General features: G+C 43.1%; 36 protein-coding genes. 14 read left to right on the forward strand and 22 right to left on the reverse strand.

Annotation, left to right across the window (positions count from 1 at the left end):
• Positions 1 to 500: 500 nt before the first annotated feature.
• Entirely contained in the window at positions 501 to 1,526 is a 1,026-nt protein-coding gene (locus DI53_RS15225; RefSeq protein WP_037501590.1) for a LacI family DNA-binding transcriptional regulator, read from the reverse strand.
• An 88-nt stretch (positions 1,527 to 1,614) separates the two neighbouring features.
• Here DI53_RS15225 and DI53_RS15230 point away from each other — a divergent pair, with 88 nt between their 5' ends.
• From DI53_RS15230 to DI53_RS15240, 3 genes are read left to right on the forward strand one after another with little or no spacing between them, the layout of a single operon-like run.
• A complete protein-coding gene (locus DI53_RS15230; protein ID WP_037501593.1) occupies positions 1,615 to 3,102 on the forward strand; it encodes a xylulokinase in 1,488 nt (495 codons plus the stop codon).
• Positions 3,102 to 4,430, forward strand: a complete 1,329-nt coding sequence (gene xylA / locus DI53_RS15235) for a xylose isomerase (RefSeq protein WP_037501596.1) — start codon at positions 3,102 to 3,104, stop codon at positions 4,428 to 4,430. Before DI53_RS15230 ends, xylA begins: the two co-directional genes overlap by 1 nt.
• A 46-nt stretch (positions 4,431 to 4,476) precedes the next feature.
• Positions 4,477 to 6,159, forward strand: coding sequence for a sodium:solute symporter family transporter (locus DI53_RS15240; protein ID WP_037501599.1), 1,683 nt, complete (start codon positions 4,477 to 4,479; stop codon positions 6,157 to 6,159).
• Between the two features lie 180 nt (positions 6,160 to 6,339).
• Here DI53_RS15240 and DI53_RS15245 read toward each other — a convergent pair whose 3' ends face one another.
• The 5 genes from DI53_RS15245 to DI53_RS15265 all read right to left on the reverse strand — a co-directional run bounded on the left by DI53_RS15245 (position 6,340) and on the right by DI53_RS15265 (position 14,166).
• Complete coding sequence (locus tag DI53_RS15245; RefSeq protein ID WP_052072458.1) at positions 6,340 to 6,828, reverse strand: dioxygenase family protein; 489 nt, start codon at positions 6,826 to 6,828, stop codon at positions 6,340 to 6,342.
• Positions 6,829 to 7,072: 244 nt separating this feature from the next.
• A complete protein-coding gene (locus tag DI53_RS15250) occupies positions 7,073 to 8,542 on the reverse strand; it encodes a RagB/SusD family nutrient uptake outer membrane protein (protein ID WP_037501602.1) in 1,470 nt (489 codons plus the stop codon).
• Positions 8,543 to 8,560: 18 nt separating this feature from the next.
• Positions 8,561 to 11,761, reverse strand: a complete 3,201-nt coding sequence (locus tag DI53_RS15255) for a SusC/RagA family TonB-linked outer membrane protein (RefSeq protein ID WP_037501604.1) — start codon at positions 11,759 to 11,761, stop codon at positions 8,561 to 8,563.
• Positions 11,762 to 11,885: 124 nt separating this feature from the next.
• On the reverse strand, positions 11,886 to 12,941 hold the full coding sequence (locus DI53_RS15260) for a dipeptide epimerase (RefSeq protein WP_081939478.1): 1,056 nt from the start codon (positions 12,939 to 12,941) through the stop codon (positions 11,886 to 11,888).
• A gap of 7 nt (positions 12,942 to 12,948) precedes the next feature.
• A complete protein-coding gene (locus DI53_RS15265; protein ID WP_037501607.1) occupies positions 12,949 to 14,166 on the reverse strand; it encodes a C40 family peptidase in 1,218 nt (405 codons plus the stop codon).
• A gap of 300 nt (positions 14,167 to 14,466) precedes the next feature.
• Between DI53_RS15265 and DI53_RS15270 the strand changes: the two genes are divergently transcribed.
• Both DI53_RS15270 and msrA read left to right on the forward strand, forming a co-directional pair.
• On the forward strand, positions 14,467 to 15,483 hold the full coding sequence (locus DI53_RS15270; RefSeq protein ID WP_037501610.1) for a glycosylasparaginase: 1,017 nt from the start codon (positions 14,467 to 14,469) through the stop codon (positions 15,481 to 15,483).
• Positions 15,484 to 15,886: 403 nt separating this feature from the next.
• The gene (gene msrA, locus DI53_RS15275) at positions 15,887 to 16,402 is read left to right on the forward strand and encodes a peptide-methionine (S)-S-oxide reductase MsrA (RefSeq protein ID WP_037501613.1); all 516 of its coding nucleotides are present in this window, start codon (positions 15,887 to 15,889) and stop codon (positions 16,400 to 16,402) included.
• Between the two features lie 123 nt (positions 16,403 to 16,525).
• On the opposite strand, the gene DI53_RS15280 is transcribed toward msrA, so the two are convergent.
• From DI53_RS15280 to DI53_RS15320, 9 genes are all read right to left on the reverse strand, one after another.
• The gene (locus DI53_RS15280; protein ID WP_052072459.1) at positions 16,526 to 17,440 is read right to left on the reverse strand and encodes a KilA-N domain-containing protein; all 915 of its coding nucleotides are present in this window, start codon (positions 17,438 to 17,440) and stop codon (positions 16,526 to 16,528) included.
• 296 nt (positions 17,441 to 17,736) lie between these two features.
• Positions 17,737 to 20,478 (reverse strand): DNA gyrase/topoisomerase IV subunit A, encoded by a 2,742-nt coding sequence (locus DI53_RS15285; RefSeq protein ID WP_037501616.1) that lies wholly within the window; start codon positions 20,476 to 20,478, stop codon positions 17,737 to 17,739.
• A 760-nt stretch (positions 20,479 to 21,238) separates the two neighbouring features.
• A complete protein-coding gene (gene bglX, locus DI53_RS15290; RefSeq protein ID WP_081939479.1) occupies positions 21,239 to 23,524 on the reverse strand; it encodes a beta-glucosidase BglX in 2,286 nt (761 codons plus the stop codon).
• Positions 23,525 to 23,560: 36 nt separating this feature from the next.
• On the reverse strand, positions 23,561 to 25,306 hold the full coding sequence (locus tag DI53_RS15295; RefSeq protein ID WP_037501619.1) for a family 43 glycosylhydrolase: 1,746 nt from the start codon (positions 25,304 to 25,306) through the stop codon (positions 23,561 to 23,563).
• Positions 25,307 to 25,309: 3 nt separating this feature from the next.
• On the reverse strand, positions 25,310 to 26,686 hold the full coding sequence (locus tag DI53_RS15300; RefSeq protein WP_037501624.1) for a glucoamylase family protein: 1,377 nt from the start codon (positions 26,684 to 26,686) through the stop codon (positions 25,310 to 25,312).
• Positions 26,687 to 26,688: 2 nt separating this feature from the next.
• The gene (locus DI53_RS15305; protein WP_037501626.1) at positions 26,689 to 28,320 is read right to left on the reverse strand and encodes a glucoamylase family protein; all 1,632 of its coding nucleotides are present in this window, start codon (positions 28,318 to 28,320) and stop codon (positions 26,689 to 26,691) included.
• A 173-nt stretch (positions 28,321 to 28,493) separates the two neighbouring features.
• Positions 28,494 to 29,918 carry a RagB/SusD family nutrient uptake outer membrane protein gene (locus DI53_RS15310; RefSeq protein WP_052072460.1) on the reverse strand — a complete coding sequence of 475 codons (1,425 nt, stop codon included), beginning with the start codon at positions 29,916 to 29,918 and terminating at the stop codon, positions 28,494 to 28,496.
• 19 nt (positions 29,919 to 29,937) lie between these two features.
• A complete protein-coding gene (locus tag DI53_RS15315; protein ID WP_037501630.1) occupies positions 29,938 to 33,072 on the reverse strand; it encodes a SusC/RagA family TonB-linked outer membrane protein in 3,135 nt (1,044 codons plus the stop codon).
• 606 nt (positions 33,073 to 33,678) lie between these two features.
• Positions 33,679 to 36,525 (reverse strand): triple tyrosine motif-containing protein, encoded by a 2,847-nt coding sequence (locus tag DI53_RS15320; RefSeq protein WP_037501690.1) that lies wholly within the window; start codon positions 36,523 to 36,525, stop codon positions 33,679 to 33,681.
• Positions 36,526 to 36,624: 99 nt separating this feature from the next.
• Between DI53_RS15320 and ispE the strand changes: the two genes are divergently transcribed.
• A complete protein-coding gene (gene ispE / locus DI53_RS15325; RefSeq protein WP_037501633.1) occupies positions 36,625 to 37,440 on the forward strand; it encodes a 4-(cytidine 5'-diphospho)-2-C-methyl-D-erythritol kinase in 816 nt (271 codons plus the stop codon).
• 71 nt (positions 37,441 to 37,511) lie between these two features.
• Here the strand turns inward: ispE and DI53_RS15330 are convergent, their stop codons facing one another.
• The 6 genes from DI53_RS15330 to DI53_RS15355 are packed head-to-tail and all read right to left on the reverse strand — an operon-like array spanning position 37,512 to position 40,057.
• Positions 37,512 to 38,054 carry a GNAT family N-acetyltransferase gene (locus tag DI53_RS15330; RefSeq protein WP_037501636.1) on the reverse strand — a complete coding sequence of 181 codons (543 nt, stop codon included), beginning with the start codon at positions 38,052 to 38,054 and terminating at the stop codon, positions 37,512 to 37,514.
• A 10-nt stretch (positions 38,055 to 38,064) separates the two neighbouring features.
• The gene (locus DI53_RS15335) at positions 38,065 to 38,535 is read right to left on the reverse strand and encodes an ASCH domain-containing protein (protein WP_037501639.1); all 471 of its coding nucleotides are present in this window, start codon (positions 38,533 to 38,535) and stop codon (positions 38,065 to 38,067) included.
• 58 nt (positions 38,536 to 38,593) lie between these two features.
• Positions 38,594 to 39,022, reverse strand: coding sequence for a DinB family protein (locus DI53_RS15340; RefSeq protein WP_052072462.1), 429 nt, complete (start codon positions 39,020 to 39,022; stop codon positions 38,594 to 38,596).
• Between the two features lie 47 nt (positions 39,023 to 39,069).
• Positions 39,070 to 39,366, reverse strand: coding sequence for an antibiotic biosynthesis monooxygenase family protein (locus DI53_RS15345; protein WP_241462445.1), 297 nt, complete (start codon positions 39,364 to 39,366; stop codon positions 39,070 to 39,072).
• 17 nt (positions 39,367 to 39,383) lie between these two features.
• A complete protein-coding gene (locus tag DI53_RS15350) occupies positions 39,384 to 39,659 on the reverse strand; it encodes a hypothetical protein (protein WP_037501645.1) in 276 nt (91 codons plus the stop codon).
• Positions 39,660 to 39,703: 44 nt separating this feature from the next.
• Positions 39,704 to 40,057, reverse strand: a complete 354-nt coding sequence (locus DI53_RS15355) for a hypothetical protein (RefSeq protein WP_037501648.1) — start codon at positions 40,055 to 40,057, stop codon at positions 39,704 to 39,706.
• 355 nt (positions 40,058 to 40,412) lie between these two features.
• On the opposite strand from DI53_RS15355, the gene DI53_RS15360 reads away from it, so the two are divergent.
• The 5 genes from DI53_RS15360 (at position 40,413) to DI53_RS15380 (ending at position 43,543) form a co-directional block, all read left to right on the forward strand.
• Positions 40,413 to 40,958 (forward strand): hypothetical protein, encoded by a 546-nt coding sequence (locus tag DI53_RS15360; protein ID WP_131555313.1) that lies wholly within the window; start codon positions 40,413 to 40,415, stop codon positions 40,956 to 40,958.
• Positions 40,959 to 41,255: 297 nt separating this feature from the next.
• Positions 41,256 to 41,432, forward strand: coding sequence for a hypothetical protein (locus DI53_RS20370; protein WP_157836787.1), 177 nt, complete (start codon positions 41,256 to 41,258; stop codon positions 41,430 to 41,432).
• 109 nt (positions 41,433 to 41,541) lie between these two features.
• Positions 41,542 to 41,748 carry a hypothetical protein gene (locus DI53_RS15370; protein WP_037501657.1) on the forward strand — a complete coding sequence of 69 codons (207 nt, stop codon included), beginning with the start codon at positions 41,542 to 41,544 and terminating at the stop codon, positions 41,746 to 41,748.
• Between the two features lie 345 nt (positions 41,749 to 42,093).
• Positions 42,094 to 42,675: a hypothetical protein gene (locus DI53_RS15375; RefSeq protein WP_037501659.1), complete on the forward strand. Its 582-nt coding sequence runs from the start codon at positions 42,094 to 42,096 to the stop codon at positions 42,673 to 42,675.
• The gene (locus tag DI53_RS15380; protein ID WP_037501662.1) at positions 42,662 to 43,543 is read left to right on the forward strand and encodes a hypothetical protein; all 882 of its coding nucleotides are present in this window, start codon (positions 42,662 to 42,664) and stop codon (positions 43,541 to 43,543) included. The genes DI53_RS15375 and DI53_RS15380 overlap by 14 nt, the downstream gene beginning before the upstream one ends.
• Here DI53_RS15380 and DI53_RS15385 read toward each other — a convergent pair whose 3' ends face one another.
• Complete coding sequence (locus DI53_RS15385; RefSeq protein ID WP_037501666.1) at positions 43,544 to 44,074, reverse strand: NAD(P)H-dependent oxidoreductase; 531 nt, start codon at positions 44,072 to 44,074, stop codon at positions 43,544 to 43,546.
• 252 nt (positions 44,075 to 44,326) lie between these two features.
• Between DI53_RS15385 and DI53_RS20650 the strand changes: the two genes are divergently transcribed.
• The 3 genes from DI53_RS20650 to DI53_RS15405 all read left to right on the forward strand — a co-directional run bounded on the left by DI53_RS20650 (position 44,327) and on the right by DI53_RS15405 (position 47,608).
• Positions 44,327 to 44,563: a winged helix-turn-helix transcriptional regulator gene (locus DI53_RS20650; protein WP_241462446.1), complete on the forward strand. Its 237-nt coding sequence runs from the start codon at positions 44,327 to 44,329 to the stop codon at positions 44,561 to 44,563.
• 451 nt (positions 44,564 to 45,014) lie between these two features.
• Complete coding sequence (locus DI53_RS15400; protein ID WP_037501671.1) at positions 45,015 to 46,487, forward strand: hypothetical protein; 1,473 nt, start codon at positions 45,015 to 45,017, stop codon at positions 46,485 to 46,487.
• A gap of 518 nt (positions 46,488 to 47,005) precedes the next feature.
• On the forward strand, positions 47,006 to 47,608 hold the full coding sequence (locus DI53_RS15405; protein WP_037501674.1) for an RNA polymerase sigma factor: 603 nt from the start codon (positions 47,006 to 47,008) through the stop codon (positions 47,606 to 47,608).
• Positions 47,609 to 48,003: the final 395 nt, after the last annotated feature.

Below are 48,003 nucleotides of genomic sequence, written 5' to 3' on the forward strand. Positions count from 1 at the left end.
CAAAATCCACTCTTAAAAGGATTTTGGGATGTCATCTAGCCTGATAGGCAGCCTCTCGCTGCGGGTTGGGTTGTGGGGGAGATCGCCCCGATGAAACAAAGATTTTTTGCTTACTTTTTCATCTGAAAAAGTATGGCCCTGTCCCGGCTAGGGACAAACGATCCGCCGCATGCCGCAGCAAGTTTTAAAGAGATAAAGGTTTTTTGCTTTTCAAACAGATTGTCCCTCGCTCAAACCTTTCCGCCGCTTGCCGCGGCAAGGCAAATACTTTTGTAGGGCAAAAGTATTCAAAACCCCGTCGCTTGAAACCTTTGCAGGGGGGGTTTGTGCTGTGGCAGATGATTACATATTGCAAAGCTTTCGATGCGACATTTTGGTTAATAGTGGACAGAAGCAATAGACTCAAAGAATCGCATCTACTTTTCGCGATTCGTACTACACAGTACTCACTACACAGTAATTACTGTAATCTAATCTCAATTCGCGCTACGCACCATCCTTTAACTTTTCCTATTCGTAGATTCCCGGGCTAATAGGAGCGGATCTAGTACGACAGGCTCGATGATGTTTTTATCGCTAGATCTGCTTTCGATAATTTTAAGGAACATCTTTGCACATTCTTTCCCCATCGTAATCGCTTGTTGATCTATCGTTGATAAGCTTGGAATAATGTGTTCCGAAAAGTTCTGATTGGCAAACCCAATCACGCCAACTGTAGGAGGAGTAATTTTGTATTCATGCAAAGCTTTAATAATGCCTAATGCAACATAATCATCGCCACCAATGATAGCATCCGGTTTGTCTTTCAGCTTAAGCAACGTTTTTGTCCCCGCATATCCACCTTCAACCGTCAATTCTCCGAAAATCGAGTAAGAGGGATTCACGGAAATTCCCGCCTCCGCAAGCGCTCGTAGGTAACCTTCATAGCGCTCCTTGAAAATTTTAATGCCATGCTTGGTCGTGATGTAGGCAATATTTGTGTAGCCTTTATCCAATAAATGTTTGGTAACGAGATAACCCGCCTGCTCATCATCTATTTTGACAGTTGGCGTATGCTCAAGATCGTCGTGTGTACGATCAAATATAATTAGTGGCTTTCCTTCTTCTTTTACCTTAAGAAAATGAGACACATCCTGCGTCTCCAATGACATGGATGCAATAATTCCGTCTACTTGCGCCTCAAGAAGGGTGCTGATACCGTTCTTTTCAGATTCTAAAGATTCATTTGTCTGATACAACAAAATACTGTAACCAAAAGATTTTAGATATTTTTCAAGCGAATGAATGACCGAAGCAAAAAATTGAATCTGCGCACTGGGAAGAAGAACGCCGATAATATATGTCTTCCCCGATGTTAGTGATGATGCAACCTTGTTTGGTCTGTAGTTCAGTCGTTTAGCTGTCTCTATTACTGCGTTTCGCGTATTCTCACTAATAGTTGATATGTTATTTAACGCCCTCGACACCGTCGATACGGTGATGTTTAATTCGCGTGCGATATCATAAATTGTGGTTTTCTTTGCCAAAATAAAATGTGTTTAGGAAAAATATTTTGTAAATATAAAATTTTATAAATAATTTTATGCAAGCGGTTGCAATTAGGCCAATTTACATATGTTGTTATTAGGAATAGATTTAGGAACTTCGTCAATAAAGGTTTCCATTATTGACGCACAAACTAACCAGCGGATAGTATCTACGCAATACCCAGAAAATGAGGCAGATATTCTGTCTGAAAAAGCTGGCTGGGCCGAGCAGGATCCACAAACGTGGTGGGCATACACGAAACTAGCCATCAAGAAGGCGAACGATAGCAGATTGTACGATCCTAAAGACGTCCAAGCTATTGGTATTGCTTATCAGATGCATGGTTTGGTCATTGTGGATGCTGCACATAGACCGTTACGAAATGCAATCATTTGGTGCGACAGCCGTGCCGTAACGATTGGTGATCAAGCCATGCAGGCATTGGAAGGACAAAGGTTCTTAGACGCACACCTTAATTCTCCGGGGAATTTTACCGCTTCTAAACTTGCTTGGGTAAAGGAAAACGAACCTGAAGTGTATGAGAAAATCTACAAGTTCATGCTTCCTGGAGATTACCTCAGTATGTGTCTCACGGGCGAGATCAACAGTAATATAAGCTCCATATCCGAAGGAGTGTTGTGGAACTTTAAATCCAACGAACTTTCGACAACGTTGCTGGATCACTACGGCATTGATCGTAGTTTGGTGCCCGATTTACGTCCGGTGTTCTCTAACTATGGCCGTTTAAGGGCTGACGTAGCCGATGAGCTTGGATTAGCTAGGGACGCCCAGGTAAGTTTTAAAGCCGGCGATCAACCTAACAATGCCTTATCCTTAAATGTGTTTGAACCTGGCGAGGTAGCAGCTACGGCTGGTACATCAGGCGTCATTTATGCCGTTACCGATAAATTACTGTACGACAAAGAATCTAGGGTGAATACCTTTGCCCACGTTAACCATAGCACAGAAAGCCCCAATTTAGGGGTGTTATTGTGTATAAATGGCACGGGTATTCAAAATAGCTGGATTAAAAAAATGACGGGCGCCGCTTATGATTACAATAAAATCAATCAATTGGCTGCCGACATTCCCATTGGTTCAGCAGGTTTGCAAATTTTGCCTTTTGGAAACGGTGCGGAACGCATGTTAAAAAACAAAATTTTGCAGGCACATATCGAGAATATAGATTTTGTGCGGCACGAAGCACCGCACCTTTGGCGCGCGGCGCAAGAGGGAATTGCCTTTGCTTTCCGCTATGGTCTAGACATCTTAAGGGAGAATGGTTTGACACCACAGGTTATTAAAGCAGGGCATACCAATCTTTTTTTAAGTCCAGTTTTCCAACAATCTTTTGCCGGGGTAACAAATGTTCCCGTTGAGCTTTATGACAATGACGGAAGCGTAGGAGCAGCATTGGGAGCCGGCTTGGGGGCGAGGTTATATGCGAATAGGGAAGAAGCCTTCTCCGGTTTGCAAAAGCTTTCTGCTGTCGATCCGCAACACGTTGGGCACTACGAAGAGCTCTACCAACAGTGGAAAGAATTATTAGAACGTAAACTATTAAATGTATTATAATGGAAATTTTATTAGGGAATCAAGAGTATTTTAAAAATGTAGGGCAGATTAAATATGAAGGGCCTGAGTCTGACAATCCGCTAGCTTTTCGTTGGTACGACGCGTCGCGTGTTGTTGCCGGGAAAACGATGGCAGAGCATTTTAAATTTGCCTGTGCATACTGGCATTCTTTTAACGCCAATGGGGCAGATCCATTTGGTGGAGCTACGCATTTCTTTTCCTGGGATCGTAAGCCAACGATTATGGAGCGGGCAAAAGACAAAATGGATGCTGCATTTGAGTTCATGACCAAAATGCAGTTGCCTTACTACTGCTTCCATGACGTCGATTTGGTAGATTTTACGGATAATATTGAAGAAAACGAGCGCAACCTAAACGATATCGTGAACTATGCAAAAGAAAAGCAACAGAAAAGCGGTGTGAAATTATTGTGGGGTACCGCAAATCTTTTTAGTCATCATCGCTATATGAACGGTGCTTCTACCAATCCAGATTTCCACGTATTGGCTAATGGTGGCGCACAGGTAAAGGCGGCATTGGACGCAACTATAGCGCTTGGTGGAGAGAATTACGTATTCTGGGGTGGTCGCGAAGGTTATATGTCACTGCTCAATACTAATATGAAACGTGAGCAAGAACACTTAGCACGCTTTCTTCACGTTTCAAAAGACTATGCACGCAAAAACGGCTTCCAAGGTACATTTTTCATTGAACCGAAGCCTTGTGAACCTACAAAACATCAATACGATTACGATGCGGCTACGGTCATTGGCTTTTTACAGAAATACGATCTATTAAACGACTTTAAGCTGAACCTCGAGGTGAACCACGCTACGCTTGCCGGACATACTTTTCAACATGAACTGCAGGTAGCTGCGGATGCCGGATTGCTCGGGTCGATTGATGCTAATCGTGGTGACTATCAAAATGGCTGGGATACCGATCAATTCCCTACAGATCTAAATGAACTTGCAGAGTCATTATTGATTATTTTGGAAGCTGGCGGGCTGCAGGGCGGCGGTGTTAACTTTGATGCTAAAATACGGAGAAACTCCACAGATCCAGCTGATCTATTTTATGCTCATATTGGTGGTATGGATAACTTTGCGCGTGCCTTAGTAATTGCTGATAACATCTTGCAAAAGTCGGATTACAAGAAGATCCGTTCGGAGCGTTATGCTAGTTTCGATGCCGGTGCTGGTGCTGATTTTGAAGCTGGAAAATTGAGCTTGGAGGAATTGCGCAACTACGCTGTTCAACACGGTGAGCCTGCTATTACCAGTGGTAAACAAGAGTACCTGGAAAATTTAATCAACAGATATATCTAATTTTGCAATCTTTTGCTACCTTAGTGACATTGATCAAATAAACCGTATGAACAATATACTATCTACCAAAGATTACTTGGTTTTTCTCGTCTACTTCGTTATCGTTGCCGCCTATGGGATCTGGGTTTACAATAAAAAAAGATCTCGGGTTATTGGCGGGGACTCCAAGGATTACTTTTTAGCTGAAGGGTCATTAACGTGGTGGGCCATTGGTGCCTCCTTGATAGCGTCCAATATATCTGCAGAGCAGTTTATCGGCATGAGCGGCTCAGGCTTCAAAATGGGGCTTGCTATTGCTACCTATGAATGGATGGCTGCCATCACGCTGATTATTGTCGCTGTGTTCTTTATTCCGGTATATCTGAAGAATAAGATCTTCACCATGCCGCAGTTTCTAAACAAGCGCTATAATGGAACGGTGGCTATGATTATGGCGGTATTTTGGCTGATGCTTTATGTTGTAGTCAATTTAACGTCTATTTTATACTTGGGCGCGTTGGCGGTAAGTAGTATATCAGGTTTTAGCATTGATCTTTGTATGTATGCCATTGCCGTGTTCGCTGTCATCATCACTCTCGGTGGGATGAAGGTAATCGGCTACACAGATGTTATACAGGTTTTCTTTTTGATTCTAGGCGGTCTAGCGACTACCTACTTGGCTCTAGATCTAGTCTCGCAGCACTACGGCGGTGAGGGTGTTATTAATGGCTACGGAATCATGGTCAACAAAGCTTCGGAGCATTTTCATATGATTCTGAAAACGGATAACGAGAATTATCTTGACCTTCCAGGTCTATCGGTATTGATCGGTGGTATGTGGATCGTGAATTTAAACTACTGGGGTTGCAACCAATACATTACACAACGTGCCTTAGGTGCCGATTTAAAAACGGCTCGTAATGGTTTATTATTCGCTGCTTTCTTGAAGCTTTTAATGCCAATCATTGTGGTGTTGCCCGGTATTGCGGCTTACGTACTGTGGAAGGATGGTTTATTCCAGACGGAAATGTTGCAAGGTGGTGAAGTGAATCCAGATCGGGCTTATCCGGTCTTGCTAAACCTCCTGCCTGCAGGATTAAAAGGCTTGTCATTTGCGGCTTTAACGGCAGCAGTAGTAGCTTCGCTAGCTGGTAAAGCTAATAGTATTGCGACCATCTTCTCATTGGACGTGTATCAAAAGGTATTCAATAAAACAGCAAGTGAGCGTCAATTAGTAAACACGGGAAAGATAACCATTATTGTAGCGATGATCTTGGCGGTGCTGATCGCACCACATTTAGGCATCGATAAAAAAGGTGGTTTTCAATATATTCAAGAGTATACAGGTTTTGTATCTCCGGGTATTTTTGCCATGTTTATTTTAGGGTTCTTCTGGAAGAAAGCGACACCAAATGCGGCGCTTTTTGCAACCATCGGTGGCTTCTTATTATCCGTGTTCTTTAAATTCTTACCAACGTTTGCTGATTTATCATTCTTAAGTTCAACAGGATTTTCAGTCTTAAGCCCTGTAAGCGGTCTCTACGAAATTCCATTCTTAGATCGTATGGGCTTTGTATTCGTGATCTGTATCTTGGGAATGTATGTTATTAGTGTGGTAGAAAACGCGAGAGGTGTAGTGCCTAAAGGACTGGAAGTGGATCCAAAAATGTTCAAAGCGCATCCGGGCTTCGTTGCTGGCGCGTTGGCTGTAGCTGTCGCCACGGCAGTACTTTACGCGATCTATTGGTAACAAGAATAGAGTAAAGCATATAGACAAAAAGAGTTTGCCAGCGCTGGCAAACTCTTTTTTCATTTAACCAATTTTGACGGAGGTCATCGTTAAAGCACTTGCCACGGGGCTATCGTTAAACAGGAAGATGTCGTCGTTCTCATCTTGTAGCGCTAAACTGTACAAGAGCGGTAGATAATGTTATGGCGTTGGAATCGCTAAGTCAAATGCGCGACCTTGTTTTCTAAAGTCGATGAGCGCCCGATGGTTGCGGCTCTGTATCATAGTTTTCATGGCTTCGTTCGCCTCTATGGCCCAATCGTAGCCATAGCTTTCATTTAGATGCTGCCAGGATACCATGCGTAAGTTGTGTACCATGTTGCCACTCCCTACGATAAGAACACCTTTACGACGTAATATCCTGAGTTCTTTCGCTAAAGTGTAGTGATAGCTTGGCGGCTGGGTATAATCAATACTCATTTGTATGACCGGTACATTCACTTGCGGATAAAGGTGCTTCACCACCGACCAGGAGCCGTGATCTAGACCCCATTTTTCGTCTTGCTGTACAGTTGTGTTTTTAACAATTGCTTTCGTTGTTTCGGCAAGTTCCGGACTTCCAGGAGCTGGATATTGCACATTAAAAAGGGCTTGCGGGAATCCGCCAAAATCATGGATGGTTTGTTGCATCTTCTATATGGGCAACACCCTTCGGCTCAATCTTGTAAATTTTAAATAGATCTGTCATCTTCTTTCTCCCGTCTCTACGAAAATACGTAAAAAAACGAGGGGGATAGCAAGGTTTGTTACGACCAAAATGTTTCGGTTATGGAAACAATGAGAGAAATCTTCGTAGTGTTCGCTACCAACCTTTAGTCGTCGATAGCGATCTCCATCAGATTTCTCCCTTTTTTATTATTGGTTCGACCTTTCTTTAATAATCTGGATTTTGCTGCGCAGCAATTCCGGGATTGGCGTTTATTTCATCCTGCGATATCGGCAGTATTGTTTTAAAGAATGTACGGTTGATCGTTGTCTCGCGCGTAGGTACGCTGATGCCAGCGAAAGCGTCGTCAAAAGTGATGTTTTTGCCGAGGCGTAGCATGTCAAAGTAGCGGATCCCTTCCTGGAAAAATTCCTTGCTTTTCTCGCTCAAGATAAGGTCTTCACTAATGGTAGTGGCATCAATGGCTGGTAAGTTCGGAGACCGTCTATGGATCTGCTGTGCGTAGTTGGCGGCTTTCACGCGATCGGGTGTTGGCAGTTTAAGCGCTGCTTCAGCTGCAATAAGATAAACTTCAGAAAGTCTGATAACTTTGATGTTTACGGCAGTATAATTCGAAGAACCTTTGTCACCACTGAAGGTCGTCGATCCAAGATACTTATAGCAGGATCCCAATCGGGAGGCTGATGATTCATCGCGCGCCATCACACCCCAACGTACGTCGCCCATATCTTGGCGCAATGCGTTTAAAAAAGGCGTGCTGGCGAGAAAATTACCTAAGGCACCAGTTTGATGGCCACGCCGCATAAAGTAGAAACCCAATGAGGCGCGCGCGAGGTCGGCTTGATTTTGTTCGATCACCAGCTCATAAAGCGATTCCGATCCGAACTGCGACTGCCACGAATTTACCCATTGTGTGTTGCTGTAGAGGTTATAAACCCCGCTATTGATCACTTCTTCTGCTGCCGCAAGTGCCTCGGGATACTGAGCCATGCTTAGATGTACCCGTGCTTGGAGTGCTTTATTGGCGAAGTAATTAAGGTAGCCATCGCGTTTGGTTTTAGGCAGGCCGGCCTCACCGGCTTTTAGGTCGGCAACAATTTGATTGTAATTCTCTTCCACTGTAGCACGTAAGGGCGTCTCATTGTATGCTAATGTTTTCAGGATATTTGGTACGCCAAAGGCCGACTTATCATCCGTGAACTGTTTTCCATACAGGCGTACTAAATCGAAGTAGGCTAGAGCCCGTAGTGTATGGGCTTCGGATTTTGCTAAAGCAAAGTTTTCTGTGGTGCCAGCCGTTTCTAACTTCTCAATGTTCTCGAGCAGGTTATTTGCTTGGTATATCACATTATAAATCGTGGTCCAAAAGCCAGCAAAATTGTTAGCCTGCGGATTATGGTTGAAGGTATATAAGGCATCCAACCCGCGGCCTTGGGAAAATAAAGTGACATCGCCCCCTTTTGCTTCGCCGTATACAATAAAATTACGACCATAGTAGGCCGAATTCGTCATCTGACGCTGTATCCCGTTGATCACTATTTGCGCATCGTTGGCGGTCTGGATAGCGCGGTCGGCGTCGTTGGCATTGGTAGGAGGGACATCTAAAAAGTCTTTACACGCCGTGCAGGAAAGTGCCAGCAACAGTGCACAACTTACGATCTTTATATAGGTTTTCATATTCAAAGTCCTTTAAGGTTAAAAATTAAGTTCGATTCCGAACGTGTATGTTTTGCCCAGCGGCGTTTCCCAGCCACGTGTTCCATATTGTCCCACTTCCGGATCAGCCATCTTATATTTTGATGCCGTCAGTAAATTTGTTCCGTTAAAAAACAGTCGTGCACTAGCTATCTTGGCCCGTTGGCTCCATGCCATCGGAATTTGATAGGCCACGTTAATGTTTTTTAAACGAAGGAATGAGGCGTCATAAATATGTCTGCTGCTAAACTGTATCGCGTCTGTAAGATCGTTTCCATCAATCTTTGGTTGTGTACCCGTCGGATTTGTAGGTGACCACATGTTTTCATAGTATTGCTGTGAACGAATCCGTTCCCAGTAGTAACCATCGTCGTTTACGTCTTTTTCCGCACCATCATACAGTTTGCCACCCAGCTTATAAGCAAAGTTTAGCCCTAGCGAGATACCCTTATATTCAAAATCAGAGTTTATACCGCCATACACTTGTGGAACCGCACTGCCGATTATTACCTGGCTTGCCTTCGAATAGCTATAGGATGCAGCACGTCCGTTGAAGTCGAAGTCATTCGTGGTATTGTTCGTATACCACACGTTGCGTCCGTTTTGCGGATCGACGCCAGCCCATTCATAACCGTAGAATGAAAGCACGGACTCGCCCTCCCGATAAATGAACTGCGCCCTTGCGTCACCACCCGTTGGATCATTCCATAGGATATCTTTTCCGGCGTCAAGCGTTTTTACCTTCGAACTTAAGAAGGCTGCGTTGACACGAAGAGACCATGAGAAATTGTCATTGCTAATAATATCTCCGCCTAGATCCAGTTCTATACCACTGTTGTTTATAACGCCCACGTTTTGCAGGGCGCGGGTGAAGCCTGTCGTGCCCGATGTAGGTACATCCTGCAACAGATCTTTAGAGTCTCTACTAAAATATTCCACAGATCCGGTTAGTCTGTTTTGCAAAAAGCCGAATTCCAGTGCTAAGTCATAGGTGTTGCTTTTCTCCCAACGCAGCAATGTATTGCCTAGGCCTTTGTCGATATTTACTAACGAACCATCGCTAACAAGTCCACCCGGGCTGCCTTTGTAGTTATATTTATAATACATCAGTGTTCGCCAAGCAAAATTATCGTTTGGCAAAGTGCCATTCACACCATAGGAACCACGAAGACGAAGTGCACTCACCAAGTCATTATCCTTCAGGAAACCTTCTCGGTGTAGACTCCAAGCTCCCGAAACAGACCAAAACGTTCCCCAACGACTATCGGGATGGAAGCGCGACGAACCATCGCGTCGCAACGAAGCACCGACAAAATAGCGCTCATCGAAATTATAGTCCACACGTCCTAAGGCAGACATCAGGTTGTTGCCCCAAGAGTAGCTGTCTGCACGGAAATTAGCCCCTGTGCCAATAGAGCTGCTGTTGCTCGATCCCAAGTTCACACCATTACTAAACTGGTAGTCTGTCACATTTTTTTCTACTTCATAACCAGCTAACAAGCTAATGTTATGTAAATTAAAAGTTTTGTTATACGTTAACGTATTGGATGATACATATTTTCGGATATTATTGTTCCACCTGCTGGATGAACCCTTGTCTGTTGCCCCGTTGAAATGCAGCGCAGAGAGATAAAGGTCGTCTCGTACATCGGTATTGTCGAACGAAAAAATTGTTTTAGCGGTTAGGCCAGAAACGATTTCCCATGATAAGGATTGAACGGCACCCAGGCGTAGCGTTCGGGTATTGTTATCCCATTGGTCATTGTAATACCCTGGATTGAAGGCCAAGCTGCCATATTGTGCCGTCCAAGGGTTTCCCGTTTTGTAATCAGTGGGCCAGTAAAATGGAAACAGCAGGTTTCTGGATTGAAAAAAAGGATTCGAGCCCGTACTGCGTGTGTCGTTAAATCCTACCTTATCGGTGTTCGCTAAATTGAGGTTGACATTATATTCTACGTTCTGGAATAAGCGTTGATTGAGGTTCAGACGGCCGGAAATACGCTCGTATTCGTTTATTGTCGCGCGCCCTTGATCTTTTGTGTATGAAAGCGACGAATAATATTTCGTGTTTTCCGTCCCACCACTTACCGAGAGATCGTTGGTCTGAAAGGTCCCGGTACGAAATAGGTAGTCTTCCCAATCAAAGTATCGTCCTTCCCGATTTTCAATGCCGTCAGTCATGCCCAGTATGCGTACATTGGACATTCGCGAAACATCATCAACCTCAAAGCGATATCCGTGCCGGTTAAAGCGATTGTTTATTTGGCCAAGGGCGTAGGTGCTGGCCTCCGCATCCGTGTAGTTAACACCTGTGGCGTTATTTCTATTGGATGTGCGGTAGTCGTGAAATATTTGGTATTCCATGTTGATCTGTGCTTGTGGATCAGCAATTTCATAGTTATCCGTCGCCCACGATGGTGTAAGGCCGATAGAAGACCGTAGGCTGATCGTCGGTTTGCCGACTTTCCCGCGTTTTGTCGTGATCACGATAACACCGTTTGCGGCTCGTGAGCCGTAGAGTGATGAGGCGGCTGCATCTTTCAATACGGTGATTGATTCGATATCGGCGGGGTTTAAGGTGCTCATCACATTTGATGTGGAGTAAATTTGTCCGCTCATTTGGCCAACGTTGCCGGAGATAACAGGTACACCGTCAATTACATAAAGTGGTTCGTTAGAAGCATTCATTGACCCTATTCCGCGAATACGCACATTCGATGTGGAGCCAGCTTGTCCAGAACCGGTTGACACTTGTAGCCCTGCCACGCGTCCATTTAGCGCGTTTTCAAAGGAAGTTGTGGGTTGGTCTCGTATTTCTTTTGGTGTAACAGTTGCGGCGGAACCGGTGTACGTGCTTTTGCGCGCCGTTCCGTATGCTACTACCATAACTTCGTCTAGCGCTGTGTCATCGGGTCGTAGGGTTACCTGTATGCTTTTTTGTCCAGCAATCGGAATCTCTTGCCCAGCATAACCTACCGCCGTTATGACCAAGGTGCCCGTAGATGGGGCAGAAAGCGTGAACAGACCACTTTCATTTGTGGACGTGCCCAGCTGTGTTCCTTTGACATTTATGCTTACCCCAGAGATGGGCATGCCGGTGGCGTCGACGATTTTTCCTGCCAGCGCAGTCTGTTGCGCGTGAACCTGTATCATGCTGCTACAGGCCATGATGCACAGAGAGGTGAGTAAGTTCTTGTTCATAGTATAAGATTAGTGCGTTAGTAACACACCCAAACTGCAGCAGGTAGCTTTAGTTCAGGTGGCTTAAAGAATATGTTGTTGGTCAGTTAGATTCGTATTTTCAGGCAGCAGTAAAACAGACTGGCTATTCCCTTAGCGTTACCCCTATACCCGCTCTATCGGGTAAATAACATTGCCCATCCACAATTTGTAGGCCGTCGAAAAGATCGTTTCCTATCAATAAAGCACCATCCAGATCTGCCCAGTCCACAAGTGGCGCGAGCTGTGCGGCCGCTGTTATTGCACAAGATGTCTCCGTCATACAGCCTAACATCACTTTCATCTCAAGTGCTCGAGCCAGTTCTGCCATTTTCTTTGCTTCCCGCATGCCGGTACATTTCATTAGTTTGATGTTTATGCCGCTATACACACCCTTTAGCGCAACGACGTCGCTGAGACGCTGGCATCCTTCATCTGCAATGGTGGGAATAGGCGAGCGTTCTGTAAGCCAAGCCATATCATCAATCTGCTCTTTAGGCATGGGTTGCTCCAAAAAGACGATATTGCGTTCGGCCAACCAATGCGTCATCTCCAAAGCTTCTTCCTTACTTTTCCAACCTTGGTTTACGTCCGCACAAAGCGGAACATCCGTAACCGAACGAATCGTTTCGATAATCATCTTATCAGTCTCTAAACCAAGTTTTACCTTAAGCATTTTAAAGGATGCCGCTTCAGCTACTTTTTGTCTGATCACCGCTTGCGTATCAATGCCAATCGTAAATGATGTGGCTGGAATACTGGACGGATCAAGCCCCCATATTTTGTAGAAAGGCTGTCCCAGCAGTTTCCCAATTAAATCGTGCAATGCAATATCAATTGCGGCCTTTGCGGCGGTATTTTTTGCGTCGATATGATCAATATAGTGAAGTATCTCCTCCGTTTGAAAGGGAGAAGTGTACGCGGATAGATCAACCTTATTTAAAAAGCCCATAACGCTTTCCTGGGATTCCCCGAGGTAGGGGGGCATGCTGGCCTCGCCATAGCCCACTATTCCTTCATATTCAATTTCAATTAGTACCACCGGTGTCGTCGTACGGCTGAACGATGCTACAGTAAAAACGTGGCGCATCGCAAGGGTGTAGGGCCGAAAGCGTATAGTGAATTTACCCGTACTCTTTGTTGACCAAGCTGCAGTATCCATCTATTGTCTATTTGTTGTTGTAATAAGTACTTGCATTGATGTTCTGTATTCCAGGATCTTTCTCCGCCAGGTACCGCTTAGCGGCAACCACCGTGCGTGTTTGGAAATCATCATAGTCTGCCGCTTTTTTTAGCATACTGTTTATCCTCACGCTGCCTGCCGCGTGGATGAATTGACCATTGCCAAGGTACAAAGCCACATGGGTGACACGCGCGTTCTTACTCTTATTTTTACCCCCCGCAAAGAAAAGCAGATCTGCAGGTTTTAGGTTTTTAAGCGCTTTTTCAGCATCAAAATCACCATTCTTATCTAAAATATCAATGTTTTGTCCATGTAAAACCTGTTGGGAAGCATCGCGCGGTATGACCAGTCCGTTCATAAAATACGATGTTTTGGTGAAGCCGCTGCAGTCCACACCTTTCACGGAGGTTCCACCCCACAGGTAGGGAAGACCTAGCATAGACTTTGCACTCCGGATAATATTATCAGCATGCGCTTCACGTGTTTTCATCCAAGTGGAAAAAAGCTGTCCTTCTTCTTTGGGGATATAAGCTATTCGTCCATCTGGATAGACGACCTTATAGAAGGTATCAGTCTCTGATGAAAGGGATAGGATACCTCCATAGACAAGGTCTGATACGCGTTGGCTCTGCAGATCTGGCGCTGAAAACGACTTGCCAAATTCGGCCGTGTAGATTATCCGATCATTGCTATTCCAAGCATGTAGTTTTTCGGTAGATAGCGGGGTAATAGAAGAGGTCGGTACCCAAGCGATGTAACCTTCGGGTGTGCGCACCCGGTAGTCGCCGCCCTTCTTTTGCAGGATATCCAACTGTGTTCCTAGCAATACTTGCGTTGCCATTTCGGCAGCGTGGGATGGTGCCGTGCGCAGGTTAGCGACGGATAAGTTGACTAAACCAACTGTGTTATCCCCTACAGTGGAATCCGGAAGGGTGACGACGTTAAAAGATCCGTTTAACTTGGCAAGTTCTTTCTGAAGCGGAGCCTTCAATTTGGGATCACTAATTTGTATGATGTGCGTGTTGTTCTGCGTTCCATTTTCGACAAGTTCGACGATGCTGCTCCGTTTGTCCGGGGCCCATTGCAATCTGAAATCTGTCAAAACCTGTTGAAGGATTTGATCAGTTGATGGAGTGGTTTGCGCTTTGCTGACAACAGTTGTAGAGAGAAGGCAGCAAAAAAAAGCAAAGAATTTTAGGGTCATGGCTTTTTTCGTAATGATTTAAAGCGAATATAATCTTTTACTCGGAAAATAGCTGCCTGAAAATGCGTTTTTTTGTTTGTTTTGAAAAATATTGGTAGTAATCTGCATAATCACATCTCCTTTTTGATCTGAAATCGTTTACAGCGTAGACTTTTTATTAAGTCAAACTTCAGTAATCAAACTGCTCATTTTTTACACATAGCATTTCCCGAGACGGTCCTTAAACGTTTTAGTGTACGCATCCCTATTTCTTTCTTGTATTTTTCGTAATATTGTATTGATTTATATCCGCTATAATTAATGAATTCCAGAAGACAATTTATAAAAAAAACTATAGTTGGGGCGGCGGCAGTTAGCGCAGTGAACGTCATTCCCGCAGTAGCCTCAGCACAAAAAGTCGTAAAACCTATCGTTATTTCTACGTGGGATTTTGGTGTAGCAGCGAATCAGGCAGCTTGGCAGGTCCTTAACCAAAAGGGGAAAGCGCTTGATGCTGTCGAGCAGGGTGTGAAAGTTGCCGAGGCCGACCTATCTAACCCTACTGTTGGGAAGGGTGGGTATCCAGATCGTGATGGGCATGTGACGCTAGATGCTTGTATTATGGATGAGCAAGGAAATTGTGGATCTGTTGCGGCGCTTGAACATATTGCGCATCCTATCTCCGTTGCACGATTAGTTATGGAGAAAACGCCGCATGTCATGCTGGTTGGTGAGGGCGCGTTGCAGTTTGCGCTGGAGAATGGCTTTCAACGGGATAATCTGCTTATCCCTTCTTCCGAGAAAGCCTGGCAAGAGTGGTTGAAAGAGAAGCAGTATAAACCGATTATGAATATTGAAAATAAATCATTCAATACGGAGCGGCTTCCGGGTAACCAATATAACCACGATACCATTGGAATGTTGGCATTAGACGCTCATGGCAATTTATCGGGCGCATGTACCACGAGTGGTATGGCTTTTAAGATGCGGGGGCGGGTAGGCGATAGCCCGATAATCGGTGCTGGTTTATACATCGATAACGAAGTAGGTGGCGCAACGTCCACGGGTGTGGGCGAGGAAGTGATCCGTACAGTAGGCAGCTTTTTAGTTGTCGAGTTGATGCGGCAGGGCTATTCACCAGAAGCGGCTTGCAAAGAAGCTGTAGAACGTATTGTAAAAAAGAAACCCGAGACAGCGAAAGAAATACAGGTAGGCTTTTTAGCCTTGAATAAAAAAGGCGAATACGGATCTTATGCATTGCAATCAGGATTTACGTACGCCGTATGTGATGAGCAAAAGCAAGATCTGGTTATAAAAGGAAAGCATATTTTTAAGTAGTGCGTATAGCGTAGTGCGATTAGATTATAGTATTTAGTACTCAGTAGTTAGAAAAGCATTGTGGGACGCCTCGTATGGTTGTCTCTTATGACTTCCAGATTACCGCTTACAAATTTTTACTGGTTAATTTTGAGTTGTAGATTTTGATTTATTACTTTTTCAATTTTGACTTAGTAACAATTTGACTTTTCACTTGATTTGACTAGTCTTTTTTAACTTTTTACTTTTCAATTTTGACTTAGTAATAATTTTGACTTTTCACTTGATTTGACTAGTCTTTTTTGACTTTTTACTTTTCAATTTTGACTTAGTAACAATTTGACTTTTCATTTGACTAGTCTTTTTTGACTTTTTACTTTTTAATTTTGACTTTTAAAAAATTTTTACTTTTTAATTTACAAACATGAAAGCGACATTTGGAGGCGGGTGTTTTTGGTGTACCGAAGTGATATTCCAAAACACAGATGGGGTGAATACAGTTTTGCCGGGCTATATGGGCGGGAAAACAGAAAACCCAACCTATAAAGAAGTGTGCAATGGCGACTCGGAGCATGTGGAAGTGGTGCAATTAGACTTTGATGAAAATAAGGTAAGCTTTGATGAGCTGCTTAAGATCTTTTTTAAGACGCACAATCCGACTACGCTAAATAGGCAGGGTAATGATGTCGGGACGCAGTATCGTTCGGTCGTGTTTTACCATGATGAAGCGCAAAAGGAGGCTACATTAGCTTTTATCCAGGGGCTGGAAGATGCGGAAGCATTCTCAGATCCTATCGTGACGGCTGTAGAGCCTGCGGAGAAATTTTGGGAGGCCGAGGATTACCATCACGACTACTTCAATCAAAACCCTGGAAATCCGTTTTGCGCGGCTGTCATTGCGCCGAAATTGCAGAAGTTTTTGAAAGAGTATAAGGCTTAATCGCGCTTGAGTATAGCTTTATAGAATTCCGGTAAACGCAAAAAACGAAGCAATCTCCATAAAGATTGCTTCGTTTTTTATGAGGATTGCTTCGTAATCTATTTACATATTAAACTTAAAATTTTAAGTCTTTCCTTTCGTTCGTTTTTTGTCCATCGCTGTGTCAAGATTTTTATCATCAACAGATTCTTTGATATCATCAATTTTTGGACTTTTTATAAGCTCGTGATCCTTATCTTGGCTACGCAATAGCGACTTTAATTGTTGATGAGCTGAAGACCTTAATTTATTAAACCTTTGTTCTATCGTTAATCCATCCCTTATCAGTTCAGCATTTAGTATTTCTAAATTATTGAGAATAATTAGTTGATGGGTATCCGCAAAATCTCTTAAGTTGTATCCTTTAAGAGCTAAATCCGGATTGTTTTTCCGCCACGTGGAGGAACTATACCCGAACATAACCAAGTATAGAAGATCCGCTTCTTCTGCGTATGCTATTCCTTCCTTTCCCTTAGTGAGATTTTTAAGAGGTAATATATGATCTTTAACTGCATCAGTCTGTATCTTATAGTTAGATTTGGTCAAAAAGCGCCTGTAATCCCATACCTGATTTAGCGCGTTAGATTCTTTTTCTTTTAAGCGCTGAAACTCCTTTATGAGCAACAGCTTAAATTTTGGACTTATATAAGAACAAAATTCAAAGGCAATATCTTTATGAGCATACGTTCCTCCATATCTTCCTTTTTTTGCTATAATACCTATTGCAGCAGTTCCTGCCGTCCACTTTTTAACTGACATAAAAAAACCGCCTGACCCGGTGTTTTCTCTAAAACCCCTAAATTCGGGGGTTTTAAAATTTGGATTGTACAACTCTTCCCAAACGCCTAGAAAATCTATAGTAGATTTGTTGTTAAGCCACTTCTCAATTAGTTTTGGACCATCATCATGATTCGACACCATGTCTGTCAGAGAGATAAAATCATCCGTTCCTATATGTATTATCGATATATCTGTATCAAGTACTTTTATCTTGCTCATAATGTCAATGCCATATGGATTAATTTACAATACGTACTATCTCTGATCCTATTGGTTTATTGTAGGATACCTAATTTACAATAATTGTATCTGAAAATGAACTGATCTAAATATTTTTGCTCATTTTATTTCTGACAGTAAGATAAGTGTCTATAAGCAATCAGTTGTTTAAAAAAAAGAGTCCTTCTAACACATTTTTACAAACCTTAAAATCAAAGAAGCGAAAAGTATGTTTTCCGCTCCTTTGCATAAAGCCTTCCTGTCATGGAAGGTGTTGAGATATTTTATCCTGTTCCTTAAAACAAAGACGTCTGTCCATCATCATCAGGTTTAGAACCATCTCCTTCATCCAGATTTATATCTTCTGGGTTGGTGATTTCAAAGCCAATTTCCGCTTCAACCTTTTCTTCGACAGCTGTTGTAAGGCTTTCATCTGAAGATGTATCACTCATGGCCGCTGAAGGTTCAACGGTATCGGCAGCATCTGCTGCAGGCTTAACAGACAAGTCTATTTCTGTCGTGAGCAGCTCAACCTTTTTTACAGGGTAGAATGATAATCTATTCCCCTGGGCCTTCATGCCCTTTACATCGATAATTTCGTTCAACGCTTGTTCTACTGTTTCGGGTGTCTGTGTTTTACCTTTCAACAAATCAACTTTAACAAGTGGCGCAGCGCCATTGGTAATCACGATAAGTTTTGAGCCTGCAGCTTCGTTGATGAAGGATAGACGTTTGCCTATCGGTTGATCATCAAATTTGAAGCGCTTTACAAAATACGTTCCTGTTTTACCATCTTGATGTATAGCGGTGTATATATGTCCCGAAATGTATTTTTCCATGCGCAATATGTTGGCATCGAAATGGTTATTGAGATCGAAGCTCGAGAATTCATAGGATCCGTCTCGGTAGACGAGTAAAATTTTGTCATCGCCATCAAACTCCCCAAGGTAGCGTCCACGCTCATCAGCATTTAATCGCCCCAGTACATCATCAAACCATATTTTCCGACCCGCCAATGTCGATACACCTGCATTTTTGAAGCTGACTTTCTTCGTAGGGAATTTGGAAACAATATTACCTTGCGAAGCACGACCTTTGATCGCAATCTCGGCGAAATCCAGATCGAAGGTAAGTTTACGTAATTTGGAGTGCGGCTTAAGCTGTACGTTGATAACTTCGGCTTCGCCGTTGGGGTTTGCCGTGAAATACAACAGCCTAGACCCTTTGGCACCTTTGGAGATATCATATTCTTTATCACGCGTCACGCCGGTAACGGCAAAACGTTTGACGTAGCTCGTTCCTGTTGAACCATCGCTATACACTGCGTTATAAATGGTACGTTCATCGCCTTTCTTGAAAACAGCTACATGGATAATTCCTTTGCCGACAAAAACTTTGTCTTGTACTTTCGTCACGGAGTATTTACCGTCGCTACGGAAGACAATGATATCATCAATGTCGGAACACTCGGAAACAAACTCATCCTTACGCATTCCGGTGCCGATAAATCCTTCTTCGCGATTGACATAGAGCTTGGCATTGGCCAAGGCTACTTGAGAGGCTTCAACTCTATCAAAAATACGAATCTCGGTTTTGCGTTCGCGGCCTTTGCTGTATTTGCTGCGCAGATGCTCAAACCAGTCGATGCTGTATTCCGTCAGGTTTCTTAGGTTTTTGCGCACCACTTTGATGTCTTCCTCCAGCGCCTTCATCTGCTCATCAGCCTTGCTCACATCAAAGCGCGTAATGCTGCTCATTGGTTTATCGATCAAGCGTTTGTAGTCCTCCGGAAGAATCTCGCGGTAAAACTGTGGGAAAAACGGCTCAAATAAACGATTTAATACCGAGACGACCGTCTGGAAATCACCTGCATTTTCATAGTCAGTATGTTTATACATACCTTCCTGAATAAATATCTTCAACAGCGAGCTAAAGAAGATTTTCTCCTGCAGTTCATGCAGTTTAATTTCCAGCTCGCGCTTTAGCAACTCCCTGGTGAACTTTGTATTGGCAATCAAGATATCATTCACACTCATGAAGTGTGGCTTGTTATCAATGATTACGCAGGTATTTGGCGAGATGGAATTTTCACATGCCGTGAAAGCGTATAGCGCATCTATCGTAACATCAGGAGAGATCCCCGGCGCTAGGTGCACGATAATTTCGACATGCTCTGCCGTATTATCTTCAATTTTTTTTATTTTGATTTTACCCTTTTCATTTGCCGTGACAACGCTGTCGATAAGTCCACCGGTGGTGGTTCCAAACGGGATCTGCGTGATGGCCAAGGTCTTTTTGTCGCGTTCTTCAATGCGCGCACGCACGCGGATTTTTCCACCCCTACGGCCTTCGTTGTAGTTTGATACATCCGCAAGTCCACCTGTAGGAAAATCTGGAACAAGATTCGGACGTTCGCCTTTCAGCACCTGTATTGATCCGTCGATCAGCTCAATAAAATTATGCGGCATAATTTTAGTCGCTAAGCCTACAGCGATCCCCTCAGCGCCTTGTGCAAGCAATAAAGGAAACTTAACCGGTAGCGTAACAGGTTCTTTGTTCCGACCATCGTAGCTCAGTTGCCACTCCGTTGTGTCGGGATTGAACACAACCTCGTTGGCGAATTTCGATAACCGGCCTTCGATATAACGAGGTGCAGCGGCGGCATCACCGGTAATAGGGTCTCCCCAGTTACCCTGACAATCGATTAGCAAATCTTTCTGCCCAATCTGAACCATCGCGTCTCCGATAGAAGCATCCCCATGCGGGTGATATTTCATGGTGTTTCCGATCACGTTCGCCGCCTTATTATAGCGGCCGTCATCCATCTCCTTAAGGGAATGTAAGATACGCCGTTGCACGGGTTTGAACCCGTCGTTGATATGCGGTACTGCTCGGTCTAAGATAACATAGGAGGCATAGTCCAAAAACCAGTTCTCGTAGAGTCCGGATAGGGGAATGGTGGTACTATTTAATTCGTGATCTTGACCTTGTGCATTCGGGTCGTTATTCTCTTCTGAAAAGTTTGTTTCTTCGCTCATTTACGACAAAGTAGCTTTTATTTCGATACTGTTTGTTGGCCTGTTAAAGCAGGTAAAAATAACAAAATTCAAGGATTTAGGGATAAAAAGTAAAAAGTAAAAATTAAAAAGTAAAAATTCAAAGTAAGAAAGTGAAAATTATCTTCGATGAGCTCGCTGCACTCGGTTCAAAAGTAAAAAGTTAGAAAAAGAGTATTGTGATCCATACTTGGTAAATGTTGTAGGTACTGATTGACCTTGTAGAGGTCACGTATCTATAGCGAGTCATTTAGGATTGGATTCGACCCCATAGTGGGTCGCATATTTACTAGTAGATCATTTGAAGTACTAAAACCCAAACACTAATATCTCGATACGCACTACGCAATACGCACTACCCACTACTCAATACCAAAGATTGCCGCGCCATCGTTCCTCCGGCTCGCATTTCAAAATAAAAAGTAAAAATTAAAAATTAACAAAAGTTGTACCCAATACCAATTCCACATACTAAGTACTAAAACCCAAACACTAATATCTCACTACGCACTACCCACTACTCAATACCAAAGATTGCCGCGGCGAGCGGCGGAAGGGGTTAAGATAAAAAAGGTAGTGTTGCAGGACCACCACAGTCCTTAAACACTACCTTTATCTATGTACAAAGTAGAAAAGTAAAAATTTGTACCCAGTACCTTTTCTACATACTAAGTACTAAAATCTAAATACTAATATCTCACTACGCACTACGCACTACGCATTACTCACTACGCCCAACTCACTACTCCAATGTAAACTGCGTCTCTTTGACGTCGCTAGAGTTTGTTCCGATATAAAGTTTGAAGTCACCCGGTTCCGCGACGAATTTCAACTCGTTGTTGTAGAATTTCAGGTCTTCCGCGGATATCTCGAAGCTAACATCGCGTGACTCGCCTTTTTTAAGGAAGATCTTTTGGAATCCCTTCAGTTCTTTTACAGGGCGCGTGATCGACGCATAGATGTCGCGCAGATAAAGCTGAACAACTTCTTCGCCGTCAAAATTTCCTGTATTCTTTACATTTACGGTGGCAATAATTTTGTCATTGGCCTGCAAGCTTGTTTTGCTGAGCTTAATATCGCTGTAACTAAAGCTGCTATAGCTTAAGCCGTAACCGAAAGGATAAAGCGGCTCATTATCTACATCAATATAATTGGAACGGAATTTTTGGAACCAAGCATCTTTCGCAAGCGGTCTGCCTGTTGTCTTTGCTGCATAATAAAGCGGAATCTGTCCGACATTTTTCGGGAAGGTAGCCGGTAATTTTCCGGATGGATTTACATCCCCGAATAACACATCAGCTACCGCTTTCCCAGTTTCTGTACCGCCGAACCAAACGTTTAATATAGCGGGAACATGCTCCTGCTCCCAAGATAATGTCAATGGCCGTCCTGCAAATACCACAAGCACTACAGGTTTCCCAGTTTTCAAGAGCGCTTCCAATAATCTCTTTTGTGTCGCCGGGATGTCTAGATCCGTCCGGCTGGAACTTTCGCCGCTCATTTCAGATGATTCGCCTAATGCGGCAACAATAACATCAGCCCCTGAAGCCACCTGTACAGCCTCAGCAATAATATCAGCTTCGGGACGCTCATCACGTGGAATCGTGCGCCCAAACATGGTCGCCCGTTCTTGATAAGCAGCGTCCGTAAGTAGATTGGAACCCATGTGGTGCACAATTTTAACCGAGTTGCCCAATGCGGCTTGCATGCCTTCCAACAGACTCGGCGTGTTTTCCAGGTCAGCACTCACACTCCATGTTCCCGGCATATTCGCTCCCGTATTCGCTAACGGACCGATCAAAGCAACCGTACCTTTCTTTTGTAAAGGGAGCGTTTGCTTATCATTCTTCAATAAGACAAATGACTTGGCTGCGATCTCGCGAGATTTTGCTAAGTGGGCAGGCGTCAAAATATTGTTCTTCGCGCGCTTATCATCACAGTATCGAAATGGATCTTCGAAGAGACCTAGCTTGTATTTCGCTTCAAGTACCAGACGACAGGCTTGATCAATTTCCGCTTGGGTCACCTTTCCTTCATCCAAAGATTTCTTCAGCGTCGTGAGGAATCCCTCGCCAACCATATCCATATGTATTCCCGCTTTCAAAGAAAGTGCAGACACCGTCTGCAAATCTCCTAATCCATGGTCTACCAGCTCATTAATCCCCGTATAATCGGTAACGACCATGCCGTTAAATCCCCACTGATTGCGCAGTACGTCCGTCATTAACCATTTGTTGGCTGTTGCAGGCACACCGTTGATATCGTTAAATGATGCCATCACCGTACCGGCGCCAGCATCTATAGCGGCTTTATATGGCGGCAGGTATTCGTTGTACATGCGGTGCAGACTCATATCCGTTGTATTGTAATCTCTTCCAGCTTCCGCCGCTCCGTATAGCGCAAAATGCTTCACACAAGCCATCAAAGTGTTATTCGCTTGGAGGTCCGAGCCCTGATAGCCTTTCACCATTTCTGCGGCGATGCGTGAAGATAGGTAGGTGTCTTCGCCACTTCCTTCCGATATGCGACCCCAGCGCGGGTCACGCGAAATGTCCACCATAGGCGAGAATGTCCAGTTCAAGCCATCTGCTGTAGCTTCCACGGCGGCAATGCGGGCCGACTCGCGGATAAGGTTCATATCCCAGGTCGCTGCTAGTCCCAAAGGGATTGGGAATAATGTTTTATAGCCGTGAATAACATCCATCCCGAAGATTATCGGGATACCTAAGCGAGATTGCTTGACGGCAAGTGTCTGTGCTGCCCGGATTTTGGAGGGGCTGGACATACTGAAAATCCCTCCAATCTGGCCTGATTTAATTTTACTTTCTACACCAGTCGATACGACAGATCCTGTTACGGCCTCGCCACCAGTCACTAGGTTAAGCTGACCTATCTTTTCTTCAACCGTCATTTTGCCCATCAGTTCGGAAACAAATGTATCCATCTTTGGATTTTTCTGGGCTTGAACACTCAGGCTGCAAGTCGTGGCAACACCGAGTATCCATATTGCTATTTTTCTCATATTCATCTGTTGTTTGTGTAGGTGATTTTCTCTTATTGCGTGCTATTCCGCTTTAACCACAGGATATCGTGTTGAGGTTCCGTTCTCGTTAATGGCCTCTATGCTGAAATAGTAGGGCTTTTGGCTATCCATTGCTTTGTAATAATATTCATTGGCGTCATGCACCATAATGCAGTTGTACAATTTGTCCGGCGCTAATCCAGTATAAATATTGTAGGCGTAGGCGTTATCCACAGGGTTCCATTTTATCCAGGCGCTGCGTTTATCTTTTTCCGTGCGCAGCACAATAAATTGCTTGATGGGGTCGGGGAGGGGACCATCGCCTCTTCCGAACACGCGTAGCCCACCAATCGCAAATTTACCCGAAGGCATGTGTATATTTTCCAGTTTGATGTAGCGCGCCCGAATTGCTTTATCTAGCTCGACATAGGCGTGCGGAACATCGGTTTTGTTGTCGCTTTTGTCTACAATAAGGCGCCACTTACGGCCATCATCGGAAGCATAGAGCTTATACTGATGATAAATATCTGGCATTTTGCCCAGGAAGCTGCTATCGACATCCTGATCTGCATAGTTTATTTGAACAGCGTGAATGGTAGATTTTTCACCAAGATCCGTCGTTATCCATTCGCCAGCGTTTCCTGATTTAGCGCTCCAATAAGTTTTCATGCTTTCGTCAACAGCATAATTGGCGGAATAAGCACCTAAGGTCGAAGACACCGTTACCGGCTTCTTATAGTTGAGAAGCATCCAACCGGTGAAAGTACCTGCTTTATCCGTATCCGGCAAATAATGTGGGTAGTCGCCGAAGGCTGTATTGCTATACATTTGATCGTCTTTGTCAAAGTAGGTTGGCCATATGCCCAATCGGCGTTCAAAATTATTCTTAACACCCAGCACGATGGTGGACACATGCCAGTATTGCCCGTGTTTGTCAAGAAATGTGGAGCCGTGGCCCGCGCCGCGGGCAAAACCGCCGGGTTTATAACTCAGCGGATCAGACTGCTTGACGAAGGGCCCCAAGGGCGAGTCGCCTACCGCCACGCCGTCAGCATAGCCGCTAAATTCGGTGCCTGGCCCGGCAAATTGGAAGTAGTATTTGTTATTGTGCTTCGTCATATGGGCTCCCTCCAAAAAAGGATCTAGAAAAGTATTGTCCATGTATTCTCCGAAGCGCTGCCAGCCATATCGCCAGTCTTCCAAATAAAGAAGCTCTTTGCGCGTGCCTTTGGGTTGCATCGTTTTTCGATCCAATTCGATACCGTATAGCGGATATTGGTTACTGCTTCCGTTATACATGTAAAACCTGCCGTCCGTGTCGGTAAAGAAGTCTGGATCCCAGCCCCCTATTTCAAAACTATCTACGAGCGGTTGCCATTCGTTGGCCTTCGGGTTGGTACTCATCCAAATACTGAATTTGTCGGTGTAGGTGCTGCCGAATACCAGCATGGTGTCGCCTACGACACCGACAGCCGGAGCACAAAGCTCGTCATACACGTCGCCATTCCAGGGGCGTAAAAATTTTTTGGATTGAAATTGCCAATTCACCATGTCTTCGCTCCACCAGTAGCCCCACTGATTGGTGCTGAAGAGGTAATAATCATCTTTGTAGTTCACGATGACAGGATCTGCCGTCGCGCGGTGGCGGCCCCATTCCGAAAAATTGGGGATGGGCGTATAGCCGTAGTCAATATTAATAGGGTTGCAATACGTCTGATGGCGCGTTTGCCCCTGCGCAGCGCACAGGAGCAACATTGCCATACCGAAACAAACGAGTAGTTGTTTCATTGTTTAGTTGTTTAGCTCTGGACTTTTAAATCCCAATTTCTTTAACCCGGCCTGTACATCAGGCGCTTGCATAAACAAGTTCCAAATAAAGCCATCTTTATAGTTTTGTATCATCACAACGATAGGCCCTTGATCAATAGCTAGGTAGCGCTGCGGGTACCAGTTTTCTGTCTCGCTATAAGCATCATAAAAGCCATATTTTCCCCATACCTTATCGCCAATACTATCTTTCAAGTAATGCATAAAGCTGAGGCTCTCCTTCGGGCTGTAGGGCATCGAAGACAACGCTGCTGTAGGCGAGATGACACCGGTAGGGTCATTGTCTGGATGGTGTGCATTGTATCCATTAGTAGAGTAACTGGCCGTCCAGCCCCAGCCTTTATCAGCACCGTATCCTTTAAATTTATTTGGATTTTCGTTTGCGTAAGCAATGTTGATTTTGGTGTGATTGGTAACCACATCTTCGTAATTGGCATACTGATCTACCAAGCCTCTCGGGTTTAATCCCAAAAATGAATAGTGCGCCCAAAACAGCGGACCTACTTCACCCTCTTTCGCATTGTGTTTTACGACAGTTGGTATGCCGTATTTTTTTACATCGGAACGGATAGCGCCATCGCGCGCCCAGCCCTTGTGGTATGTGGATGCAGGAATGGCGTGGGTAGGCGAGGAGGCCGCCATAATATAGGCGATCATGCACTCGTCAAAACCCTGGATGGCGTGGTTCATGCCCCAGCCATGCTTCGGACTCCAGTGCCAGTAGAGTAGGTCTTTGCCATTTCTGTAGAAATCCCAGTTGATGCCTTTCCAAAGTTCGTCGGCCTGGGCGGCCACTTTTTTCTCTTCAGCAGAGCCATCCTTATAAAACTCGCGGATACAGATCAAGGCTTCCGCCATGAAAGCCGTTTCCACTATATCACCACCATCGTCGTTCGTGCTAAATGCTTTCGCCTTGCCGGTATCGCCAAAATACCAGTGTGACCAAGCTCCCTGAAAGCGCTCTATCTTGTCCAGGAAGCTTAACGATTTTTGGAAGTGCGCCAGTCCTTCTTCCCGGCTGATGAACTCATTATGTATACCCACCAAGATAGCCATGAGCCCGAAGCCGCTACCACCTATGGTTACTACATTTTGATCATTTTTCGGGTATTCACCATCAATATGAATGCGTTCACGCGCCAGTCCCGAGTTTGGCTCGGCACCGTCCCAAAAATATTGAAAGGTTTGCTGTTGCACGGTAGTGAGGAGGCTGTCAGAGGCTACATTTCCAACCTGCTGCGTTGTATCTTGGGTTTGCCCATTATTGTTGCCGCTATGTTGTGAACAGCTTATAAAAGATAGGCCGATAACGGCCGATAAAGTCAAGGATGTCAATTTCATTACTAAAGATTAGGTGACGTAAAATTTAATTTCTGTAGTGCGCTTTTAATTTCAGGTGTCTGCATAAAATATTTCCATAATAGACCGGAACGGTAGTTTTCAATACCAATAATGATAGGTCCCTGATCAATGGCTAGGTACGAATCGGCAAACCAAGGTTCGGTCAAGGAAAATGCATCTTTAAATCCATGCTCTCCCCATAGTTTATCGCCTAATTTGTAATAGAAGAATTCTAATGCTTGTATAGACTCTTCTGGCACATAAGGCATAGCGGCAAGTGCTGCGGTTGGACTAATCACGCCATTATCTTCGGTAGGGGAGTGTACTTTATAGCCGTTGATGTCATCACTTGCGGTTAATCCCCAGCAATCTGCTCCATACCCAACAAAAGCTTTCGGATTAGCCACACAGTATGCACGATTAATCAAACTATGGTTTTTTACTTGATCTGAATAGGATGCATATTGATCTTGCAGTCCATTAGGGTTAAGTCCAAGAAAGCTGTACTGGGAAAGGAATAGAGGGCCTCCGCTAGGTGGGCCTAGCGGCAACTGAATACCATGGTAGCTATTCCCATTTCGAATGGCGCCGTTGTTTGCCCATCCTTGCTCGTACACAGATGCGTCAATGCCATGCGTGGCAGATCCTGCAGCGAGTACATATGCAATAAGGGATTCGTTCCAGCCTGTGATCTTCAGGTTCATTTCCCATTGGAAAGTCGGACTCCAATGCCAAAGAAGGGTTTGTTGGCCGTTACGGAAAAAATTCCAATCTACGGCATTATATAGCGTACTGATGTCTGCTGTTAGTGAGGCATCGTTAAAGTATGTTCGCGCGGTAAGTAGCCCCTGAAAAAGGAGGGCTGTTTCGACAATGTCGGCGCCATTGTCTTTTTCACTAAACGGTTGCGTTCTGCCCGTAGAACCGTTATACCAATGCGCAAATGCACCTTGATATTTATCGGCCATTTTTAAAAAAGAAACTATTTTTTTTATGCGTTCGACCCCTTGATCGCGGGTTACGAAACCCCGTTCGATACCGACCAAGATAGCCATCAGGCCGAAGCCTGTGCCGCCTGTTGTAACTGTTTCTCCAGAGCTGTTGCGCTCACGGATCATTCCGAAGCTGGGATGTGCTTGATCCCAAAAATAAGTGAAAGTTTGGCGTTGAACTTTGGTTAGTAGTTCTTCGGTAGAAATGCGATCAAATTTGTCTTTCGTATCTATACCTGTTGTAAATTGATACGCGTATTCTTTATCAAGTTTTTTACCGTCGACAGCTATAAGAGAGCTTCGGACAACTAATGTAAAAGCTTTTAGCGCTGGCAGATCAGTGGTAGGTACTACTGTTATTGTTTGTTTATCGGTGGAAAGGCTGACATTTGTCGCCACGCTCGCACCATCGCTCACGATCAGCACATGGCTGGAAAGGTTTTGCTCACTCAGCGCAGTAGGGAAAGATAGTCGAAAGGTCGGCTGCAGTTCTACATTCCGTTGATTAGCTGTAAACGCATTGTCTCCCAGTCTTACCTGTGTTATACCGAAGCTCGCAGCCGAGGGAGTTTCCCCAGATTGCTCTTTACTACAGGATAACGTAGTCAGTAGGATAAAAAAACTAAATAGTACTTTTTTCATTGTATCATATTAGAAAGGGAAAAAACGTTAGTGCTCGTAACGTTATATTCCCAAAAGATGCGTCATTGCGAGGAAGTATGACGAAGCAATCTGCATTTTGATCATACTAAAGATTGCTTCGTCGTCGTTCCTCTTGCTTGCAATGATGTAAACTTTCGCTTTCGGTAGGTTGGTTACCAACCCGTATTCTGCGACATTTCAGGCGTTTGAATCAGTTGTCTATCCGGAATTGGGAATATGTAGTTCCTTTCCTGGAAAGTTTTACCAGCGGCTTGCATGGCAGACTGTGCTTGTCTGGTACGTACCAAATCAAACCATCTATCGTGCTCAAAAGCAAGTTCGAGCCGGCGCTCTTTCCAGATAGCCTGGCGCAGCTGCGTTTGATCTGTTGTCGTTACAGCTGGTAAGTTCACACGTGAACGAACGATATTCAAATTTTGAACGGCTAATTGGGAATTGCCCACTTCATTTGCGGCTTCTGCTAAAATGAGATAGATTTCGCCCAGACGCAAGTAGCGGATGTTCTTGTCTGTATCCCCCGCACCAGCATTGGCCGAAGAGTAAGCTTTTTCATTATACATTGGGTTTTCCACATTTGGGCTTACTCGGCGCCCATCATATAGGGTTTCTCCAGGGAATATGATCGTTGCGTTTTTCCGGATTTCATCACCTTCTGCATTGAAAGCATCCAAAAGGTTTTGCGAAGGGATATTAAATCCCCATCCCCAGCCAGATTCACCACGAGCACCTTGGGTTTGTGAATACTGTTGTATACCGTGTGCAATTTCCTCGCCTCTGGCCTGGAATTCGAATAATGATTCGCGACCATTATCGGTGGTAGCGCGCCAAATGGTTGCATAATCTGGCTCTAAGCTATACTCCCCAGAATTCAATACAGTTTGCGCCATGTTAACGGCATCTTGCCACTTGGATTGGTATAGGTACACTTTTGCCAGTAAACCTTGAGCCGCACCTTTCGTAGCGCGGCCTAAATCTTTGGCTTCGTAAGCAGACTTTAAAGGTAAATGCTCGATAGCAAACTGCAGATCAGCCTCGATGTAGGCATATACTGCCGCTGATGATTGACGCTGGATAAGGTCTACATCCTGAATCGTTACATCGCCCCAGCCACGTACCAAAAAGAAATAGTTTAAGGCACGCAAGAAGCGTGCTTCGCCAATAAGTCTATTTTTATAGGCCTCATCTGTCAATCCGAAATTCTCGGTATATTCTATCGCCTGCGTAGCACGTCCGATGGATTTGTACCAGTGCTCCCAAGTAGACGCAAATGAAGGGGTGGTGGAAGTATAGGTCAATGCATCAAGAATGTCTTTGTCCGTTCCTGTATCCGTAGCGGAGCTACCTTTATCCGCATTATCCGATATGATTTCGGTGATACCCAAATAAGCAAATCCATAGTTCCAATCGGTGAACATTCCATATACACCATTGATAAAAGTCTCCGGTTGGTATACTTCATTACTATCATCTGCTTCAACTATTTCTTTGGATGGGACGTCCAAAAATTCTTTTGTACAGCCCTGAACGAGGAAGCCTGCGGCAATAAGTAATGCTATATTTAACGTTTTAATTTTCATTTTTTTTCAAGCTAGGTTATTAGAAAGTAAGATTTAAACCAAACAAGAAATTTCTTGTTGTGGGATAAGCCGATAATTCGACACCAGCAGTTCCAGCCGGGCGGGCATCATCCTGATTGTTACTTGATGAAACACCGGATATCTCTGGTGAAACGCCGGAGTACTTGGTGAACATCAGTGGGTTTTGAGCAGAGAAATAGATCCGTAATTTCGAATTCTCTGAATAAAGCCTGTTAAAGGTATAGCCCACGGTCGCGTTATTGATCCGGAAATAGTTTCCAGATTCTAAATAGTAACTTGAAGCATAGGTGTCTCTAGCTGCGCCAGGATTTACGTTTGACGGGTTTTCTGGCGTCCAACGCTCGTTGAAGGTGTCCTCGGTGATGTTTTCCCCTCCATTGATACGCGTACCTTTCAAAGCATTGTAGATTTTGTTGCCGGCAACACCATACCCATAAACAGAGAAATCAAAAGCTTTGTAATTCATCCCGATATTGATACCGTAAGTTGACGTTGGGATAAATGAGCCGAAGAATACCTTGTCGCGATTATCGATAGAGCCATCCTCATTTTGATCTTTGTAACGCAGGTAGCCTGGTCGTGGTGATCCTGGTCTTGCTCCTGCTGCGATTTCTGTTGTGTTTTGCCATACGCCTTCTGCTTCCCACATCCACCATGCATAAATAGGCTGTCCAACACGAAGTTGCTTCGTAATTTCTCCGTTAGCCAAACTTCCTCCAATACCACCATCGTATGCAGGAACAACCTCTGTTACTTCATTTTTGTTGTAAGAATAGTTTACGCTTACGTTGTAATTGAAATTATCATTTACAGCTTTGTTCCAAGACACCAAAGCCTCAATACCTTGGTTCAAGACCTTTGCTCCGTGTGCATAGAAATTCTGCGAAAATGGCGAGTTCAAAGTAGGTGTTACGTCCAAAATGGTATTTCTGTTCATTTTGTGGTAGTAATCGATGGAACCGGTCAACTGATTGTTCAGGAAGCCAAAATCCACACCAAAGCCTGTTTCATATGTCTTTTCCCAAGTAAGGGGTATAGCTGGTGTCCCAAATGACGCACCGTATACCAATTCCTGGCTTGGCCCTAATACATAGTTATTATTGTTGGTGCCTGCGCCTCCATCTGTTCCTGGAGAAACAATGATTTGTGAAATATTAAGCGGAATATCTTGGTTACCCAATACACCCCAGTTTCCTCTTAACTTCAACAAATTTACCCAGCTTGCATTCTGCATAAATTTCTCATTGCTGATGGTCCAGCCAGCGCCAAAGGATGGGAAAGTACCCCAGTATTCTCCCGATGCGCGGAATACGCTTGATCCGTCACGACGGACAGTACCCGTCAAATAATAGCGACTGTCGAAATTATATTGCGCACGAGCGAAGTATGATGCTAAAGCACGATGTGTAAATTCGCGTTGGTCTACCGTTCTTGGATATTGGCCAGATACGTGAAGCAAGTTCCAATATTGCTCTTGCGCCGGCAGGTCATATCCTGTAAGGGCAGTTCTGTTTCCTATTCCAAATTCTTCTCTAGACATACCTAATGTCGCATCAAGATTATGCTTTCCAAAGCTTTTTTGAAATGTCAGGAAGTTCTCCCAAATCCAACGGAATGTTTCTTCCTGTTGAAGATTAAGCCTGTTGTAAGCATAAGTGGCTGATGTGGGGTTTTGCGCGCGTAAACGTTCAAATTCCGATTCGAGTTGCGTCGGTGACTCGTTTAAGTAAGCATCGCGGATATCTTGGAAGGTACGACCACGTGTCCAATACTTCGTAGCACCAACACGGGAATTAACTTTTAAATAGTCTGTAATACGAAATTCGCCTTCAAAACCACCTTGTAATGTTGTAGATTTTTGCAATTCATTGTAGCGGCTAATATCATATACCGGGTTACCGATAGAGTTTAAGACTCTGATATCGCCCGATTCATAATCTATCAAACCACTCTGCGCATTCAATATCGGACGACCGGCTCTGCCGTTCGGATACCATACCGGGCTTAAAGGCGTTTGACGATAGGCGGTATTGAAAGCGCCATTTGGCTTAATGTTGTTATCAGTAAACGTAAGGTTCAAGGTTTGATTGAACTTCAGGCGGCCTTCCAGAAATTTATACGTATTGTTGTTTCTGATCACGTTACGCTTGAATTTCGCACCTTCTAGCAAGCCGTTTTCCGTAAAGTTGTTAAAGCTTAAAAAGTAGTCGACAGCATCGGATCCGCCAGATAAACTTACCGCGTTGTTAAACACCGTTCCAGTTTTTAGGATTTCATCATACCAATCGGTATCATACGGTTGTCCTGTCGATTGGATTTGGTAACCGGCATTTATTGCATTGAGATTCTCCGTGACGTACGTAGCATATTGACTGCCATTAGCCATTTTTACAGGATTCAAAATGTTTTTTATGCCAGAGTAGCTTTCGTAGTTGATACGTAAAAATCCAGCCTTACCCTTTTTAGTCGTTATAATAACAACACCATTCGCAGCACGTAGACCATAGATTGATGCAGATGACGCATCCTTTAAGACATCCATCGATTCAATGTCCGTTGGGTTGATGTTGTTAATATCGGCAACGGGCATACCATCCACGATATATAACGGGTTTCGACCGCTCAGTGCCGTACCCAAACCACGAATGATAACGTTAGGGGAGGAGCCAGGTGCATCTGAAGCAACAATATTTAAACCTGCAACCTTACCCTGCACGGACTGCATGGCTGAAAGCGCCGGCTGCTTCGCAATTTCATCGGCCTTTATCGAAGATATAGCGCCTGTAAGATCGGCTTTCTTTTGTGTACCATAACCGATAACAACGACTTCTTCCAAAGCCTGGTCATCGCTCACTAAAAATACATCAAGATTTGTTTGACTGCCCACCGTTACAGATTGTGCAGTGTACCCGATAAACCGAAAGGTCAAGGAATCGGTTGCGGCCGTTTCTATAGTGAAACGACCCGCAGCATCGGTTTGTGTATTTTGACCGCTGCTGGCAGACACTGTCACGCCGGGCAAGACGAATAGCGACCCGCTATCCTTCACTGTACCAGTGACAGTTTTAACCTGTGCATATCCAACGGATAGGATAGCGGTTAAAAACAAGAAGAGTGTAAATAACTTCCTCATAGAGCTAGTTTGTTTTAATTTGTTTGTTTGTTCGTTTGTTATGACAATAACTGGTCTTGTAACACAGTGTTTATAATTAAAACAAAGATGTGATGTATTCGTTCAGCGATGAAATTATTTGATTTCACATTACTACTTCATCGGTATTATGCCGCTACACTGTAGGTGATTTAGTAGTTTTAATCCTTTGTAATACAGTTGATTAATTTGGGTGAGTGATTGCTCAAATTCTTTTTAAAGGTGTAGTAAGTACACTATTGCGGTGTAGTAGTATTGATGTAGTGTTTTTGGCAGTTTTATCCGGTGATACGCGCCTATAAAATTGATTTAGCAAGACCATGCAACGCATATTTTGCTAAAATATTATAAGAAATAGCTGGTTTTGATATTTTTGGTTATACAGGGAATATTTTTACGCGTAAGCGGACAGGAAAGTGAAGGATTTGTTTTGTTGGATGAATGATCTGCGCACAGGTTAGGTGCGTTCAGTCATATGCGTGGTACTACCGGAACGAAAGGCATAAGGATCTTTATCAGCTTTAGCCCATCTTCAGCCAGAAATTTTGGCGTATGATACCGCATATGTTAGCCTTGCTGCGAGCTGTCTTATAGTTCCAATAGAAACTCGCTCAGGTTTTTTTCCGTAGGCAGATTAAACTTTTTTCGTAATCTATACCGTCGGATCTCAATTCCACGAGTGGTGATATTCATAAGGGAAGCCATGTCTTTGCTAGACATATTTAAACGCAGGTAGGCGCATAGCTTCAAGTCGTTGGGTGAAAGCCCGGGATAATCCGTTTTCAATTTCTTGAAAAAGTTCTCGTGCGACTCGTTGAAGCTTTTTTCAAATAAGTCCCAATCGCGCTCGTCACTTCGCGCGTTGTCGATCAGCTTATTTACTTTTTGAAGCTGATCCGGTGATAGCTTTTTCCCATCGCGATCTTTCACATGAAGTAATTCCTCGTGCAGGTTGTTGAGCAGTTCGTTTTTGTACACAATATTTGTAGCCGCATTGGCCAGCTCTCGGTTTTTAGCTTCTAGTTCTACAGTTAACTGCTCGTTTTTAAGCTCCATAAGCTTCTTCTCATTTTGTTCAGCCTCCTTCCGAAGCAGCTCTTGCTGCCGGAGTTGCAACTTGCTTCTTATCTCCAGTTTATCCCGCTTTATTTTTTCTATAATCAGCTTACGGGCAAGCACGAATGCGGCAACCGTCAGGAGAACATAAAGGAGCAGTGCCGGCCATTGCAAGTACCAGGGCGGCAGGATTTGAAAGGTTAATGTGGTTACTTCAGAGACCGTACCGTTTGCGCTCATGACGCGCACGTGAAAGGTATATTTTCCGGTAGGCAGGTTAGTGAAATCGATGTAGGGTATTTCTGTGGGTAGGGACCACTCTGCCTGCAAGCCTTCCAGTAGGGATTGGTATTTTACAGGCGTATTACTGTACCAAGGCGAAGCAAATTGAATGCGTATATTATTTTGGTTGTACGATATGGCAACCTCGGGATCGAGGTAGTGCAATGTATCGCTAGCGTTTAAAATTTCCTGTAAACCTGTGATAAGGGGCTGTGCAGGTTTTTGAGCATGCTTTCTCTCGAGGTCATAAAACGCGATACCGTTATCAAGGCCAAATAATAATTTCCCGCCTACGGCTTGGACGACCTCGTAGTTTTTCATCACGATATCTTGCAAGCTATTGAAGCTTGACGAATCAACCACAATTCGGTTGTTCTGCAAAGTCACCTCCGCAAAGCGACCCTCGTGGGCAAACATGTAGCGGTTCCTTTTGAGCGGCATGATCTTCTTGGCTTTCGCAAAAGCACCTAGCGTACTATTTAATTCTTCGTAGGGCTTGAAGCGCGACAATACGCTGTCGAAAACGAAGATCCCTTTGTCTGTCGTAAAGACGATATTTTGTTGAACCGTTGCAGGCGTGATACGTTGTATATGTGGGAAGTCGCTGTTGAATGAAAATGTCTTGAGCACGTTGACCGACTGATAGGGCACGGTAAATTCCACAAGCTGTATGGCATTGTTGAGCACCACCCAAAATTGATTTTCGTTGCGTGGATATACGCTGATAACAGCTGTTTTCGGATCGTTGTACTTTTGTTTCAAAAGCCATGATCCCTTATCTTCAAAAAGGGCTAGGCCGGTATAGTTGCCTTGCAGAAAAAGTTGCGGGTTGTTTGGCAGCTGGATATTGGACCAGCCACCCGTCCAGTTTGAAATGCGTGTGATGCTGCTGCCATTGACAGAAAACGTGCCGTCGTTGTGCCCGCAGATCAATTGGTCGTTAAACACATCCAACGTCCATACCTGTCCCTGCGAGCCTGGAATAAATTCGAATCGCAGCGGTTGCATTGCCGCCCCATCCGGCCAGTTGCTGTAAAACAAGCCTTGATTGGTTCCTAGATAGATCCGGCCTTTAAATACTTTAATGGCGTAAACTGTTCCTATTTCTCCAAATATATCGCGGTAGTAGTAAAATGGGGAATTAACTTCGATGCGGTCTATGCCATTGTCTAGCCCCGCCCAGATATTTCCCTGCCGATCCAGCGTCATGCTCAATACGGTGTTGTTTTGAAGACCGTTGCGTTTATGGATATGTTGCAGTAGTTGACCTGCTCTGTCAATGATGAAAACACCATTTTTAATGGTCCCAAAGGCGAACGTATTGTCGTCAATTTTCAGCCCGTTATTTAACTGCGCTTCCTTGAGGAGTTTGTTTACGACTGATTCCGGTTTCCACGGGCTTGCGTTACCATTCGCGTCTAGCAAATAGAGACCTTCCTTTGCTGTGCCCACTAAAAGCTGCTCACGATCGAAAGGGAGAACAGTAAGCACATTGCGCAGGTTGGCTTGTAGCTTGGCAAATTCCCTCCCGTTCCAGCGCTCTAAGCCCGAAGGGATGCGCTCCATCCAGATCGTTTTATCTACCTGATGTGCAAAAAGGAAAGGTTCGCCATCGCCGTAGCGCACATCCACTTTGTTGTCCTTATATACGTAGAATTTAGAAAAGGACTGGAAAATAACAGCATTGTCCAAAAATAGAATTTTCCAGATCTCATCGTTTTCAAGAATTTCAGGTTTTACCAAGCGCGATAGGTTGTGGTATTTTAGGCTATTCCCTTTTTTTTCGAAGTACCCAAACTCTTCCTTGCCGCCAACGAAGATATCTCCATTTGCTGCAATTGCTACGCTCCGTGTAAAATTCTTATTGCTTAATGGGTAAATGTCCCAGTACGCACCGTTGAAAGCGATCAAGCCGTTGTTATTGGCCGCATACATCACGCCATCTTTCCCCTGCGCAATACTCCAATTTTGGTTGCCTGCCTTGTATTGTGATTTCGTATAATTCTGCACAAAAGGGCTGCCGGTCGAGGGAACCGACTGTGCATATGTGCATGCAGAAAATACCAAAGCAAAACAAAAGAATATCAAACGAACCATAGCTACCATCTCACAAGAGCGCAATTTACAAACTCATAGTCTTTTAAACAAAATCTTATTTTGCGCGCAAATCCTGACCGGATTTGTTAATATTGTGCTATGATTGCATATGCGAACGCAAAGATCAATATTGGGTTGAACATAACCGAGAAGCGAGCGGATGGATACCATTCCTTGGAAAGTATTTTCTATCCCTATCCCATTTACGATATTATCGAGCTTCATCCGAAAGCATCTGGAATGACCAGTTTGGAAATTACCGGTATTGACCTGGCGCCAGATGCGGACAATTTATGTTTGCGCGCTTATGACTTGCTGGCCGAGCGTTATTCTCTGCCACCCGTGCATATCCATTTACACAAGCAAATTCCTTTTGGGGCCGGCCTAGGAGGTGGCTCTTCCGATGCGGCAGCCCTGTTGAAGATGCTGAATGCGCAATGCGCATTGGGCTTGTCTGAAAAAGAGTTGTGTGCAGAGGCTAGCCGATTAGGGGCTGACTGTCCATTTTTTATCATCAACAAACCCATGTATGCTATCGGCATTGGTACGGACCTGTCCGCTGTAGATCTGGATTTGTCGGAAAAGTATATTGTGCTGATTAAGCCAAATGTTCATGTATCCACCGCGGAAGCCTACCGTGGCGTATCGCCAAGGCCAGCAGAATTTGATCTTGTCGATTCGCTGAAGCTGCCGCTCCAGGATTGGAAGTTTTACATCAAAAACGATTTTGAAGACAGCATTTTTTTGCAATATCCAGAAATACAGGACGTGAAGTTGTTTCTATATGAACAAGGCGCTGTGTATGCAAGTATGTCTGGTTCAGGATCAACCGTGTATGGAATCTTTGATGAACCAGTAACATTAGATGTGCCTGATGAATTAGGAAAGGTATACTACCCGTTGGATATTGGGTAGGGGTGTCTCTGCGGTTGCTTGGGCGGAGTAAATCGCTCCATTACCTTAGTGTGTCTCCTTAATGACAACAACTACAGCGAAGAAGGTCGAAAGGCAGTCCTATCTATGTGATACCAATTATGTAAGACAGTATCAAGCTCGAAAACGGTATCGGACGTAAATCCTATTTTCCTCAAAATGTTATTAGAGCACTGATTTCGACAATCTGCAATTGCAAAGATTTCCTTTAAATCTAGTTCATTAAAACCATAATCCAGTGATGCTATCGCCGCTTCCGTTGCCAGGCCCTTGCGCCAGTAGCGCGTTATTAATCGGTAGCCGAGATCATAGTAATTTTTGTGCCCGTTCGTCTCATCTGTAATATACTTGAGGCCTGCCCATCCTATAAAATCATGTGTTTCTTTATCAACAATTGCCCATCTCCCTATACCGTAATCGATGTATTGTTTCCTAATGAAATCGATAATAGCAGAAATTTCCTTTTTATCTTTGACGGGGCTGTTACCTAAATAGCGATGTACTTCCGGATCGGAGTCCAATTCAAACATGCCGTCAATATCAGTTGGTAGTAGCTCTCTTAAGATTAGGCGATCTGTTTCTCTGTAAATTTTCATGGTTAATGCTTTACTTTTTTAGCGGCCAAATTGTCTCAAACTGCTCACAAACCAATTCCATAGCGGGCGTGGGTTGTATGCCATGGTCACTCAATTCGCGCAGGTAATAATCCCAATGTACTTGCTTCCAGTACGCCAAACTTTTATCTCCTTCGCCTTCAATATATTCATATTCGGCCGTGATATCTTTAAATTGCACAATAGCAACTTTAACGGTTTTGATGATGGCCTTGGGGTTGCCATACCAATCCGTTATGATAGCGATATCATCAACAGAAGGAAGTTCTTCGTTATGAAGTTGCAATGAAGATAAAGCGTGAGTCGTTGCGCGTTTAATACCTTTTTGTACAAGTTCAGCACAGTCATTCGCGTCCTTCTCGTTATCACAGAAGTAGTAACAAGGAGGGAAGGGTATCGAATTGTACATTGGGTTTTTGTTTTGAAATTCCCGCCAGTAATCCTTTGTAAAGGCTGTTTTCATATGCGTGTTTTATTTACCAAACAAATGGTCAAGGATACTTCGGTAGACATCAAACAAATCATCTAGTTTTTATCTGCTCGAAATGATGCTCGAAATGTGCTACGTAATCAGTTGCTAAAAAAGTCAATGTTTGTCCATTTGCGGTGCGGCTTAATGCTTCGATGGGCAGATTTTTCCACACGTGGATCAGTTGCTGGTTTAAGCCTTTCCACAGTACTAGCATATAGTTTATATCTGAACTTTGGTAATAGTTGCCTTTACACCAAGCTACTTGATCGTATTGAATAATGGGATTATCTTCATATTGTGCAACAATGAAGCGGCCTAGGTTATTAGTCGCGCTATCAATCAAATGACCTAGAATTTCTTTTTTGCTCCATTTATCGGCGCTCGCTTTGTATTCTAGTTCTGAGAGCTTAATGGCTAGCAAAGTTTTAGGAAATTGAACGGTATAAATTTCCATGGAATGGATGGCATCTTGTATCATTCGAGAAATTTTTATGTGTCGTATTTCGGGTTGCTTGTTTTCATCTTCTACAATACGTCTTCATAATGCAGTACTTGCGGGAAGGGATCATAATAATCATGCAGTAAAGACTTCCATTTCAAGTATTGCGGTGATTGTCGGAAACCGACTTCGTGTGCCTCTATTGAAACCCATTCGACTAATAAGATATATTGATTTTCAATCTCAGCACATTTCTTCAATGTGTGTCGTATGTAACCGTCAATCGCAGCGATGTACTGCCCTGCAGTTTTAAAATCAGCTTCAAATAGTTCAGATCTACCCGGTTTTACATTTAATATAGCGACTTCTAATATCATGCTCATTTTAATTTTGCTGTAATTTATTCAAAAGCTTCAACATTTCCGTCCGTAAACCGGAAATTATAAGGCTTGCCTCCGCTTTCAATAATGCGTTCTAAAGGGTTCGGCTGAATGGCAACCTCCGAAGGGAACCAGGTTTCTTTAGTCAGATAATTAGGCAATACAAACAATCCCTCCTGCGAGCCATTGGCTGCAAAACTTTCTAGATCGCCCTTCCAGAAGTAACTCCCTAAGCTCTCTTCAAGCTGCGTATTGGTTTTAGAAATATCATCCGTTCCTAATCCAATCTCATTCACGCAAAGTAAATCCGCAATAGTAAAGCTTTCGTCTGAGAAATTGTTTAAATCATGACGTACGATACACTCTGCGATGTTTCTCGCGGCATCATAAAAATAAAAGAATGCGCATTCCATGTGTCGAAAAAGACAATTTTTTCATCACCTTCGGCACTGATAATTTCCAATTTAGCTGAAAACCAGTTCATGGCTTCCATCAGTTTGTTAGCAGGAATCAAAAAGCAATAATGATAGCGATAATCTTCGACACTTCGCGCAAAGCAAAGCTTTGTCCAACCTATCTGTACCCAAAACCGATCGCAGTTTTCTTGATGGATCGGAAGACCTAATGTAGTTTCAAAAAAAATCTGCTGCTCAGCTATTTTATTGGTGTACAATGTAAGTTCTTTGATTTTCATAAATCGGACTATCTTATTTCGTAAATGTTAGTATGTAAATCATTTTGTCAGACTACGTGTTCCAATTTTTAAGTATAGCCCCATGATGCGTTTCTGCCGCTACGCCATCGAAAATAATACAAATGAACTGTTTGCCTTAAAAATAGATATTAATCATATATCTTTGTATACTAAAGAGTTATTTTTATTATATACGATCGAAAATACTAATCCCTAAGGCAAACAATTTTTTTTTTTGGGTATGTTGTTGTAATAACTAGCGCGAATTTTAAGGGGAATAGTCAAAATTACTCGGTATGACTCAAAGCTTATTTTTCTAATTACTATACTTCGATAATGTTTTAAATTGAAAACTTTGCACACTATACTTACGTCGGTTATTTTAATGCTTTCTATTACGCTGTATGCACAGGTTGATATAGGAAGAACTACGATATTCAAAAAGTCGGCTCCTTCTACTGGGGGTGTAAAAATAGGAGATTCTAAACAAATCGTTATTAACGCTCTTGGTAATCCTAGCTCTATTACTAAGGAGTATTCGGATTTCGATGAAGCTTACATGGAAGTCTTGAACTACCCAAACACAAAATTGTTCATATTAAATAGCAAGCTAGATGGAATAATTATAAATGGGTTTGCTGGATCTCCATTCACCGTCGGGACAAGCTCTCAAAAAATTGATAAAGACTTTAAGGCTTTGTATGGAAATTTTGAAGGACAAACGACAAAAGTCCTTCAGATAACTTCTGGAGGAAAAGGTATTGATTACGCTATATCTATTAATTACAGTACAGGTATATCAAAATTACCAACAAGTGGCGACGGTAGGGGTGGAACTGGTGGCTGGAAAGAAATTATTACTTTTAGGGAGGTTAAAAGTGTACATATTGTTGGAAATTAGAAATCTGCTTCAGTTCCTTGACGAGTAAGGATAAACTCGTAATCGATATGAAGAAAAGAATAATTTTGGCAAGCTTAATCAAACTAATATTTCCAAGCATTGGTTTCTCGCATGAGTATGAATTTTGCCGAAAAAGAAATATAATTTTTCGATGGAATCGCTCTAAATGCTGCCTGCGTTAAAAACTAAAATTTAAGAGATGTCGACACGGTGAAGCGGAGAGGAATAAGGGATCCATATGTAATGTATTGTGGAAAGCCCGGCCTGTTTCAAGCTGGCATTCACCAAGAGATGTCTATGGAATCATTGATTAATTTACCAAGTGATATCAAGGACTTACCGGATTATAGCATATTTGATATAGCTGCGCTGACTATTCAATTTAGCGACAAGGGAAAAGATGCTCAACCAGACACTCATCCGGTAACGATATGGTTAACCACTTACAAAAATATAAATTTATGGATTGCTTAAGCAATGGATGAACGTAGTTGCCACTTAGGCCAGTCGCGAAGACACCTGCAAAAATGTCTCCGAGATGGATTTTTTTTGTAATATTAGTATGAACTAAATCCAACACACAATGCATCATGTGAAATTACTGATTTTAAGTCTATTGCTGTCGGTCGCTTACGTCGGGTATGGACAGGTTACATTCGACAGTACACTTGTTTATAATCAAAAAGCAAAACTTGGACGTTTCTATTTCGACTTGATGCAGCATGTCGGCTCGGTAAAGGTTATTAATGAAGATGGGTATGATAGAAGTATTGCATCACCAAACCCATGAGGAAAAAATCTAACTTCATATCGTAAGGGCTTGATGTTTGTTGTAGGTGTTTTTGATTTCGCAACGGAAAAGGCGAGATAAGCTGCTCTGGGCCAATCAATGCATAAATTTTGAAAATTCAGCCGCATTATTTCCTTTTGCATAGATCTTTATAAGTAGGCACAGAACTAATACAACCAAGATAAGTCCCTTTATCATTTTTGTGTGATTTAATGAATTCCAATCGATTTCAAGTTAACCCATATTCTTAGAAAAAAAAATAGCTGGTTTGGGGTGTTCTTTTCATAAATAAATTCTTTTATATTTACAGAGCGAAATTTACTTAATCAGTTCAATTGAAAGATTATGAGCAAAGAAAAGATCATCGATTCCGTAATTGCAATTCTGACCGTCATCGTATTAGCAGGCTGTTCCAAACCCGGTGACGGCCGCGATCCAGAACCCAAGCCGACGTTGCCTGCAGAAAATATCATTACTCTAGGTTTAGGTGATAATAGGGTCGTGGCCTTTTACTCATCAGCAAAAAACGAAATCAACAAAACGACATTGGACACGGCGGATATAAAATCTCATTTCGGAAACAGAGTCCAAGCATTTGTACCCGTAAAAATGGTCATCAATAACGATAGCTTAACCATTACTAAGCCGTTTGACGTGATGGAAAAATATGAAGCTCTTTGGAGAGAAAATATATTGTTTTACCGTAGTTCGCAAGCATCGGAATGGAAAGCCTTCGGACTGACAAAAAACGATGAATCATATATGTTGAACACGCAATACTACCTTATAAAGAGTAGTAACGATATTATGAAATCAACGATCATCGGTCAAAACTATGCAGAGACTTCGGACTTAAACGAGATTATGGAAGAGGGGGATGTTTGTATACAACTTAAAATAAATTCTACGTTCTATGAAGCTGATTAATATTTGCAAGGAAGTAAACTACCTCACCATAATCCTGTTCTTATACGTTCTCGGTGGTCATAATGCTGCTGCTGCTCAGGAACGCTCCACAAATTTATTTACGAAAGCGCCGAAAGACGTGTATTTGGGCGCAATCATGACCATTCAATCCATAAACAAGCCGGTACATGAATTTGTGGCTGCTGAGCCTATGACAATGAGAGTTTCTACGAGCAGTAACACTTGGGAAAATTTATCGTTCGAACTTAATTCCAGCAGGAAGGATTTGCAAAAGAAAATGGAGGAACGCTACAAACCGACATCGCAAAATCTAAGCTTCAGCTACGCCATCGAAGAAATAACGGACTATAACCGATTAAGCCTATATTTCGGTCAACTGGTAGATGTTAAAAAATGGTTTAAAATCCCCGCCGGTGAGAGCGAAACGAACAAAGTGATGATCCACCTGGAGCAAATATTGTTTACGTTGGATTTGGATATGATGGATCCTCAAAAACAAGTTGACGCCGTAAAAAACAAAGAACTTAATGTCGACAGCTTAATCATTATAAACTCGCTTTTATTTGGTAAGAAAGCTGTTGTCCTTGTGGAGTCTAATCAACCTACAACGGTCATCAGATCCATACTTCAGTCTGAGATACAAGGTAGAGAGCTGACTCCGCAGCAGAAATCGATCATGTCTACGTTTACTTTCAGGGTTGCCGTATTTGGAACTAAGAAGGAAATTGCGTTCGATAATGACAAACCGCTGAGCAATGTATTGAACTTCTTCAATACGTCGACCGATTTTCTACCTGATCCTTTGTCTTTTTCTGCAGTATATATCAAAGATAATAGCGTCTTCGAAAATGAATATGCGATAAAATAACTAAAACGAATCAATGTGCGCTAAGTACAACGCCACACTCTTCTCGATCCATTCCTCCGTGGCCTTGAACTCCAACCCGTAGTATGCGAAAAATGGTTTGTAATCCGCTTTGATGTAGTCAAACGTAAGTTCAAAGGGACGCAATAATTCCTGCATTGTATAGCCATATTTTTCGCCTTCGCGATACTCATCTTCATCGCCGCCCACGGTGATGGCAAGACTAATAGTTTTTTCGGCAAGCTTGTAACCGCTTTTGCTGCCATATGCCCAGCCATGCGTCAGTACTTCATCAAACCATTTTTTGAGTAGGGGTGGGCTCGAGAACCAATAAAACGGAAATTGAAAAACAATTTTATCGTGTTGCTCTATTAAATGCTGCTCCGCGGGCACGTCTATTTGCTCGTCTGGGTAGCATGCATAAAGCTGGTGTACAGTGTATGTGTCGGGGTATTTCTGCAATTCTTCCACCCATCGCTTATTTATCACAGAATTTTTCATGTCGGGATGTACGACGATAACTAATGTTTTCATTTAATCAATTTTACGTTGCGTATACATACAAAACTAATGCTTCTGAAGGTGATACCGTATATTAGCAGCTTATTGTAAGCTACTATAAAAAATGTAAGGCATGTCTAAAATCAAAGAAACATCCAGCAATTTCGCTAATCGCTCCGCGTTATCAGACGAATGTCCCGAGGTCTATGCCGCACAACTCATTTCTGGCAATGGTCATTAGCTATTTGTTCCTGGCTATTAGCAGGAAAGCTGCGATTCAGTGAATTGAAACATCGGCTGCCCAATATTACCGAACGAATGCTGGCTTTGCAATTGCGAAAATTGGAAGATAACGGGATCATATCACGCACGATCTACGCCACAGTTCCGGCCCGTGTGGACTACCAACTCACGGCGATAGGCTATGAGCTACAGCCAGTCATTAAGCAGTTGGAACAATGGGGAGAGAAGCACCGATCCGTGGTTGCGGCGGTTCAAAAAGAAACGACGGTTAACCCCTAATGAAAAAGAGCAAAAGTTTGGGGACTCTTGCTCTTCGCGATCAAATGTATATAGAATAGTTGTTGTATTTTAAGATGCTTGGCTGAGCTCTTGTGTTTCCTGCTCTTCCTCTAAGATGGCCATCAACAATAGATAGTAGCCTTTATCCAATCCTAGTTTTGCTGCGTTTAGTTCTAAATTTTCCATGGCTCTATGTTTTAAGTTTAATGTTTTCTGTTTGTTATAAAAACATTTTCAAACCTTGTGCCAAAATACTGTCAACGAGCGGAATGCGCACTTTCCGGTGCTTATAAAAGGTGTTTTTCCTTTGGCGGGGTTGATTTATAACAAGGCTACGTATTTATACTCACCAGCGCCACGTCATTACAATAAATTACCTATTTTCCGTGATACGCTGCGCAGCATTTTTGCGTTATATTTGTTTTTGTAGGTTTCAGTTAAATTCAACAGCATGAAAAAAGTATCCTTCGACAGTGTACAACACCTTATTCCAGAGAACTGTTGGTATAAGGATCAGCACTACGATGAGCAGGTGCTGCTATGTGAAGGCGATCAAAATTGGAAGAATCCCGTCGACTTGGATCATATTTTCGGGGCGGAGCAAGACGCAGAATTTTATCCGCTGGTATTGGTCACGGGTAACCTCCAGGCTACACAGATCTTCAACACGGATACAGATGGTTCTAGCGGACTTATTGTGCTGGGCGATTTACTCGCTGAGAACGTATTAGTGGGGGGCCAAGAAATATACATCTGCGGAAACTTGCATGTGCGAGGGCTGTTTTGGGGCGATTATAATCACGGAAGTTTGCATGTGGAAGGAAATATCCGCGCTTCGGTATTCTTAAATACAGATTACAATGTGGACAGTTATCGATTTTTAGCATTAGAGAACCTGACAATACCGCATTTGCTGTGGGATGAAATCGATGAGGATTATGATCATCCGGATTATTTAACGATGCTTTTTGATAAGGCATTTTTATTTAACGAAGATGAAATGGGTGAGGTGGCCTACTCTTGGAAGGATTGGATCAAAGCTGAGCAGCTTTACGAAGCTTTGCGCGAAAATCGTTCGGTATTGCTCGAAAGTGTTACGGCGGCAGAGAATATGCAGGCTCCGTTTTTCTTTGCCGATCAGGAGATTTCGCCAAGCAATTTGCTACGTTTCGCGGAAGGAATTTTGTTAAGTCGTGAAAATGATCAACCAGGTGAAGACCGGCAGTTGGCGTATTGGGATGGTGATGTCTTTCGGCGCATATTTATGCGCTCCTGCGAACCTCTGTCATGCATGCTGTATTTCCAGAAAAGTGAAGAGTTTGGTTGTTTGGTGTACTTCGGTTTTGATCCTGCTAGTATGAATAACATCATGATGCCAAAGAAGCCCGTATTTGCGCTTGCATTTAGAGAGTTGAACGAAGTCGGTGAAGTTTGGCATCCATTCTCCCTGCTGTCACCCTCCCGATACCGTGACTTTCTCAAAGAGCAATGGCCTTTGCTGTTGGATCATTATTCCGAGATGAACTTCTTAGAGGAAACCTTACAGCGAAAGGTCTCCGTAGAGACATTTAAAGCCATCATGGACGTACCACTGGTGAAGAAAATGGCCAAAAAGCACGATGATGATGACGGAGCAATTTTCTTCAGAGGCTTTCAGTGGGAATTTCAAAATGAAAATCGTGCAGAAGACCAGCACGCCCGAATAAGCATTGTAAAAGATTTAGGGAAAGACCGATTTGAATGCTATTATTTTTATTTGCTGGAAACGGTGAGCGGTGATCCAGCAGTTTTTCTGTATACACAGGAAAATGATGACGATGAACTATATGAAGTACAACCCATCGACCGATGGAAGATCAGACGGGCGCTACTTTTCTTTGATCTTTTGGAAAAAAATATCTTTCGGCTCAATGATTCGTATTGAAGCGGAAGACTTGGAAAATGCTATATACCATGAAATAAAAAAAGCAAAACCAGACGATTTTGCTTTTCGAATTAAATATATGTGTATATGTATAGTTGTATCTAGCAGGCGAGAGGCAGCTCAATCGCTTCTTCAGATTCCTCTAAAATAGCCATCAATAATAAATAATATCCTTTATCTAACCCTAGTTGTTTTGCTTTTGTTTCTATATTTTCCATGAGGTGTAAAGTTTAGTTTTTATTTCTGTTTCTTATGTCTAAACTTTTTCAAACCATGTGCCATATTTTCGAAATTTTATAACACCCGCCTTTTCTGGAAAATATTTGGGTGCTTATCCCATTCGTACGTTATAAATTCGTCGGTTCGGTGGAAAACACCTGAGCAGTTCTCCTTTGTACTTGACATAACGCACGTCTTAGCTAAGGATTGTCTATTTAACGATTGTTTAATGAATACTTAATATTTTGCTAGTATTAAAGATGGATTTTTGTTCTGATCAAATATTTTAATAGGAGTGTATGGAACGTTCGTCTGATAAGATCCTATGGGAAAATATTGCGCTGGGCGATTATAAAGCATTCGACAGCATGTACGATAGCTATGGGGCCACGTTGTTGAGTATTGCCAGTAAAAAATTGGGCGATACGGATGCAGCTATGGATGTTGTTCAGGAGCTTTTTATTGATATCTGGCAAAGAAGACATGCCATAAACATCCAGACGTCTATAAAATCTTACTTGATTTCTGCTCTTCACTTTAAGGTATTTATGTATTTCCGCAGACAAGGTGTCCAACAAAAACATATAGACAACTATAAGCTATACGTCGAGCCCTATAGTGACGACGAGCTATTTAGCGCGAAACTATATGAAGAGCAGTTTGAGAATTTACAGGAAGCTATAGAAGAATCGGTACGCGAAATGCCGCTCCGCATGAAAGAAGTGTTTCAGCTGAAGTATTATAAGGCACTAAACAACAAAGAAATCGCAGATAGCCTTGGGCTCTCCACACAAACTGTAAAAAATCAACTCAGTAAAGCTTTACAGCAGATCCGCCGACATATGGAGGAACAGCAAGTCGATGTAATTTATTTTGCGCTCATAGGGTTAATGTGTATTTAGATTTCAGTATTTAGTACATAGATTTTGGTACGTAGTATGTAGAAATGGTACTGGGTACAACTTTTATTACTTTTGAATTTTTACTTTTGATTCTGTAGTCATTTGCCTTCGCACTATCCAAAAGGGATGCAACAAAAATAAGCGACGGGGTTTTGAATACTTTTACCCTACAAAAGTATTTGCCTTGCCTTGCCGCGGCATGCGGCAGATCTTTGTCCTATGCCCGGACGGGGCCTTCTTTTTTTCTGAAAAAGAAGCAAAAAATCGTCGCTTGAAACCTTTGCAAGGATGGGTTGTGCATCAGCAAACTTCTACATATTGCAAAGCTTTCGAGGCGACATTCACCGTTAATTTTAGTGCCTGCAATGTAGTGTTTAGTATTGAGTAATGTGTAC

Origin of the sequence: Sphingobacterium deserti (genome assembly GCF_000757725.1) — a bacterium.
GTDB lineage: Bacteria > Bacteroidota > Bacteroidia > Sphingobacteriales > Sphingobacteriaceae > Sphingobacterium > Sphingobacterium deserti.

What these genes read in the sequence shown, in the direction of transcription:
- DI53_RS15230 (WP_037501593.1), top strand. Translation starts at nt 1,615, where the DNA reads ATGTTGTTATTAGGAATAGATTTAGGAACTTCGTCAATAAAGGTTTCC.
- xylA (WP_037501596.1), top strand. Translation starts at nt 3,102, where the DNA reads ATGGAAATTTTATTAGGGAATCAAGAGTATTTTAAAAATGTAGGGCAG.
- DI53_RS15240 (WP_037501599.1), top strand. Translation starts at nt 4,477, where the DNA reads ATGAACAATATACTATCTACCAAAGATTACTTGGTTTTTCTCGTCTAC.
- DI53_RS15245 (WP_052072458.1), bottom strand. Translation starts at nt 6,828, where the DNA reads ATGCAACAAACCATCCATGATTTTGGCGGATTCCCGCAAGCCCTTTTT.
- DI53_RS15250 (WP_037501602.1), bottom strand. Translation starts at nt 8,542, where the DNA reads ATGAAAACCTATATAAAGATCGTAAGTTGTGCACTGTTGCTGGCACTT.
- DI53_RS15255 (WP_037501604.1), bottom strand. Translation starts at nt 11,761, where the DNA reads ATGAACAAGAACTTACTCACCTCTCTGTGCATCATGGCCTGTAGCAGC.
- DI53_RS15260 (WP_081939478.1), bottom strand. Translation starts at nt 12,941, where the DNA reads ATGGATACTGCAGCTTGGTCAACAAAGAGTACGGGTAAATTCACTATA.
- DI53_RS15265 (WP_037501607.1), bottom strand. Translation starts at nt 14,166, where the DNA reads ATGACCCTAAAATTCTTTGCTTTTTTTTGCTGCCTTCTCTCTACAACT.
- DI53_RS15270 (WP_037501610.1), top strand. Translation starts at nt 14,467, where the DNA reads ATGAATTCCAGAAGACAATTTATAAAAAAAACTATAGTTGGGGCGGCG.
- msrA (WP_037501613.1), top strand. Translation starts at nt 15,887, where the DNA reads ATGAAAGCGACATTTGGAGGCGGGTGTTTTTGGTGTACCGAAGTGATA.
- DI53_RS15280 (WP_052072459.1), bottom strand. Translation starts at nt 17,440, where the DNA reads ATGAGCAAGATAAAAGTACTTGATACAGATATATCGATAATACATATA.
- DI53_RS15285 (WP_037501616.1), bottom strand. Translation starts at nt 20,478, where the DNA reads ATGAGCGAAGAAACAAACTTTTCAGAAGAGAATAACGACCCGAATGCA.
- bglX (WP_081939479.1), bottom strand. Translation starts at nt 23,524, where the DNA reads ATGAATATGAGAAAAATAGCAATATGGATACTCGGTGTTGCCACGACT.
- DI53_RS15295 (WP_037501619.1), bottom strand. Translation starts at nt 25,306, where the DNA reads ATGAAACAACTACTCGTTTGTTTCGGTATGGCAATGTTGCTCCTGTGC.
- DI53_RS15300 (WP_037501624.1), bottom strand. Translation starts at nt 26,686, where the DNA reads ATGAAATTGACATCCTTGACTTTATCGGCCGTTATCGGCCTATCTTTT.
- DI53_RS15305 (WP_037501626.1), bottom strand. Translation starts at nt 28,320, where the DNA reads ATGAAAAAAGTACTATTTAGTTTTTTTATCCTACTGACTACGTTATCC.
- DI53_RS15310 (WP_052072460.1), bottom strand. Translation starts at nt 29,918, where the DNA reads ATGAAAATTAAAACGTTAAATATAGCATTACTTATTGCCGCAGGCTTC.
- DI53_RS15315 (WP_037501630.1), bottom strand. Translation starts at nt 33,072, where the DNA reads ATGAGGAAGTTATTTACACTCTTCTTGTTTTTAACCGCTATCCTATCC.
- DI53_RS15320 (WP_037501690.1), bottom strand. Translation starts at nt 36,525, where the DNA reads ATGGTTCGTTTGATATTCTTTTGTTTTGCTTTGGTATTTTCTGCATGC.
- ispE (WP_037501633.1), top strand. Translation starts at nt 36,625, where the DNA reads ATGATTGCATATGCGAACGCAAAGATCAATATTGGGTTGAACATAACC.
- DI53_RS15330 (WP_037501636.1), bottom strand. Translation starts at nt 38,054, where the DNA reads ATGAAAATTTACAGAGAAACAGATCGCCTAATCTTAAGAGAGCTACTA.
- DI53_RS15335 (WP_037501639.1), bottom strand. Translation starts at nt 38,535, where the DNA reads ATGAAAACAGCCTTTACAAAGGATTACTGGCGGGAATTTCAAAACAAA.
- DI53_RS15340 (WP_052072462.1), bottom strand. Translation starts at nt 39,022, where the DNA reads ATGATACAAGATGCCATCCATTCCATGGAAATTTATACCGTTCAATTT.
- DI53_RS15345 (WP_241462445.1), bottom strand. Translation starts at nt 39,366, where the DNA reads ATGAGCATGATATTAGAAGTCGCTATATTAAATGTAAAACCGGGTAGA.
- DI53_RS15355 (WP_037501648.1), bottom strand. Translation starts at nt 40,057, where the DNA reads ATGAAAATCAAAGAACTTACATTGTACACCAATAAAATAGCTGAGCAG.
- DI53_RS20370 (WP_157836787.1), top strand. Translation starts at nt 41,256, where the DNA reads ATGGAATCATTGATTAATTTACCAAGTGATATCAAGGACTTACCGGAT.
- DI53_RS15370 (WP_037501657.1), top strand. Translation starts at nt 41,542, where the DNA reads ATGCATCATGTGAAATTACTGATTTTAAGTCTATTGCTGTCGGTCGCT.
- DI53_RS15375 (WP_037501659.1), top strand. Translation starts at nt 42,094, where the DNA reads ATGAGCAAAGAAAAGATCATCGATTCCGTAATTGCAATTCTGACCGTC.
- DI53_RS15380 (WP_037501662.1), top strand. Translation starts at nt 42,662, where the DNA reads ATGAAGCTGATTAATATTTGCAAGGAAGTAAACTACCTCACCATAATC.
- DI53_RS15385 (WP_037501666.1), bottom strand. Translation starts at nt 44,074, where the DNA reads ATGAAAACATTAGTTATCGTCGTACATCCCGACATGAAAAATTCTGTG.
- DI53_RS15400 (WP_037501671.1), top strand. Translation starts at nt 45,015, where the DNA reads ATGAAAAAAGTATCCTTCGACAGTGTACAACACCTTATTCCAGAGAAC.
- DI53_RS15405 (WP_037501674.1), top strand. Translation starts at nt 47,006, where the DNA reads ATGGAACGTTCGTCTGATAAGATCCTATGGGAAAATATTGCGCTGGGC.